Genomic DNA, 54,865 nt, shown 5'->3' with positions numbered 1-54,865 from the left:
GGCTTTTTCTGGATGACTGTTTTTCAAAATATCATGCTATGCTGCCCATCAGACTGATTAATGTTGATGGACTAAAGCTTGATCGCGATATTGTTGAGCACTTTGTGGCTAACGACAAAGACTATAGCATTATTAAAGCGATACAGGTTTACAGCGACATGACGGGGACCGAATGCGTTGCGGAAGGCGTCGATAGCGAAGAAAAATTTGAAAAACTTGTCGCGTTAGGGGTTAAGCGATTCCAGGGTTATTATCTTTCCCGCGCGGTTAAAGAAGAAGAGTTGGATCGAATGGTACGGCTATTTAGTTAACGGCTTCACTATGCTGGTGGTACGACAGACTACAGTATTCGACCACCAGTAAAAAACACCCACTCACCGTCGCAATAGTGTATTCTCAGATATCATCACGCGTAAAGCCGACAACAATTTCAAGTGTGTTGCGAATGACATCGCAGGCTTCAGGCTCCTCGGTAATTTCAAGGGCGTGAATCAGTTGCAGGATGATCTCTTTATTCGAAAGGTTGTCACCGGTCAGCATAATACAGCGTATTGCCGAGCCTAACACTTCAACTTCACCACTGAGATGCTTTCCAGCATTAAGAAAGTGTTCCGCCAGTCCTTTATCGTGCAGGGCTTCAAAATTATACGTCTGGTGCATAGTCGCTTTACTCATGGTGGTCACCGTCTCGGTTAAAATTAGTGTTTCTTATTTGGGCTCAGAAGCGTGTTGTGAGTAAAGAGAGAGCGCATGCGGCCAATATCATAATCGCCCATCACTCTTCCCCGGTCGTGCGATACGCCGGTTACACGCTGGCGCACTTCATCTTCAGCGGCAATCAATGCATTTTTACGCTCATCATTTGATTCAACGTTAGCCATCGCCAGCAGGCGATTAGCAAGAGACGCAAAGGTAATAGGTCCGTTCTCTTTCAGTATGGATAATACGGCCTCACCGATAAGGTCATCCTTAAGTCGTTCAAATTTAGTTCTATGCATAGCTTAATCTCACTCTGCTACACGCGGCTGTAGCATGGGGTTAGTCATCGCATCCAGATGCTCTATTCTCACTCAGCATGACTAACTTAGTAAGTTAAAAACAGTGTTCAGGTTAACGCTCGAAGAAGAGGGCTATCAAACCGTTATAGTGCGCTTTCTCAACGTCAGACGTTGATTCTTCAATTCTGCGCAACAGCTTTGTACAAATTGTCATTCTGCTCAGTTGTACATTTTCTTTGATGATCTCACTGACGATGGCACCAAGGGTTTCCTGCTGTGTTGGGACGTTATCCTTGTTAAAATACAAGGTTATAGCGCTTTCTGCTGTAGAGGGAGCATGGTTGCGACGCATAATTTTCCACCGTTGACAAACAATTTTGTAACATCACTGGCATCGAATTTATACTATCCGGTCAAATCTGTACATCTAAATTGTACAAGTTTTTCGTGCAGTTCGGGGATTTGTCAGAAGAACTATCAAAATTAGGGGGGAAGAGAGGGAGAAAAACGTGGGGAAAAGAAAAGGCCCCGGAGGGCCTGAAATTATTTCCGTCCCAGCAGAAGTCCCAGAACGATGCCTACCGCACCCGCAGCGATTAAGCCCGTTAACGGGTTATTTCTGACGGCTTCAGTAACATCCGAGACGGCATCACTGGCCTGAGCAGCATATTTTTTCGCTGCACCTTTCACCTGATGTTTAGGGGAATCAACGAATTCACCAAACTGCTGCTGTGCAGAGCCGGATAATTCATCAAGTTTGTTTTTGGCTTTATCGCCAGCGTATTGTGCATTTTTATCAGTGTCGAAATCAGACATTCTAGCCTCCTTTTGTTGATAGTCTAAGGATAGACGCTGATGGCAAGAGTGAGAGAGAATTCGCTGAAATCGACGCCTGAGTACCTCTTTTTAGGATATGTCTTTCTTACATGTCCACCATAACGCCCTAAGGATGGAGTGGATAAATATTTCCCTCGCCGTCTCTGTCTACGTAGCGGGAAGAGACTATTTCTCTCGTGCGTTAGCGCGAAAGGTAATGTAATAGCCAAGGGATGCGGCCAGGCACAGCATATAGCCGAACGATTCCGAACCTTCCTCCACGGCGTTTTTCACGACACGCATATAGCCATGCTCCAGAATGGCGTGCCACAGCACTTGCATTCCAAAGAGACGGGAGAAGACCAGTACAGCCAGCAGGCCGCTCAACAGAATACCGTACCAGGGGGATTGCGTGTATTTTGCCAGCTGTTCCAGGGTAGTGCGAAAATGCATAACGGGGCGAATTATAGCCAGCAGAGCGGTAATCAGCGCGAACCACACCCAACTCCCATGAGAAATGAGGTCAAAAAGCGCGTCCAGTTCACGAATTAACATCGTCAGGAAAAAACCGCCAACCAGTATATTACAGTAACGCATGGATTCATCCATTTTCGCCAGACGAAAATGGAGAAACACGATAGTCGCTAATACCGTTTCCTGCATGATTTCGGTCAGTGATAATTCCGGAATATCATGGCCGACAAACCGCATATCAACCCAAAGACAAAGTATAATAAGCGCGCATGCGACCGCCGCGCCAACAAAGAATAAAAAGCTCTTTAGTACAATCATTAACACCACCATTTTGTTTGTAGCAGTATGTTAGGTGACGAGAATGTTATTTCTGTTCACATCGTGCCATATAAGTGCTGAATTTTAACATTACGAGCTAAATAGGATTCGTAGCGGCCAGAATAAACCCTAAATATCTTTTGTTCCTTGCCGGCGATGTGCTCATTGCAGCGTCTCTATCTTGTGGTTTACAGGGCAATAACATACGAGGTACCATACCCCCCTATAGTATCAGGAGGGCGTATGCCGCATTCACCCGAAGATAAAAAACGTATTCTGACCCGCGTCCGCCGCATTCGAGGCCAGGTTGATGCCCTTGAACGCGCCCTGGAGTCGGGCGATCCCTGTCTCGCCATTCTGCAGCAAATAGCCGCCGTGCGCGGTGCTGCCAATGGCCTGATGGGTGAAATGGTTGAAATTCACCTCAAAGATGAGCTGGTGACGGGGGAGACCACCCCGGATCAGCGGGCAGTGCGGATGGCGGAAGTCGGCCATTTGCTGCGCTCTTATCTAAAATAAACCCACACACCTCACAACAAGGGAAAGACATCATGAAATCTCGCGCAGCTGTCGCGTTCGGCCCAGGCCAGCCGCTGAAAATCGTTGAAATTGATGTTGCTCCGCCGAAGAAAGGCGAAGTGCTGATCAAAATTACTCACACCGGCGTCTGCCATACCGATGCGTTTACCCTCTCCGGTGACGATCCGGAAGGCGTATTCCCGGCGGTGCTCGGCCACGAAGGGGGCGGTGTAGTGGTGGAAGTGGGTGAAGGCGTTACCAGCCTGAAGCCCGGCGACCATGTGATCCCGCTCTACACCGCAGAGTGCGGCGAGTGTAAGTTCTGCAAATCCGGCAAAACTAACCTCTGTCAGGCCGTGCGCGCCACGCAGGGCAAGGGTCTTATGCCGGACGGCACAACCCGCTTCTCCTATAACGGCGAGCCAATCTATCACTACATGGGGACCAGCACCTTCAGCGAATACACGGTGTGCGCCGAGATCTCACTGGCGAAAGTTAACCCGCAGGCCCCGCTGGATAAAGTCTGTCTGCTCGGCTGCGGTGTCACCACCGGTATCGGCGCGGTGCATAACACGGCGAAAGTGAAAGAGGGTGATACCGTGGCGGTGTTCGGCCTGGGCGGGATCGGTCTGGCGGTCATCCAGGGCGCGGTACAGGCGAAAGCTGGGCGTATCATTGCTGTGGATACCAACCCGGAGAAATTTAAGCTCGCAGGTGAGATGGGTGCGACCGACTTCATCAACCCGAAAGACTACGACAAACCGGTTCAGGACGTGATCGTTGAGCTGACCGACGGCGGCGTGGACTTCAGCTTCGAATGTATCGGCAACGTCAACGTGATGCGCTCAGCGCTGGAGTGCTGCCACAAAGGCTGGGGTGAGAGCATCATTATCGGTGTGGCCGGCGCGGGTCAGGAGATTAAAACCCGTCCCTTCCAGCTGGTGACAGGGCGCGTATGGCGCGGGTCGGCATTTGGCGGCGTGAAAGGCCGTACACAGCTGCCGGGCATGGTTGAAGATGCGATGGTCGGCAAAATTCAGCTCGACCCGTTCATTACGCACCGCCTGCCGCTGGAGCAGATCAACGAAGCTTTCGATCTGATGCACGAAGGAAAATCCATTCGTACCGTCATCCATTTCGGCGACAACTGATTATTCTGCCAGCGGTTTTTCCCGCTGGCATTTCTTCCCTGATCTTCTCTAAAGTGTGACCTGTCTGGCGCTTTTAGGCGTAATCTAATTCCCCGCTGTGCCGATGACTCTTTTACAGGCGTGTTTTTACGCATCTTACCTATAAGAGAGTCGACGGTCATGGACAACACAACATCGATGCAGGCGCAGCACAAGCTGAGTTTCTTGCATCACATCCGGCTGGTTCCGCTGTTTTCCTCCATTCTCGGTGGCATTATTCTCCTGTTTGCCTTGAGCTCGGGTCTGGCAGGCTATTTCCTGCTCCAGGCCGATAACGATCAGCAGGATGTCACAGCAGAAATCCAGGTGCGCACCGGTCTGTCAAACAGTTCCAACCATTTACGCACCGCCCGTATCAACATGATCCACGCGGGGGCGGCGAGCCGCATCGCGGAGATGGAGGCGATGAAGCAAAACATCGCTGAGGCTGAGATCCGCATCAGGCAGTCGCAGGATGGATTTGCCGCCTATATGAAGCGCACCGTTCGCACTCAGGCTGATGAAGCGCTGGATGGCGATCTGAAAGCCCGCTATGACGCCTACATCGCCGGTATGCAGCCGATGCTGAAATATGCCAAAAACGGCATGTTTGAAGCCATTATCAACCATGAAAATGAGACCGCGCGTCCGCTGGACGATGCCTATAACGCGGTGCTGCTGAAGGCGATAAAAATCCGCACCGAACGCGCCAACGCACTGACGGCGCAGGCTCACACCCGCACCCGGCTGGGGCTGATGTTTATGTTCGGCGCGTTTGGCCTGGCGCTGGCGCTGGCGGTGATCACCTTTGTGGTGCTGCGCCGTACGGTGATAAACCCGCTTCAGCGAGCCGCTACGCGTATCGAAAATATCGCGAAAGGCGATTTAACCATGCCGGACGAACCGACCGGGCGCAGCGAAATTGGCCGCCTGACGCGCGATCTGCAAACAATGCAGCACGCGCTGGTGGCAACCGTGGGCACGGTGCGGCAGGGGGCGGAGGAGATTTACCGTGGAACCAGCGAGATCTCCGCGGGTAATACCGATCTCTCATCCCGAACCGAACAGCAGGCGGCGGCCATCGAACAGACGGCGGCCAGCATGGAGCAGCTCACCGCGACGGTGAAGCAAAACGCCGATAACGCGCATCATGCGAGTAAACTTGCAGAAGATGCCTCCGGTAAGGCCAGCCGCGGGGGGCAGATGGTCTCCGGCGTGGTGAAAACCATGGGTAATATTTCCACCAGCTCGAAGAAGATCTCTGAAATTACCGCCGTGATTAACAGCATCGCGTTCCAGACCAATATTCTCGCGCTCAATGCGGCGGTCGAGGCGGCGCGTGCGGGTGAACAAGGACGCGGCTTTGCGGTCGTGGCGAGTGAAGTCCGCACCCTGGCAAGCCGCAGCGCGAACGCGGCGAAAGAGATTGAAAGCCTGATTAATGAATCGGTATCGCTTATCGATCAGGGTTCCGGGGAGGTGGTTGCGGCGGGCAATACCATGAATGAGATCGTCGAGGCGGTTAAACGCGTCACCGATATTATGCTGGAGATTGCGGCCGCGTCTGATGAGCAGAGCCGCGGCATTGTTCAGGTGAGCCAGGCGATTTCCGAGATGGATAAGGTGACGCAGCAGAATGCCTCGCTGGTGGAAGAAGCCTCTGCGGCGGCGGCCTCGCTGGAAGAGCAGGGCGCGCGTCTGACGGAAGCCGTTGGCGCGTTTCGTCTCAACGGGGCGCGCGCAGGACGGACTACAGCCGCCGCAACCGCAGCAAAACCCGCGCCTTTAACCCCGGCGGCGGCCGTCTCAGGTGATAACTGGGAAACGTTCTGAGTAAGACAGACCCGCCCTCGCGGCGGGTTCTGCGTTCAGGATCAGAGAGGCATTGACTTACGAATGGCGCTTAACAGCGTTTGGGCGCCTTCAGAGAGCGGGGCATCTACCCGCGTCAGGATCCCAATGGGTTCTCCTGCGCCGGGTGAGGTTACCGGCAGCGCGGTGAGCACGCCGCGTCGCAGATCGTCCTTCACCGCGCCGGACGGCACAAACCACACGTAGTCATAATCCACCGTCAGCTGGCGCGAAAGAGACGCCGAGAGCGTTTCAATACACCCTGAAGGCAGCGTGCAGCCCTGCATTTGCAGCAACGCTTCCGCATTCTGACGCGGAACCGTTCCTTTCGGGGAAACTACCACCGGCCACTCCATTACGCGGCTTAATGTGACGGTATCCTGCAACAGGGGATGATTCGGACGCACGACCAGCTTCAGTGATTCCAGGAACAGCAGCTCGTAATTCAGGCCGCTCATCAGTTCCGGATCGGACATCCGGCCAATGCCCAGATCGAGCTCCCCTGACTTCAGGCCCGCCAGCAGCATGGTGTTATTCATGGTCGCGACCTGAAGCGTGGCGTGCTTTTGCTGGCGGTGGAACTGGCCGATCGCCGCAGGCAATATGCCCAGCGCCGCCGTTGGCAGTGCCCCCACGCGCACGATGTCGCGGGCCTGCTCTTCTTTACGGTTTAAGGCCTGACCGGCGGTATTGAGGGCATCAAGAACTTTAACGGCATGCGTCAGGAACTGTTCGCCTACGAGCGTAAGCTGAGCGCCCAGACGGCCGCGGTCGAACAGACGGGTTCCGGTAAGCTGTTCCAGTTCGTTCAGCGTTTTGGATAGTGCAGGCTGACTAAGGTTAAGGGTTTCAGCCGCTCGCCCCAGCGTTCCCTGTTGAGCGACGGCCACAAATGTATGCAAATGGCGCAAGCGTATGCGCTGACTGAACAGACCATTTTTTTCCATAGGCGATGTTAAAAACAGAGCGACGCGGGTGACAAGTTAAGTTGTTTGAATTTGATAACCTGATAGCAAAATATTTTTAACATTTGATCTGTTTGAGTTACAACTGTTTTTCAAAAACGCCCATGCTTTGACCACTCGTCTGCCTGGATCACAATTTGTAAATTCTTCCCAACGAAAAGAACGGGCTTCTCTACACTCCAGGTAGTATTCACTGGAGGCATGACATCATGGCGAACACCATCACGGCTGATGATATTCGGGAACACTTTTCGCAGGCTATGTCGGCGATGTACCAGCAGGAAGTTCCGCAGTACGGCACCTTGCTGGAACTGGTGGCGGACGTTAACCTGGCGGTTCTGGAAAATAACCCACTTTTACATGAACAACTGGCAAATGCAGACGAACTGGCGCGCCTGAATGTTGAACGTCACGGTGCGATCCGCGTTGGCACCGCGCAGGAGCTTTCCACCCTGCGCCGGATCTTCGCCATTATGGGCATGTACCCGGTCAGCTACTACGATCTCTCCCAGGCGGGCGTGCCCGTCCACTCGACGGCGTTTCGTCCGACTGACGATGCGGCGCTCTGCCGTAATCCGTTTCGCATTTTTACCTCGCTGCTGCGCCTGGAGCTGATTGAAAACGTTGCGCTGCGCGAAAGGGCGGCAGAGATCCTCTCCCGGCGCAACATCTTTACGCCGCGCTGCCTGGACCTGATCGACCTGCATGATGTACAGGGACACTTTACCGAGGCACAGGCGCGCGAATTTGTGCAGGAAGCCTTAGAAACCTTCCGCTGGCATCGCCATGCGACGGTCGATCAGGAAACCTATCTGGCGCTTAGCAACGAACATCGCCTGATTGCCGACGTGGTCTGTTTCCCAGGGTGCCATATCAACCATCTCACGCCGCGCACGCTGGATATCGACCGGGTACAGGAACTGATGCCGAATTACGGCATTGAGCCGAAAATCCTGATTGAAGGCCCGCCACGCCGCGAGGTGCCGATCCTCCTGCGCCAGACCAGCTTTAAGGCGCTGGAAGAGCCGGTGCTTTTCGCGGGAGAACACAAGGGTACGCATACCGCGCGTTTCGGTGAGATTGAGCAGCGGGGCGTGGCCCTTACGCCGAAAGGACGCGAGCTGTACGACCGTCTGTTAAATCAGGCCGGGACCGGCAAAGACAACCTGACCCATCAGCTTCACCTGCGCGAGATCTTCAGCACCTTCCCGGACAGCGAAATGTTCCTGCGCCGTCAGGGGCTGGCTTATTTCCGCTACCGTCTGACTCCGACAGGTGAGGCGCATCGCCACGCGTTTCGTCCCGGCGACGATCCGCAGCCGCTGATCGAACGCGGCTGGGTTGTGGCGCAGCCGATCACCTATGAGGATTTTCTGCCCGTCAGCGCGGCGGGGATTTTCCAGTCGAATCTTGGCAATGAAACGCAGGCGCGCAGCCACGGCAATGCCAGCCGCAATGCCTTCGAAGCCGCGCTCGGCTGTGCGGTGTACGACGAGTTTACGCTTTACGAGGAGGCGGAAGCGCGCAGCAAACAGCGTTGCGGTTTGCTCTGAAACCGTTACTCTGCAGGGGTGTGATGGAAAAAGAAGGTTGGTATGGAAAATCCCTCCGCCCCTGTGGTTGAAACGCGCCAGGGCGCACTAATTGGTTCTACTGAAGGCGATACCCATGTGTGGTGTGGCATTCCTTATGCGGCACCGCCGGTTGGCCCGTGGCGCTGGCGCTCCCCACGCCCCCCTGCACGCTGGGATGGCGTGCGTCCGGCGACGGCATTCTCCGCCTCCAGCTGGCAGAGCAGCGAAAGCTGTCAGGAGCTGGGCGGCGGCGATCCTGGCCAATTCTCTGAAGACTGCCTGTACCTTAACGTCTGGTCGCCAGTCGCACGCGCCGATCCGCTTCCGGTGATGGTCTGGCTGCACGGCGGAGGATTTACCCTCGGCGCTGGCGGTCTGCCTCCGTATAACGGCAGGGCGCTGGCGAAGCGCGGTACGGTGGTGGTGACAATTAATTACCGTCTCGGCCACCTCGGCTTTTTTGCCCATCCGGCGCTGGAGGGGGAAGAAGAACGCGTGGTGCATAACTTTGCGCTGCTCGATCAGATCCAGGCCCTGGAATGGGTGCGCGATAACATTGCCGCGTTCGGCGGCGATCCTGAGAACATCACCGTATTTGGCGAGTCGGCCGGTGCGCGCAGCGTGCTGTCGCTGATGGCTTCTCCGCTTGCGGGAGGACTGTTCCATAAAGCCATTGTGCAAAGCGGGTACACGCTGCCCGACACCCCGCGCGAGCAGGCCATGCATAAAGGCGAAGTGATTGCTGCCCATTTTGGCCTGCAAAATGCCACCGCGGAACAGTTGCGCGCGATCCCGCCTGAGGCGTTCTGGCCGCTAACCTCGCCACTGAATATCGCCCCTGCGCCCATCGTGGGTGACTGCGTTTTGCCTGAGGCCATGCTCGATGTCTTTTTCGCTGCCCGTCAGCATTCAGTACCGGTGATGATTGGGTCAAACAGCGACGAAGCCAGCGTGATGTCGGTGTTCGGGGTCGATCTTGCCGGGCAGATCCAGAAGCTCCGTCGCGAGCGGCGCTTTGGCCTGGGGCTGATCAAGCTGCTTTATCCGGGCGTGAAGGGCGATGAGGAACTCGGCAGGCAGGTTTGCCGCGACATGGCCTTTACCACCATGGGATACGTGGTGATGCAGGCGCAGCAGCGGGCAGGCGGCCTGTGCTGGCGATACTGGTTTGATTATGTGGCCGAAGCGGAGCACGCGACGTATACCAACGGCGCCTGGCACGGTAACGAAGTGCCCTACGTGTTCGATACCCTTGGGCAGGTGGAACCCTCGCGGCAGTATGTAAATGAACGCGATCTGGCCTTCGCCGCTCAGGTGGCGGACTACTGGGTGAGCTTCGCCCGGGATGCGGGAGCACGCGATAGCCTGGTGGGGCCCACGCGCTGGCCCGCCTGCCGGAAAGGGCGGGACGTGTTGTTGCGCATCGGTGTGAATAAACATGCAGGTTTTCGGCTTGAAAACCGTTTTATGCGTGCCCGTATGAGCCTCTTCAAACGGGTAATGAAACACCACGTCAGCCTCGACTGAGCAGACAGGCACGAAACGCATCCAGCCCGTTCTCCGGGTCGGGTGCGTCGCGTAACACCAGCCGGTAGCTCGCCCCCGTCTTTATGCTCGTATCATAAGGCCGCATCAGCCGTCCGGCGCGCACGTCCTCCTCCACCAGCGTTTCATCCGCAATGGCGATGCCCAGCCCCTGAATGGCGGCGGTAATGGCCAGATCCATGGTTTCAAAGTGTTGATTTTTGAGCATAGCTGGCGCCGGACGCGGCTGTTTCGCCAGCCACAGCGTCCAGTCCGTTTTATCCCGCGTGGGGTGAAGGAAGGTGAGTGTTTCCAGCGCAGAACCGGCCCGCAGCGGGCTCATCACCGGGGTTAAGGCCTCTTCGAACAGCAGATCGCCGGCGCTCATGTGCGTTCCAAACACAATCGCCGCGTCATAGGATTCGGTTTTGAAATTGACGTTATGATCGGTGGTAGTGGTCAGCGCAATCTGGAGCTCCGGCTGTTCGCGCTCGACCTGTAACAGACGCGGTACCAGCCAGCGCATCGCGCAGGTAGGCGCTTTCAGTCGAATTACGGTCTGGTGCGTCCGCGCCTGTTCAGCAACGTTAAGCAGGTGCTCAAACGCAGATTGCAGTTCCGGCAGCAGGGCGCTTCCCTGTGAAGAAAGACGCAGGCCGCGAGCATGGCGTTCGAACAGCGGGAAGCCGAACCAGCTTTCCAGCGAGGCAATTTTGCGGCTTACCGCCCCCTGCGTCAGACAAAGCTCCTTCGCGGCATGGGTAAGATTCAGGTGACGCGCGGTCACGATAAACGTCTCTACGGCATTAAGCGGAAATGAACGACGCGACATATCTCACCTTAGCTATGCGTTTTTGTCATGGCTATTATGACAACAATTCGATTGTCCCGGCAATCAAGTTATTGTTTGAATAGTTATGCATTCACCACGAGAAGGGACAGAGGATGACTTTGAAAACGCCGGTGCAGACCCGCTCTAAATTGCCCGATGTAGGAACCACCATTTTTACCGTTATCGGCCAGCTTTCAGCCCGGCATAACGCCATCAACCTTTCTCAGGGTGCGCCGAATTTTTCCTGCGACCCAAAACTTATCTCCGGCGTCACTCGCGCCATGGAGTCAGGGCATAACCAGTATGCCTCCATGACCGGGCTGCAACCGCTCAGAGAGCGCATCGCGGACAAAATTGCCACGCTCTATGGCACCCGCTATGACCCGGCGAGTGAGGTACTGGTGACCGCCAGCGCCAGCGAAGGGCTTTACTCAGCCATCAGCGGGCTGGTTCATCCTGGCGATGAGGTGATCTATTTCGAGCCCTCCTTTGACAGCTATGCGCCGATTGTCCGTCTGCAGGGGGCGACGCCGATCGCTATTAAGCTGACGGTACCGGATTTTGCCGTGAACTGGGATGAAGTACGCGCGGCTATTACCCCGCGCACGCGGATGATCATCGTCAATACGCCGCACAACCCGAGCGGACAGGTGTTTTCAGCCGCCGATCTGCACCAGCTGGCAGCGCTGACGCGCCACACCGACATCATCATTTTGTCTGACGAAGTGTACGAGCACGTCGTTTTTGATGGCGAACCGCACCATGGGATGGCAACGCACCCGCAACTGGCGGAGCGCAGCGTGATTATTTCTTCTTTCGGAAAAACCTATCACGTCACCGGCTGGCGCGTGGGTTATTGTGTGGCGCCCGCGGAGCTGATGGATGAAATATGTAAGGTCCATCAATTTTTAATGTTCTCGGCCGATACGCCGATGCAGTACGCGTTTGCCGAACACATGACCGATCCGCAAACCTGGCTGTCGCTGGCGGCGTTTTATCAGCGCAAGCGCGATCTGCTGCAAAGTTTGCTCGCCGACTCACCGTTCAGGCTGCTTCCGAGTGCCGGTTCGTTTTTCCTGCTTGCGGATTACAGCGGCTTTAGCGACGAGCGCGACAGCGAGATGGTGAAAAGGCTGATTGTTGAGTACGGGGTTGCCACCATTCCGCTGTCAGCGTTTTATGCCGATGGCACGGACAATAAACTGATCCGTCTCTCTTTTGCGAAAGATGAGGCGACGTTACGGGCAGGTGCCCAGGCCCTTTGTCGGGTTACACCACGTTAAGGAATTTGAGATGAAATTACGCGCGTTAGTTGTCGGCATAGGACTGCTGTGTTCATTCTCGTCGTTTGCTGCTACCGAGTTGCGATACGGGCTGGAAGCGGAATATCCGCCGTTTGAAAGCCGCAATGCCTCAGGGGAGCTGGAAGGATTTGACGTAGAACTGGGAAATGCCATCTGTAAAGCCGCCGCGCTGAAGTGCAGCTGGGTAGAAACCTCGTTTGATGCGTTGATTCCCGGTCTGCTGGCGAAAAAGTTCGACGCCATAAACTCGGCGATGAACATCACCGAACAGCGTCGTAAGAGCATTGATTTTACCCAGCCCATCTACCGTATTCCCTCCCAGCTGGTGGGCAAAGCCGGTTCTGCGGTAGAGGCCACGCCGGAAGGGCTGAAGGGCAAAACCATCGGCGTTCTCCAGGGTTCAATTCAGGAAACCTACGCCAAAGAGCACTGGGAAAAGCACGGTGTCACCGTGGTGTCTTATAAAGATCAGAATATGGCCTGGGGAGATCTGCTGAATGGCCGCATCGATGCCTCGCTGGTCATGTCAGCGGCCGGGCAGGCAGGTTTCCTCAGCAAGCCGCAGGGCAAAGGGTTTGGCTTTATCGGCAAACCGGTGTCGGACGACACCATCCTCGGCAGTGGGATCGGCTTTGGGCTGCGTAAGGGGGATGAGGCCACCAAAAAGCAGCTTGATGCCGCAATTGATAAAGTACGTGCCGACGGCACGATCGCTAAACTGGCTGATAAGTACTTCCCGGGTATCGATGTCAGCGTAAAATAACCGCCTCGTTGGTCCCGGCTGTCGATGTCCAGCCGGGACACTTTTAAATACACTTCATCCTTCAGGCTGCCTCTGCGTTGGCTACGTCTGTTCACCCCGGTCACTTACTTGAGTAAGCTCCTGGGGATTCTCAGACTTGCCGCCTTGATCCAGCATGAATGATTTAGTGTATTTACTGTTTTTTACACCACTTTCAGGCCGTTCTGGTCGACAGAAAATATTTCTCGGTTTGTTCAGATAATCATCCGCCAACAATTGGATTCTTAACCGTTTTTGTTTAGGCTGTGCGTTCTTTCTTGCCGTCATTTCGCTGCGCGCGAAACTCATTCACACGACCATAAGGACGTTTTCTCAGGCATGAATCGCAGACGTTTTCTCAAAGGTTCCCTGGCAATGGCTGCCCTGAGCAGCACTTCTGGCCTTGCTTCTCTGTTTTCCCAGGCGGCGTATGCTGCTGACTCCGACATTGCCGACGGTCAGAGCCGTCGCTTTGACTTCTCTGTTCTGCAATCCATGGCGCACGATCTGGCGAAAACCCCGTGGGGTGGTGCGCCGCGTCCGCTGCCGGAAACGCTGGCCACCATGACGCCGCAGGCGTACAACGCCATCCGTTACGATGAGAAACAGTCGCTGTGGAATAACATTGAAGGTCGCCAGCTGGACGCCCAGTTCTTCCATATGGGGATGGGATTCCGCCGCCGCGTGCGCATGTTCTCGCTGGATCAAAGCACCTCTCAGGCGCGTGAGATCCACTTCCGTCCAGAGCTGTTCAGCTACGGCGATACGGGCGTGGATACCAAACAGCTTGAAGGTCAGAGTGACCTCGGCTTCGCCGGATTCCGCGTCTTTAAAGCGCCCGAACTGGCGCGACGCGATATCGTTTCGTTCCTGGGCGCGAGTTACTTCCGCGCAGTGGATGATACCTACCAGTACGGCCTTTCCGCGCGCGGGCTGGCGGTGGATACCTTTACTGACACCCCGGAAGAGTTCCCGGATTTCACCTCCTTCTGGTTTGAAACCGTTAAGCCGGGCGATACCACCTTTACCGTCTATGCGCTGCTGGACAGCCCGAGCATTACCGGTGCCTATAAGTTTGTGATCCACTGTGAGAAGAGCCAGGTGATCATGGACGTCGAAAACCATCTCTATGCGCGCAAAGACATCAAGCAGCTCGGCATCGCGCCGATGACCAGCATGTTCAGCTGCGGCAACAACGAACGCCGCATGTGCGACACCATTCATCCGCAGATCCACGATTCAGACCGCCTGGCAATGTGGCGCGGTAACGGAGAGTGGATCTGCCGACCGCTGAACAACCCGCAAAAGCTGCAATTTAACGCTTATCTGGATAAAAACCCGAAAGGCTTTGGTTTGTTGCAGCTTGACCGTGATTTCTCCCATTACCAGGACGTCATGGGCTGGTATAACAAGCGACCAAGCCTGTGGGTCGAGCCGCGCAACAACTGGGGTAAAGGATCCATCGCCCTGATGGAGATCCCGACAACCGGCGAGACGCTCGATAACGTGGTCTGCTTCTGGCAGCCGGAAAAACCGGTGCAGGCGGGTGATGAACTGGACTTCAAATACCGTCTCTACTGGAGCGCGCAGCCGCCGGTGCGTTCACCGCTGGCAAACGTCTACGCTACCCGTACCGGTATGGGCGGCTTCCCGGAGGGCTGGGCGCCTGGTGAAAATTACCCGAAAGTGTGGGCCCGTCGCTTTGCCATCGACTTCGTCGGGGGCGATTTGAAGGCCGCCGCACCGAAGGGCATTGAGCCGGTGATCACCCTGTCCAGCGGTGAAGCGAAGCAGGTGGAGATCCTCTACGTCGAGCCGTTCGACGGGTATCGCATTCTGTTTGACTGGTATCCAACCTCTGACTCCACCGAGCCGGTCGATATGCGTCTGTTCCTGCGCTGTCAGGGCGACGCCATCAGCGAGACCTGGCTGTACCAGTATTTCCCGCCCGCGCCGGACAAACGTAACTACGTTGACGACCGGATCATGCGTTAGTCCTTATGGGTTTGTGCCGGGTGGCGGCTTCGCCTTACCCGGCCTGATCCGGACGCATTTGTAGGCCGGGTAAGCGTTAGCGCCACCCGGCAATTAAGAGGCACTATGTCTTCAGAAATTATCCCCGTAACCCAGGAAATCGAGCTTCGCGCCGTCGAAGAGCGCTATACCACCGATCTGCATAACCTCGTTATTAAAAACAAAACCTGGCTGCAAACCGCCTTCGACTGGGCGCAGCATGTCGGCACTGAAGAGGACACGCGCCGTAACGTGCAGAGCAACCAGATGCTGCACCAGCGCGGCTACGCCAAAATGTTCCTGATTTTCATGAAGGACGAGCTGGTGGGCGTGCTTTCTTTTAACGCGATAGAGCCTGCGAATAAGGCCGGGTACATCGGCTACTGGCTTGACAAAGCGCATCAGGGGCAGGGCATTCTCTCTCAGGCGCTACAGGCGTTTATGCGCTATTACGTTGAGCGCGGCGAGATCCGCCGCTTTGTGATCAAATGTCGCGTGGCTAACCATAACAGTAACCGCGTGGCGCAGCGCAACGGTTTTACGCTGGAAGGTTGTTTGCGGGAAGCGGAAATGCTCAACGGCCGCTTCGATGACGTAAACCTGTACGCCAGGTTATTCCCGCTATAGCGCCCCCAGCAGCGGCGTCCGGGTGATCCGCGTGTCACCGTTGATCACTTTGGCTCCCCGGACGTGAATGCTTTCACCCTCCAGCGCCTCGATCGCCGCATCGTCTGTCATCTCCACCTGATGCTCAATCAGGACATCGCCGCTGATACGCGCTCGCCCCTGAATAACGACCTTGTCATCAATCAGGATCGGCCCGCCGCGTAACCACGCCTCGCCACCAATCAATACGTGGTGTTTAATCACGCAGTTACCTTCGACGAGGGCGTTTTCCGCGACCTGTGAACTGTACCGCACGGTCGGGATCGCATCATCCTCTAAACCGGCCAGCAGGCGGGCGTTGCCGTACACTTTGGCGCAGTCGCACACCCAGACGTTATTAAGCGCGTTGCCCTCAAGAATGGCGCGGTCAAACACCTCCGCGCGGTGCTCAACAAAGGCCCAGGTCACCATGGCATCGCCGTAGATTTGCGCCTGATGCACAATACGCGACTGGCTGACCGTGGCTCTGTCGTAAATCTGCAGGATCTGCTCACGGTCGGGTGTCAGCCCTTTGGCTGCAATCACCATGCTGTTATGCAGCACCCGCGCGTCACCCGCGATACGGCATTCCCCGCGTACGGTGGAGTGCTGGATAGTGACGTTGTCACTTATTGACGCGCCGTGACTCACCTCTGCCGCGTCAAGCCAGCTGTTGCCGCCTACGAGTGCGCGGTGGCTTACGATGCAAGGTTGGGTGAGGCGGGCGTTGCCGGATATCCTGGCCCCGGCAAACACCACGCTGTTTTCATCATAAACCCAGCAATCCCCGTCCTGGACGAGCGCGTGTTCATCCTCAACCCAACCACCTTTTGTCCCGCTGGTCACATCGTTAAAATCCTTTGCGGCAATTATCTGTCTGAGTAGGGTTGTGCACGGCGTTGATCCGTCCTGCCAGCGCCAGAGACGGGTTTCATTGCTAAGCCTGTATTTTGTCATCGTGTTTTCCCTGAAAAGCCATTCACTAAACGTAGCAAACTTTTGGCGTTTCGAAGTGCTGGCGTCTGCACGGTAAACCCCTTAAAATGGCATTTAAAATACATTTTAAAGTTTAAAAAAAATGCATAACCAAGACCAACGCGTTCTTAACTTGCCCGCCGGTTATTTCGGTATGGTTCTGGGTACCATAGGTATGGGGTTCGCCTGGCGTTATGCCGGTACTATCTGGCCGGTGACGCGCTGGCCGGGCGAGATCCTGGTGGCGCTGGCGGTGGCGATCTGGTTCCTGCTGAGCGTGGCGTTTCTTACCCGTGCGGTACGGTTTCCACATAGCGTGCTGGCCGAGATGCGGCATCCGGTAATGAGCAGTTTTGTCAGCCTGTTTCCTGCCACAACGCTACTGGTGGCCATTGGCTTTGTGCCGTGGTGCCGACCGGTGTCGCTGGTGCTGTTTAGCGTAGGCGTGGTGATCCAGCTTGCGTATGCCGCCTGGCAAAGCGCCGGGCTGTGGCGCGGTAAGCATCCGGAAGAGGCCACGACGCCGGGACTGTATCTGCCGACGGTGGCGAACAATTTTATCAGCGCCATGGCCTGCGGTGCGCTGGGTTTCCACGATGCGGGGCTGGTGTTCCTTGGTGCCGGGGTCTTTTCCTGGCTGAGCCTCGAGCCGGTCATTCTGCAACGCCTGCGCAGCGCGGGCGAACTGCCCGCGGCGCTTCGTACTTCGCTCGGGATCCAGCTTGCGCCTGCCCTGGTGGCTTGTAGCGCCTGGTTTAGCGTCAACGGCGGCGAAGCGGACACCTTCGCCAAAATGCTTTTCGGCTATGGTCTGTTGCAACTCCTGTTTATGCTGCGTCTGATGCCGTGGTATCTGTCGCAGCCGTTCAACGTGTCGTTCTGGAGCTTCTCGTTCGGGGTGTCGGCGCTGGCGACCACCGGTTTACATCTGGGGCAGAGCAGTCCGTCAGGGTTCTTTCATGCCCTCGCGGTTCCCCTGTTTATTTTCACCAACATCATCATCGCGATGCTGCTGGTCCGTACTTTTATCTTGCTGATGCAGGGCAAACTTCTGGTGCGCGCTGATAAGGCACTGCTAATGCAATCTGAGGAAAAATAATGACTGTCGATGAAAACTACTTTACTGAGAAATATGGGCTGACCCGCACGCACTCAGAGGTCCTGCTCAGCGCGGACATTGTTAAGCCGGGAAAAACGCTCGATCTCGGTTGCGGAAATGGCCGTAACAGCCTCTACCTCGCTGCCAACGGCTATGACGTGACGGCGTGGGATAAAAACCCGATGAGCATCGATAACATCGAACGCATTAAGGCGGCGGAAGGGATCGCGAATCTGCAAACGGCGATAAAGGATCTGAACAACCTGACCTTTGACGGCGAATACGACTTTATTCTTTCCACCGTCGTGTTGATGTTTCTCGAAGCAAAAACCATCCCTGGTCTTATCGCCAATATGCAGCGTTGCACTAAGCCAGGCGGCTATAACCTGATCGTTGCCGCCATGGATACGGAGGACTATCCGTGTACCGTCGGTTTCCCGTTTGCCTTCAAGACCGGTGAACTGAGCCACTACTACGAAGGCTGGGAGCTGATCAAGTACAACGAAGAGGTGGGGGAACTCCACCGTACCGATGCCAACGGGAACCGTATCAAGCTGCGCTTCGCCACCATGCTCGCACGCAAGCCCGCTTAACGCGCGGCCAGCAGACAGAGTTGCAGGGCCGTGCGACAGGAGGCCTCGAACGACGACAGCGGTAAAAACTCAAACTTTGAGTGGAAGTTATGGGCGCCGGTGAAGAAGTTCGGGGTGAGCAAGCCTTTGGCTGACAGGGCCGCCCCGTCCGTGCCACCGCGCATGGGGATCGGTTTTGGGGTGATACCGAGCGATTCCATCGCCTCGAACATCAGGTCGATCGCGCGGCGGTCTTCGCCAATCGCATTGCTGATATTGCTGTAGGTATCTTCAATGCGATACTCCACGTTTGCCGTGGGATGCTGCGCAGCAATCCGCGCTGCCACATCGGCAATTTGCTGCTTGCGGGCGGCAAAACCCTCTTTGTCAAAATCACGAATGTTGGCTTTCAGCACCGCTTCGTTTTGCCCGGCCAGGATGCCGTTAAACCAGATATAACCTTCGCGCCCCTCGGTGCATTCCGGGGTTTGCTGGCGATCGAAATGGCTGATGAAATCCGTTGCCATCAGCAGCGGGTTGACCAGCACCCCTTTGGCGGACATCGGGTGCGCCGTGACGCCGGTAAAGCGAATTTCAGCCGCCGCCGCGTTAAAGTTCTCGTAAACAATTTCCCCCAGCTCGCAGCAGTCGATGGTCCAGGCAAAATCGACGTCGAAGCGCTTCAAATCCAGCGCTTTCGCGCCACAGAGACCAATCTCTTCATCGGGCACAAACGCCACCACAATATCGCCATGCTTATGTTCAGCGGTGAGGTTTTCCAGCACCGTCATGACCACGGTGACGGCCGCTTTATTATCTGCGCCTAATACGCTGGTTCCGTCGCTGAAAATAATCTCCTCATCAGGATAAGCCAGAATTTCCGGGTGCTCATTTACGCGCAACCAAATATCTTTTTCTTTATTCAGGCAGAGATCATCTCCCGTAAAGGTTAATATTTGTGGATGAATATCCGGGGATAAACCGACGTCAACGGTATCGATATGGGTAATAAAACCAATCCGCGGCGCGCCGGGAATATTGCCTTTTTTCACGGCGGTAACGGTGGCGAACTCATCAATCACAATATCGTCTAACCCCAGCGTTTCCAGCTCCTTCGCCAGCTCCCGCGCCATGTCGTGCTGGCCCGGGGTGGAGGGCAGGGTTTTGACTTTCGGGTCGCTCTGGCTGGTGATGGCGAGATAGCGGAAAAAGCGTTGGGTTAATTGTCTGGAGAGTTCTGAGCCCATAGTGTTTCCTTCTGTATTTATTTTTCATGTGTTTGCGCCATCACTTTAATGTTATTTATGAAATGGCAAAAGAAGTAATTAGCCGTCGAATTAAAAAGACAGGAATAAATGATGAAAAGCACATTCACAATGATAACGCTGGCGCTTGCTGCGCTGACGGTCAGTTCCACCGTCGCGGCAAAAACGCTGGTGTATTGCTCCGAAGGATCGCCGGAAAATTTCAATCCTCAGCTCTATACGTCGGGGACCAGCGTGGACGCCAGCGCCGTACCGGTTTATAACCGTCTGGTCGATTTCAAACCGGGCACTACCGAACTGGTGCCGAGCCTGGCGGAAAGCTGGGAGGTGAGCGAGGATGGTAAGGTCTACACCTTCCACCTGCGCAAAGGGGTGAAATTCCACAGTAATAAACTGTTCACGCCGACGCGCGACTTCAACGCGGATGACGTGATTTTCTCGTTTATGCGCCAGAAGGATGTGAATCATCCCTACCATAACGTCTCCAACGGCAGTTATTCCAACTTCGAAAGTCTGGAGTTCGGCAGCCTGATTACCGCCATTGATAAGGTTGACGATCGCACCGTGCGCTTCACCCTGGCGCACCCGGAAGCGCCGTTTGTTGCCGATCTGGCGTGGTATTTTGCCTCCATCCTGTCGGCGGAGTATGCCGATGCCATGCTTAAAGCGGGCACGCCTGAAAAGGTCGATATGCAGCCGATTGGCACCGGGCCGTTTAAGCTGGCGCAATATCAGAAGGATTCCCGCATCCTTTTTACCGCCTTCCCGGACTACTGGCAGGGAAAATCGAAGCTGGATCGTCTGGTGTTCACCATCACGCCGGACGCCTCGGTGCGTTTTGCCAAAGTCGAGAAGAATGAGTGCCAGGTGATGCCGTTCCCAAACCCGGCGGATCTGCCGCGTATGAAGGCTAACAAAGAAATCAACCTGATGAGCAAGGCCGGTCTGAATACCGGTTTCCTGGCATTTAACACGCAAAAGCCGCCGCTGGATAACGTAAAAGTGCGCCAGGCGCTGGCGATGGCGATTAACAAACCGGCCATCATTGAGGCGGTCTTCCACGGCACCGGCACGGCGGCGAAAAACCTGCTGCCGCCTGGCGTCTGGAGTGCCGACAGCGAGCTGAAAGACTACGATTACGATCCAGAAAAAGCGAAAACGCTGTTAAAGGAGGCGGGATTTGCCAACGGCGTAAGCATCGATCTGTGGGCTATGCCCGTGCAGCGGCCGTATAACCCGAACGCGAAGCGTATGGCTGAAATGATCCAGGCGGACTGGGCGAAAGTAGGCGTGCAGACCAAAATCGTGACCTACGAATGGGGCGAATACCTGAAGCGCGTGAAGGGCGGGGAGCATCAGGCTGCGCTGATGGGCTGGACAACGGCGACGGGCGATCCAGATAACTTCTTCGGACCACTGTTTACCTGTACGTCCGCCAACGGCGGGTCGAACTCGGCCAAATGGTGCTATAAGCCGTTTGATAACCTGATTGCCGAAGCAAAATCGATAACCGATCGCGAAAAACGCGTGGCGCTGTACAAGCAGGCGCAGCAGATGATGCACGATCAAATGCCGGCGGTTATGATTGCCCACTCGACCATTTTTGAGCCAGTCAGAAAAGAGGTCACGGGCTATGAAATCGATCCCTTCGGCAAACATCTGTTCTGGCAGGTAGATTTAAAACAGTAATATTTTTCTGCCCGGATCCGGTCCGGGCACTATTTTCACAATTTGTGCCTTCCCCGTCATTTTTTGCCACAACATTTCCCTCTGTTTTTTGTTATAACTTCAAGTGCATACTTGCAGATAACTCGGAACTCCATCATGCGTTCTTCCACTTTTTTTAAAGTTGCAGTGCTTTCTGGCCTGTTGGCCCTTTCTGGCTGTGCGTCAAAAGTCGCAGCCCCCGATCAATATTCAGGCTTTTTAAAAGATTACTCTGACTTGCAGGAGATGACATCAGCAACCGGGAAACCAACCTTGCGTTGGGTCGATCCTTCCTATGATCCGGCGAACTACGACAGTATTATCTGGACCCCGATAACCTATTATCCGACACCAAAGCCAACCACACAGCTTGGGCAAAAAACGCTTGATGAATTGTTGAGTTACACCAATAACACATTAAAAAACGCGATTGGCCAGCGTAAGCCAATTGTGACGACGCCGGGCAAACATAGCCTGATCTTCCGCGGCGCCATCACGGGTGTGAGCTCAGAGAAAGAAGGTTTGCAGTTCTATGAAGTGGTGCCCGTCGCGCTGCTGGTTGCGGGTACGCAGATGGCAACTGGCCATCGCACCATGGATACGCATCTTTTCTTTGAAGGTGAGCTGATTGATGCGGCCACGAACAAACCGGTAGTTAAAGTTGTTCGTAAAGGTGAAGGTAAAGAGCTTGCCAACGAGAACACGCCGTTGGGATTCGCCACACTGAAACAGGTTGTGGATGATATGGCGACCGATGCCACCATGTTTGATGTCCATCAGACAGCAAAATAATAAAAACGGCCTGCATTTACGCAGGCCGTTATTTTATGCCGTCAGCAGGCGGCGGAACCAGGTTTCCGGTTTCGTAAACATCACCATATTTCCCCCCAAAATCAATAGCAGGCCGACGATCCCGTTGATATGCCACACGTAACCCTCGTACACCGTTGAAATCGACAGCGCCACCAGCGGGAACAGCAGGGTGCTGTACGCGGCCTTACCGGGACCAATGCGGCCTACCAGCGTAAAGTAGGCGCCGAAGGCAATCACCGAGCCAAACAGAGCAAGATAGAGCAGCGCCCCCATATAGCTCACCGTCCATTCCGGCATAAAGCTATCGCCCCTGAAGAGAGCGATAAGGCCCATCACGACGGTGCCATACAGCATCGCCCAGGCATTGGTGGTCATGGTTTCCAGCCCGTTTCGCTGATGACGCATGCTGATCATATTCCCCAGCGAGAAGCCGTAGGTGCCGAGGGCGGAAAGCCCGATGCCCGTAAGCAATGACGCGCTCCAGCCGCTGGCGAGCAGATCGTTCCAGAACAGGGTAATGATCCCGATAAGCCCAAGCGCTGCCGCCGTCCAGAAGCGTGCGGGGGGACGCTGGCCGAAGAAGATAAAGCTGTTGATGGCGTTATACAGCACGGCCATCGAGAAAATCACCGACTCAAGGCCGGTATTGATATGGGCGGCGGCGGTGTAAAAGCACCAGAAGTTGAAACAGAAAACGCAGCAACCCTGAAGCATGCAGTAGAGATGATCCCGCAGCGCCAGCCTGCGCAGGCGACGAAGGGCGACCAGGACGATCATCATCGTGGCGCTGGCCACGGCGAAGCGCCAGAAAATGGAGACCGGCGCTGCAACCGGCCCCTGTTGTAAAAAAATGGCGATCCAGGTCGTGCCCCAGATAACAACAACCAGCCCATAGAGTAATGCGTTCATGGTGTCTCTCTTCTCATACCGCGGAAAACAACAGTGTGGCGAAAGAAGGGGGCCCCGGCTTTCATCGCCTTGCGCCGGACTTGCAAATTCTTGCGCTTTTTTCTCGCACAATGGCTGGTAACAGGCTGCAACACTTCTTAGACTGACAGTCTGATTAATCACCTGTTTACGGCCATGTCTCTCGTTTACAACACCTTTGAAACGTTACGCCAAAAAAATGCAGTGCTGCGGGAAACCGTCGCGCTCAATACTGGCATTCAACTGGCGGCGTGGTACAACAAGCACGACACGATCACCGTGAAAAGCAACCATCACACCCTTAGCCTGTACGTGGCGGATGGCTATGAAAGCTATCAAAAAACGCCGGGTGGCTGGAAAAATGGCGGCGGGCCGGACCGTTTTTGTCTGATGCCGGAAGAGAGCGAATCCACATGGGATATTCGTGATGACCTGTCGTTCGTGCACCTCTACTGCACCGATGAACACCTGCGGGACGTGGGGGAGAAAATCTGGGATAAACGACCGCTATCGCTGACGCTGGAGGAAAAAATCTTCGGCAGCGATCCGAAAATCACCGCCCTTTATCGCCAGTTTTTGCTCGGCTGCGACTGGCAGCAAAACGCCAATCAGCTCACCCTGAGCACTGCGTCGACCTTATTACTGACGCATTTGGTCCAGCACTATTCCAGCGTCCAGTGGAAGTTACCGGTGGTCACCGGCGGGCTATCGCCGTTTGTGCTGCGCAACGTGCTGGCCTTTATCGAGGAGAATCTGGCGCAACCCTTAACGCTGGCGGAACTGGCGGGCCAGGCCGCACTCAGTGAGTATCACTTTGCGCGGATGTTCCGCCAGTCGATGGGGCTGGCGCCGCATCAGTACGTCATGCAGCGCCGCATGGAGAAGGCCAAAGCGCTGATTCAGCACACGACCACGCCGCTCACCGACATCGCGCTGGCCTGCGGATTTAACTCCGCCAGCCATTTCAGTAACCGTTTTCGCAGCATGACCGGCATCACGCCGTCACAGCTACGCGCGGCGAAGGCGTGAGAAGACAGCGTAACAGATCCCACCCAGCACCAGCCCCCAGAAAGCGGAGCCAATTCCCAGGAGCGTGACGCCGCTGGCGGTCATCAGGAAGGTGACGATCGCCGCGTCGCGCTCTGCTTCATGATTCAATGCCTGATACAAACTCCCGCTGATAGTGCCGAGCAGGGCCAGCCCGGCCAGCGTCTGGATGCCGCTCAGCGGCAGGGCGGCCATCAGCCCCGAAATCGACCCGCCGAACACCCCCGCAAGCAGATAAAACCCACCTGCGGCCGCCGCAGCCAGCCAGCGTTTACTGGCATCCGGGTGGGCGTCCGGACTCTGGCAGATGGCGGCGGTGATGGCGGCGATACAGATGGAATAGACGCCGAAGGGGGACAACAGAAGCGCCAGCCCGCCGGTGGCAACGATCAGCGGTGAGACCGCCAGCGGATAGCCCGATGCCTGCATGGTGGCGAAGCCGGGCGCATTCTGCGACGCCATGGTCACCAGGAAGAAGGGTAAGCCGATGCTGATCAGGCTGGTGAAGGTGAACGCAGGGGCAATGAATTCCGGCATGATCACCGATAACGTAATTTTATTCGTGACAACGTCACCTCCAGCCCAGGCCACGAACACCCCCACCAGCAGCGTGGCGACAATGGCATACCGGGGCGCCACGGCTTTAGCCACCAGCCAGGCGGCCAGCATACTGCCGCAAAGAAGCACTTGTCCCTCAAGATTGCTGAATGCCTTCAGGCCCAACTGTAACAGCACGCCTGCCAGCATAGCGGCGGCAAGCGAGTGCGGGATCAGTTTCATCAACCGGGCAAACAGGCCAGTGACGCCGCACAGCAGAATCAGCGCATTCGCAAATATAAATACCCCTATGGTTTCCGCCAGCGTCACGCCTTGCAGGCTGGTGGCGAGCAGCGCCGCGCCAGGAGTCGACCAGGCGGTCAGCACCGGGGCTTTATACCACCACGACAATGCAAGCGTGCTGATCCCCATCCCGAGCCCCAGCGCGGTCATCCATCCGGCGATTTGCTGTGTACTGGCGCCCGCCGCCGCAGCCGCCTGCCAGATAATGGCGGCAGAGCTGGCGTAGCCCACCAGAACGGCAACAAAACCAGCCAGCACGGCAGGAAAGAGAGAGGCAGTCGATCGCATGTGAACTCCGTTGTGCGTTATAACGTCCGGGATAAGGTATCACTGTGCGCTATAGCGTACAAGTGGTATGCTTTGCTGCAACGGGAGGAACTATGGATATCACTCAACACTTGGCAACCACACTGAAAGCGCTGCGTCAGGCGCGGGGCTGGAGCCTGTCGAAACTGGCGGAAGAGACGGGCGTGTCGAAAGCGATGCTTGGGCAAATCGAACGCAATGAGTCCAGCCCGACGGTCTCAACCTTGTGGAAAATTGCCACCGGGCTGAACGTACCTTTTTCGGCGTTTATCACTCCAGAGAGCGAACCGCAGGCGGTGTTCGATCCGCAGCAGCAGGCGATGGTGGTGAAACCGCTTTTCCCCTGGGATGAACAGCTTAAGTTCGACCATTTCTCCATCACCCTGTCGCCCGGCGCGCTGAGTGAGTCCACGCCGCACGAAGCCGGGGTGATTGAACACGTGGTGGTGATAAGCGGTGAGCTGGATATGCATATCGACGGTGTCTGGCGCACTCTATACGCTGATTCAGGCGTGCGTTTTGCCGGCGATAAACCGCACGCGTACCGCAACAGCAGCACCCGGACGGTGCATTTTCACTCTCTGATCCATTATCCCCGCTAAAGCGTCGCAAAACGGTTTCACTGGCACAGACTTCTGACTACAATAGCCGCCATTTTGACCATAACGGATAACGACGAAGTATGCGCCTGCACCCCCATCATCTTGAACTGCTAAGCCCGGCCCGCGACGCCGCCATTGCCCGTGAAGCCATTCTTCACGGTGCGGATGCCGTCTACATTGGCGGCCCAGGCTTTGGTGCCCGTCATAACGCCAGCAATAGCCTGCGCGACATTGCCGAACTGGTACCGTTCGCCCACCGTTTCGGGGCGAAGGTGTTCGTGACCCTGAACACCATTCTTCATGATGATGAGCTGGAGCCCGCGCAGCGTCTTATTACCGATCTCTACCAGACCGGCGTTGACGCTCTGATCGTTCAGGATATGGGTGTTCTGGAACTGGATATCCCGCCAATTGAGCTGCACGCCAGCACCCAGTGCGATATCCGCACCGTTGAGAAGGCGAAGTTTCTTTCAGACGTCGGGTTTACGCAGATTGTTCTGGCGCGCGAGCTGAACCTGAACCAGATCCGCGATATCCACCAGACCACCGACGCGACCATTGAATTCTTTATCCACGGTGCGCTTTGCGTGGCCTATTCCGGGCAGTGTAATATCTCTCACGCCCAGACGGGGCGCAGCGCTAACCGCGGCGACTGCTCTCAGGCCTGCCGTTTGCCGTATACCCTGAAAGACGATCAGGGCCGCGTGGTGGCATTCGAGAAACACCTGCTGTCGATGAAAGATAACGATCAGACGGCAAACCTCGGCGCGCTGATCGATGCCGGCGTACGCTCCTTCAAAATTGAAGGCCGCTACAAGGACATGAGCTACGTGAAAAATATCACCGCCCATTATCGTCAGATGCTGGATGCCATCATCGAGGATCGCGGTGACCTGGCGCGCGCGTCCGCCGGTCGTACAGAGCATTTCTTTATTCCATCGACGGACAAAACGTTCCACCGCGGCAGTACGGATTATTTCGTTAATGCGCGCAAAGGGGATATTGGCGCGTTCGATTCACCGAAGTTTATCGGTCTGCCGGTGGGGGAAGTGCTGAAAGTGGCGAAGGATCATCTTGACGTTCAGGTTACAGAGCCGCTGGCGAACGGCGATGGTCTCAACGTGATGATCAAACGTGAAGTGGTTGGTTTTCGCGCCAATACGGTGGAGAAAACCGGCGAAAATCGTTATCGCGTCTGGCCGAACGAAATGCCTGCCGACCTTTACAAAGCCCGCCCGAATGCGGCGCTGAACCGTAACCTGGATCACAACTGGCAGCAGGCCTTGCTCAAGACCTCCAGCGAGCGTCGCATTGCGGTGGATATCGCGCTGGGTGGCTGGGAAGAGCAGCTGATCCTGACCATGACCTGCGAAGACGGCATCAGCGTGACGCATACGCTCGATGGCCTGTTCGAGGTGGCGAACAATGCGGAGAAAGCGCTTAGCAACCTCAAGGATGGCGTAGCGAAGCTCGGGCAGACCATTTATTATGCGCGCAATATTGAGGTGAATCTGCCGGATGCGCTGTTCGTGCCGAACAGCCTGCTGAACCAGTTCCGCCGTGAAACGGCAGAGATGCTGGATGAAGCACGCCTGGCAAACTATCCGCGCGGCAGTCGTAAGGCCGAAGCGGTGCCTGCGCCGGTCTACCCGGACACGCATCTCTCTTTCCTTGCGAACGTTTACAACCACAAAGCGCGTGCGTTTTACCATCGTCACGGCGTGCAACTGATTGACGCCGCGTATGAAGCGCATGAAGAGAAGGGCGATGTGCCGGTGATGATCACCAAACACTGCCTGCGGTTTGCCTTTAACCTTTGTCCGAAACAGGCGAAAGGGAATATTAAAAGCTGGAAAGCGACGCCGATGCAGCTGGTGAATGGCGATGAAGTACTGACGCTGAAGTTTGACTGCCGTCCGTGTGAAATGCACGTTATCGGCAAGATGAAGAATCACATCTTCAAAATGCCGTCTCCGGGCAGCATTGTGGCCTCCGTCAGCCCTGACGATTTGATGAAGACCCTGCCGAAGCGTAAAGGCAGCTAACCCGCAGAGTGGGTATCCGGTTTGCGCGATTTCTGCCAGGCATGGTGCTCGCGCAACCCCTCCGCAGACTCCTCTGCCGCGCTACGTAACTCGTCGCTGTCAGCTTCATGACGAAGCTGATGGTCGGCGTTTTTCACGTAAAGAAATTCATGTCCTTTGTGCTCCGCCATAATCTGCCCCGAGAACAGTGCACTAATCAGCAGCAGTAGCGAAAAGCCTTTTCTGAACATCTTTTACCCCCGAAAATACGCTACGGTCATCGTAGGGATAATTTCATAGAGTAATTATTCGACTCTTTAAATTTGAGAAAATAGACTGTCAAAAATTGTGGTCGCCATAAAACTCACTTAAGACTATTCTTAAAAGCAATATCGCCGTTGTAAACTCCCATTTCTGGTATGCAAAGAGAAGCTAGATTTATTGGGAAATCATTTACAATAAGATTTTTCTGGCTAAGGATTGGATCGAATAAATGAAAAAAATAATCGTGCTATCACTTCTGGGCGTAGTGGTTGCGGTGGGTGCTGCGGCCAGCATCTATTCAAATGAAGAACCAGAATATATTCAGTCAGCAAAAAGCCGTGTCGGATCGTATTTAACCAGCGATTACGGACGTGTCGAATGTAATAGCACCCAGGTAAGTGAAGATCGCTGGGAGCTGGGCTGTACCAATAAGGCGAGGGGCAAAACCTTCCAGTTCGCTGTTTACCCATCCGAGCAGGCGCCGTATGGGGTCTCTCGTGCGTTTTATCTCGAAGCGATTAATGATGATGCCCGCCAGAGTGCAGAGCAGGGGCTGATGCGTTATCTGCAAATTAATACCAAAGCGGGTTAATCGATTCGTTTATGCTTCGTTGAGGCTCACAGTGGTAGATTGCAGGTGATCCACATCCCGGTATGGAATACCGGAGCGTAGATACCAAAATACAAATCTATCCATGCAAGCATTTACCGCCAGATTATGGCGGTTTTTTTTGCCCGTTTATCGTACCGGCTGTAAAAATTGTTTGCGATATTGCGCGGGTGAAAGCGCATATTGCTGCCGGAAATGGTGGCGCAGCGTGGCGCTTTGCCCAAATCCGGTTTGTTCCGCAATATTGTCGATGCTGAGCCGACTGTTTTCGAGATAATCTTTTGCCCGCTGCAATCGCGCAGTCAATAACCAGCGCGCGGGTGTTGTTCCGGTCGCGTCCTGGAAACGGCGCAGAAAGGTGCGCTGACTCATACCCACCCGCAGGGCCAGCGATTCGACGGTATGGGAAACGGCCAGATGCTGGTGAAGATAATCAAACAGCTGGCCCAGGCGCTGGCTCTCCCGCAACTGAGCCACCGGTCGGCTAAACTGCTGGGTTTGCGAGCCGTCCCGATGGGGCGGGATCACCAGCCGACGCGCCACGCGGTTTGCCACTTCCATACCGTAATTCCGGCGCACCACGTGCAGGCACAGATCAATCCCCGCGGCGCTTCCGGCGGAAGTGAGAATATCGCCTTCGTCCTGGTAGAGCACATCTTCGACCACGGTAATGGCGGGATAGCGTGTTTTCAGCGCTTGCGTATAGCGCCAGTGGGTGGTTGCCTTCCGCCCGTCAAGCAGGCCTGAGGCTGCCAGAACGAAAACGCCAGAACAGATCGAGAGTAGCTGGCAGCCGCGGGCATGCGCCGCGCGGAGCGCCTGGCAGAGCGCTTCCGGTACGGGTTCGTCCAGCCCTCGCCAGCCGGGAACGACAACCAGATCCGCCGTCTCCAGCAGACCCAGATCGCCATCGGCCAGAATACGGATCCCGCCCGTTGCCCGGAGTTCGCCATCATCCACGCTCGCCACGGCAAACTGATACCAGTCATCGCCCATCTCCGGGCGCGGCAAGCCAAAGATTTCTACCGCCACGCCAAACTCAAAGGTACATAAACCGTCATATGCCAGCACGACCGTGCGCGGCGAGGGATGTCTTAAGTTTGTCATCTTTTTGCTGTTTTCTGGCATAGGCGGACGCATTCATGGGCTGAATTAAGGAATAGAGTAGTGTTAACACAAACACCACAAATGAGGAAGATTCATGAGCTATGTTACTGAATTTCCGGCTGCTGAGCCGCAGGAAGCTGTGGGGCATTTTCTGCGTCGTCTGAGTGTCGAGACGGACTGCGCCGATGTCCATCACGCGGTATCCAGCGGTGAGCAGGACTTTGTTCTGCTGCACGTTGTCGGAAAGCCTGAACATTTTGCCCGGCGGCATCTGCCCGGCGCGCTGCATTTACCCTGGAGCCAGATCACCGCAGAGCGGATGAAAACGTGGCCGGAGGGCACGCTGTTTGTAGTCTATTGTGCAGGCCCGCACTGCAACGGGGCGGACAGGGCGGCCCTAAAGCTGGCGCGTCTGGGTCTGCCGGTTAAGATTATGCTCGGGGGCATGACCGGCTGGGAAGATGAGCGGTTCGCGTTTGCAGGATCTTCATCACCCGCTCTGTGAACATGAATTTATTTCAACACAGATGAAATTTTCTCGTTTGTCGGCGGCGAGCCGGTATGACATCTTTTCAGGACGTTTAGACATCCAGAAGTCTAAAGATTCAAGAGATGAATTATCACTGTGGGCAATTAACGCCGACAGACAGAGGAGATTTCCATGCAGCGACACCATGCCCCGTACCGCGCCGATGTAGTCGGCAGTTTTTTACGCCCGGATGCCATTAAACAGGCCCGTCTGCAATTTGCCAGCGGTGAAATCGATGCCGGGCAGCTTCGCGCGGTTGAGGACGAGGCCATTCGTCATGTTGTCGAGCAGCAGTGCGCCTGCGGTCTGCATGTGGTAACGGACGGTGAATTCCGCCGCGCCTGGTGGCACTTTGACTTCTTTGACGGGCTACAGGGCGTGGAGCGTTATGATTCCCAGCAGGGCATTCAGTTCAACGGGGTGCAGACTAAAGCCCATGGCGTGCGCGTAACGGGCAAACTGGGCTTCGGCGATCATCCTATGCTGGAAGATTTCCGCTACCTCAAAAGCATTAGCGGTAATGCACAGCCGAAGATGACCATTCCGAGCCCGAGCGTGCTGCACTTCCGCGGTGGCCGCAAGGATATTGATGCTACGGTCTACCCGGATCTGAAGGATTACTTTGACGATCTGGCGACCACCTGGCGCGATGCCATTCGGGCCTTTTACGATGCAGGCTGCCGCTATCTGCAGCTGGATGACACCGTCTGGGCCTATCTTTGTTCGGAGGACCAGCGCCGCCAGATCCGCGAGCGCGGTGACGATGCAGACGAACTTGCCCGGACCTATGCGCGGGTGCTGAATAAGGCGCTGGAGGGCAAACCGGACGATCTGACCGTCGGGCTGCACGTCTGCCGCGGCAACTTCCGCTCAACCTGGATTTCCGAGGGCGGCTATGAGCCGGTGGCGGAGGTGCTGTTCGGCACGGTGAACGTCGACGCGTTCTTCCTGGAGTACGACAACGACCGTAGCGGGGACTTCGCGCCACTGCGTTTTGTGCGCCCGGGTAAACAGCAGGTGGTTCTGGGGCTGATCACCACCAAACACGGTGAACTGGAGAACCCGCAAGGGGTGAAAGCGCGTCTGGAAGAGGCTGCGCGCTACGTGGCGAAAGAGCAGATTTGCCTCAGCCCGCAGTGCGGATTTGCTTCTACGGAAGAGGGTAACAGCCTGAGCGAAGCCCAGCAGTGGGATAAAGTTCGCCTGGTGACGCAAATCGCCAGCGACGTCTGGTAACGCCGTTTACAGCGCTGCATTATTACAGTGCAGCGCTGTACCATTCTGAGTCGTTTCCCGTCACTCCTCTCTTCGATCCCTTTAAAATCCTGTCTCTGCAACCTGGCACTGTTTTTGCTCTCCTGAAACTGGCGTTACTTTTTTCTGCGTCCGGCGATAACGGACGTCTTCGCACAGCTTTCTTTTCAGGAGTGAAAATATGCACCGTCGTACCTTTATTAAAGCGTTCACCTTGTCCGCCTCCGTCATCGCCATGGGAATGAGCTTTGGCATCCAGGCCGCAGAGACCATTAAAGTCGGGATTATGCACTCTCTCTCCGGCACGATGGCCATTTCAGAAACGCCCCTGAAAGATGTTGCCCTGATGACCATCGATGAAATCAATGCTAAAGGCGGCGTGCTCGGGAAAAAGCTGGAGCCGGTGGTGGTTGACCCGGCATCCAACTGGCCGCTGTTTGCCGAAAAGGCCCGCCAGCTTCTGAGCCAGGATAAGGTCGCCGTGGTGTTTGGCTGCTGGACCTCCGTATCGCGTAAATCGGTTCTGCCGGTTTTTGAGGAGCTGAACGGTTTGCTGTTCTATCCGGTGCAGTATGAAGGTGAAGAGATGTCACCTAACGTCTTCTATACCGGCGCGGCGCCTAACCAGCAGGCGATCCCGGCGGTGGAGTACCTGATGAGCGAGGACGGCGGCAGCGCGAAGCGATTCTTCCTGCTGGGTACGGACTACGTTTACCCGCGCACTACTAACAAGATCCTGCGCGCCTTCCTGCACTCGAAAGGCGTTGAAGATAAAGATATTGAAGAGGTCTACACCCCATTTGGTCATAGCGATTACCAGACCATTGTCGCCAGTATCAAAAAGTTCTCCACGGGCGGCAAAGCGGCGGTGGTCTCCACCATCAACGGTGATTCCAACGTGCCTTTCTATAAAGAACTGGCGAACCAGGGGCTGAAAGCCACGGACGTGCCGGTGGTGGCGTTCTCGGTGGGCGAGGAAGAACTGCGCGGCATTGATACCAAACCGCTGGTGGGTAACCTGGCGGCGTGGAATTACTTTGAATCCGTCGACAACCCGACCAACCAGACCTTTGTCGCGGCTTACAAAGCCTACGCGAAAGCCCATAAGCTGCCGAATGCCGATACCGTGGTCACCAACGATCCGATGGAAGCGACTTACGTTGGCCTGCATATGTGGGCGCAGGCGGTTGAAAAAGCGGGAACAACCGACGTGGACAAAGTGCGCGCGGCAATGGCGGGCCAGTCGTTCAACGCGCCGTCCGGCTTTACGCTGACCATGGACGCCACCAACCACCACCTGCATAAGCCCGTCATGATTGGTGAAATTGAAGGCAACGGCCAGTTCAACGTCGTCTGGCAAACCGAACAGCCGGTACGCGCTCAGCCGTGGAGCCCGTTTATCGCCGGGAATGACAAAAAGCCTGACCAGCCGATGAAAACCGCCAGCAACTAAGCCACCACCAGGGAGAGACGTCATGAACGCCATACGCATGATGATTGCGATTGTGTGGCTTACCGGACTGCTGCCAGGGATGGCGCAGGCATCGGATGCCGATGATTTCGTTGCCGCTAGCCGCAGCCAGCAAACCGCCATGCTGACCCGCTGGGCAGCCACGCCGGAACCTGCACGTTTGCCGCTGCTTAAGGCGCTGCAACAGGAGAACCTTTATACCGACAGCCAGAAGAAGGCATTTACCCGCATCGACGGCGAAATGGTTGCCCTGGGCGCGGCAAAAAGCGCTGAAGGCACGACCAAAGCCGTGCGGCTGACCAACCGACTGCGCGTGTTAACCGTCACGGCGCTGGCGACGCATCAGCTTGTCAGTGACAGAGTCACCGAAAGGCGTCATGCCGCGCGGCAACTTCAGCGTGACGCCCAGCCGGATATGCTCGGCTTTCTGCAACAGCGGGCCAGTAGCGAAACGGACGACGTCGCCCGACAGTCGCTGATGCTGGCGCTGGCAAACCTCCAGCTGACGAGCCCACAGGCTGAAGTACGGCTCAAGGCTGTTGAGCTGTTGGGACAGTCTGACGATCCGGACGTGCAGGCCACGCTGACGCCGTTCACCCGGACACAAACCGAGCCGGACGCACGGGTACGTGCCGCCGCCGCTGAGAGCCTGGAGCGTATTCAGCACCGGCTGATGTGGGGCGAACTGCTGGGGCAGGCCTTCATGGGCCTGTCGTTGGGGTCGGTACTCTTGCTGGCCGCGCTCGGGCTGGCTATCACCTATGGTCTGCTGGGGGTGATTAACATGGCTCACGGTGAAATGCTGATGCTCGGGGCGTATGCCACCTGGATGGTGCAGCAGGTAATGGCGCAGTGGATGCCTCAGTGGCTGGCGCTTTATCCGGTGGTGGCGCTGCCGGTGGCGTTTTGCCTGACCGCAGGCATCGGAATGGTGCTGGAGCGCACGGTGATACGCCATCTTTATGGCCGCCCGCTGGAAACCCTGCTCGCCACCTGGGGGATAAGCCTGATGCTTATCCAGCTGGTCCGCATGACCTTTGGCGCTCAGAACCTTGAGGTCGCTAACCCGGCATGGCTGTCCGGCGGGGTGCAGGTTTTCGCCAACCTGACGCTGCCCTGGAACCGTATTGTGGTGCTCGGCTTTGTACTGCTGGTGCTGTTCTTCACCTGGCTCATTCTGAACAAAACGCGTCTGGGTCTCAACGTGCGGGCGGTGACGCAAAACCGCAGCATGGCGGCCTGCTGCGGCGTTCCCACCGGACGGGTAGATATGCTGGCGTTTGGCCTCGGGTCCGGCATTGCCGGGTTGGGCGGCGTGGCGTTGTCCCAGCTGGGGAACGTGGGGCCGGAGCTGGGCCAGGGATACATCATCGATTCGTTCCTGGTGGTGGTGCTCGGCGGCGTCGGCCAGCTGGCCGGTAGCGTCGCGGCGGCCTTTGGTCTGGGGATCTTCAATAAAATTCTTGAACCGCAGATGGGCGCCGTGCTGGGCAAGATCCTGATTCTGGTGGCGATCATTCTGTTTATCCAGAAACGTCCGCAGGGGTTATTCGCACTTAAAGGGAGGGTGACAGACTGATGAGCCAGCCATTGACCTTAACACTGGCGCGCAGGGCACCGCGCACCGCGCAAATCTTCGGCAGTCTGCTGGTCGCGGCGCTGCTGGTGCTGCCTTTTCTCGCGCTGTTACCCGCCACCCATCCGCTGGCCGTTTCGACGTGGATGTTGACGCTTATCGGCAAAATCCTCTGCTACGCGGTTGTCGCCGTGGCCCTCGATCTGGTCTGGGGCTATGCCGGTATGCTCTCGCTGGGGCACGGCATATTCTTCGCCCTGGGCGGCTATGCGATGGGTATGTACCTGATGCGCCAGGCGGCCGGGGACGGGCTGCCCGCGTTTATGTCGTTTCTCTCGTGGAGCGAACTGCCCTGGTTCTGGTGGGGAACGCAGCATTTCGCCTGGGCTCTGGTGTTAATCGTGACGATCCCCGGCCTGCTGGCGCTGGTCTTCGGCTGGTTTGCTTTCCGCTCGAAGATAAAAGGGGTCTATTTTTCCATCATGACCCAGGCGCTGACCTATGCGGGCATGCTGCTGTTCTTTCGCAACGAAACCGGTTTTGGCGGCAATAACGGCTTTACCGGCTTTACCACGCTGCTCGGGTTTTCCGTTACGGCGACTACCACGCGGATCGCGCTGTTTCTCGCAACGGTCATGCTGCTGCTTCTGGCCCTGGGCACAGGCTACGCCCTGGCGAAGAGTAAATTTGGCCGCATTTTAACGGCGGTGCGCGATGCGGAAAACCGTCTGACGTTCTGCGGCTACGATCCGCGCGGCTTCAAGCTGCTGGTCTGGACGCTTTCCGCCGTACTGTGTGGTCTGGCGGGCGCGCTGTACGTTCCGCAGGTGGGTATTATCAACCCGGGTGAAATGTCGCCGACCAACTCGATTGAAGCGGCTATCTGGGTGGCGCTGGGCGGGCGCGGCACCCTGGTAGGCCCGGTGATTGGTGCGGCGCTGGTCAATGGTGCGAAGAGCTTTTTCACCGTGGCGATGCCGGAGTACTGGCAACTGTTTCTTGGGCTGATTTTCATCGTCGTGACGCTCTTTTTACCGCGCGGCGTGTTCGGTCTGTTTCGTAAGGGAGATAATTAATGCAGCCCTCTGAAGGACTCTTTACCCGCCAGCTACCGGGCGATCGTTACCGTGAGCAGACCGATCCGGTGTTGCAGCTTGAGGCCATTAACGTCAGTTTCGATGGTTTTCAGGCGTTGACCGATCTCTCACTTAATATCGGCATTGGAGAATTGCGCTGCATCATTGGCCCTAACGGCGCCGGTAAAACTACGCTGATGGACGTGATCACCGGCAAAACCCGGCCAAAAAGCGGGAAGGCTATTTACGATCAGTCCATCGATCTGACAGCCCTTGAACCGGCGGCCATTGCCCGTAAGGGCATTGGCCGTAAGTTCCAGAAGCCGACCGTGTTTGAAGCGCTGACCGTAGGGGAAAACCTCGAAATCGCCATGAAAGCCGACAGGTCCGTCTGGGCGAGCCTGCGGGCAACACTCAGCGGCGAGCAGCGCGACCGCATTGACGAGATGTTGGTTTTGCTGCGGCTTGGCAGCGAGCGCGATCGCCGCGCCGGGCTGCTTTCCCACGGGCAGAAGCAGTTTCTGGAGATCGGCATGCTGCTGGTGCAGGATCCGCATCTGTTGCTGCTGGACGAACCCGCCGCCGGTATGACCGACGCAGAGACGGAATACACAGCCGAGCTGTTCCGAACTCTGGCAGGCAAGCATTCGCTGATGGTGGTTGAGCACGATATGGGCTTCGTCGAGACCATCGCCGACCACGTCACGGTGCTGCATCAGGGGCGCGTACTGGCAGAAGGCTCGCTTCGCGAGGTACAGGCCAATGAGCAGGTGATCGACGTCTATCTGGGACGCTAAGGAGAGGTAATGTTACAGGTTAACGAGCTGAATCAGTACTACGGCGGAAGTCATATTCTGCGCGGGGTGAGCTTTGAGGCGGTGGTCGGGGAAGTTACCTGCCTGCTGGGGCGCAACGGGGTAGGGAAAACCACACTGCTGAGGTGCCTGATGGGGCTGATCCCGGTGAAAGCCGGGGAGGTGGTCTGGCAGGGAAAGACCATCACTCACAGTAAACCGCACCAGCGGGTGCAGTCCGGCGTGGCGTATGTTCCGCAGGGGCGGGAGATTTTTCCGCGTCTGACCGTAGAAGAAAACCTGCTGATGGGACTGTCGCGCTTCTCCGCGGGAAACGCAAGGAGCGTGCCGGAGGAGATTTGGCAGCTTTTCCCGGTGCTGAAGGAGATGAAACACCGTCGCGGAGGCGATCTTTCCGGTGGTCAGCAGCAGCAGCTGGCGATTGGTCGCGCGCTGGCGAGCCGTCCACGGTTACTGATCCTGGATGAACCCACGGAAGGTATACAGCCGTCGGTAATTAAAGAGATTGGGCAGGTGATCCGCAGCCTGGCGAACCGGGGGGATATGGCGATCCTGCTGGTGGAGCAGTTTTATGATTTTGCGGCGGAGCTGGCCGACAGCTATCTGGTGATGTCGCGCGGCAGCATTGTCCAGCAGGGGCGCGGTGAGAACATGGAGCAGGAGGGGGTTCGCGGACTGGTTGCGATCTGAAATGTTATACTATAACATCCTCATTCTTATAACACGGAATGAGGGTTTTGCTGTGGCTGCACAACTTGGAAAAATTGCGCTGACTCTGGGAACGCTGCTGGTAAGCGGCTCGCTTTTTGCCCATTCGCACGGTCATCAGATGACGGAGGCGGAACAGAAGGCGGCAAACGGCGTCTTTGAGGATAAAGACGTCAGGGACAGGACGCTGTCTGACTGGGACGGGACCTGGCAGTCTGTTTACCCGTTCCTGCTTGATGGTTCGCTGGATCCGGTTTTCGAAAAGAAAGCGCAGAAGGGGGAAAAATCCGCTGCCGAGGTGAAAGCCTACTACCGTAAGGGCTACGCGACGGACGTGGACGCCATCGGCATTGAAAACAACGTGATGGAATTCCACAGAGGCAAAACGGTGAGCAGCTGCCGCTACGACTACAGCGGTTATAAAATTCTGACCTATGCGTCGGGGAAAAAAGGCGTGCGCTACCTGTTTGAATGTAAGGATAAGGCAAGCCAGGCGCCTAAGTTTGTGCAGTTCAGCGATCATACCATCGGGCCGAAAGCCTCTTCACACTTCCATATCTTTATGGGCAACACCTCCCACGAGGCGCTGCTGAAAGAGATGGATAACTGGCCGACCTACTACCCGAACGAGATGTATAAAGAGCAGGTGGTGGAGGAGATGTTGCACCACTAGGCTGTTGGTTTTGCCGGGTGGGGGCTTAGCCTTACCCGGCGTGGGATTAGGGTTTTCCAGGTCGGGTAAGCGCAGCGCCACCCGACACGCTATCTTCACTTTTCACGCGCATCCCGCGCAAAACCATCAGCCACGCCGCAATAATGGCGGCCATCATAATAATAAATAACGACCAGTGCGGCAGATGGGTCAGGATGAGCCCGGTGATCATCGGGTTCGCCGCCGCGCCCAGCCAGCCCAGCGCCTGGGCGGAGAAGTAGCTCGCCTTCATGCCCGGCGGGGCGATATTGTCGATCAGCATGTATTCACCCGGGGCATAAATAATTTCACCCAGGGTGAAAATCGCCGCCGCAATCCCCCAGTAAAGCAGGTTCTCGCCGGAAAGCATAAACCCGCCCAGCCCTAGGATGAAAAAGAGCGTTGCGGCTGTCATTAGCGGGCGGATGTTGCTGGCGGAGATCTTGCGGCCAAGCGCGTATTGCAGGGTGACCACCACCACCGCGTTGACGGGCAACACAACGGCCACCACCTTTTCTGCGAAATCGCTGTCCGCATACGCGGCGAGGACGTACTGGGAAATGCAGCTGGCGAACGATCCGCCCACGTAGGACGCCAGCAGGCCGGAGAGCGTGTACCAGAACAGCGCCCGGTCCTTCAGCAGCACCGAGGGCTGCCACGGCGCTTTTTCCTCCACGCTGTCAGACGCTACGCTTTTCTGCACAAAGAAATGGATAAACCCGAGCGGCAGTGCGGCGCAGAAGGCCGCCAGCCAGAACGGCAGTTGCAGGCTGTACATCACCAGTAGAGTGCCAACCGGCGGCCCAATCGTCCAGCCGATGTTCAGGAAACTGTAGTTGAGTGAGAAAACGCGCGCCTTTTCGCTGGAGGTCAGCACGTCGGCAAACCACGCTTTCAGCACCGTTGAGAAGACGGAATAGGCGCAGTTAATCAGGGCAAAGAACAACACCACCAGCGTCACGTTATTCACCAGCGGAATGGCCACAAACCCGGCGATAAAGGCCACGATGGCGACCAGCATATAGCGTTTTTTGTCGAACTTGTCCGCCAGGATGCCAAACCCCAGGCTAAACACCACGCCAATGGTCAACGCCACGGTAAGGGCATAGCCAATATTCTCCACGCTCATATCGTACACGCGTGTGAGATATATGGTCATAAAGGGCAGCGTTGCCCCGCGGCCAATTGTTAATAACAATGACGATGCCAGCAGCGCTGCGGTTGAGCGCCTGATTGATGGTTTCATTTTCCTGCCCGACAAATGCTTATGCTTTTTTTGTTGTGTTATTACAGGATTATCATGGGATCGGCAGCTTGTATAGCACCCAATTTATCCGCAAGTGCTTCTCCTCAGTACCAGAATTAATGATCTTCTCGCGGGGGTATTTTTTCTGTTACCTTGAAGTGTTTACAAAAATTTAATAATTCAGGGGCGGAAAATGACGCGGAAAGACGGGCTGTTAGCGTTACTGGTTGTCGTGGTGTGGGGACTCAATTTTGTGGTCATCAAAATGGGGTTGCACAACATGCCTCCACTCATGCTGGCGGGTCTGCGCTTCCTGCTGGTGGCCTTCCCGGCGCTGCTTTTCGTTGCCCGCCCAAAGATTCCCCTGAAGCTTCTGCTGGGCTACGGCCTCACCATCAGCTTTGGTCAGTTTGCGTTTCTTTTTTGCGCTATCAAATTCGGTATGCCTGCGGGTCTGGCTTCGCTGGTGCTTCAGGTGCAGGCTTTCTTTACCATTATTCTCGGCGCGTTTGTCTTTGGCGAACGTTTGCAGGGCAAACAGCTGGCGGGCATTAGCCTTGCGGTCTTTGGCGTGCTGGTGCTGATAGAAGGCAGCCTCAACGGTCAGCATGTCGCGCTGCTGGGCTTTATGCTCACCCTGGCGGCGGGGCTGAGCTGGGCGTGCGGCAACATCTTTAACAAGCTGATAATGCAGCATGAGTCGCGTCCTGGGATCATGTCGCTGGTGGTCTGGAGCGCGTTGATCCCCATTGTGCCGTTTATGGCCGCGTCGTTTATTCTGGATGGACCGCAGGTGATGCTGAAAAGCCTGGTGGAGATCGACCTGACGACCATTTTGTCGCTGATCTACCTGGCATTAGTCGCCTCAATCATTGGCTACGGCATCTGGGGATCGCTGCTCGGACGCTATGAAACCTGGCGCGTGGCGCCGTTATCGCTGCTGGTACCGGTGGTCGGGCTTGCCAGCGCCGCCCTGTTGCTGGATGAAACGCTCAGCGCGCTGCAACTGTGTGGCGCAGGGCTGATTATGGCCGGGCTGTATATCAACGTCTTTGGCTTGCGGGTGCGTCGGGCGACGCGGGTGCGGAGTTAAGGCAGAAAAAAGCCCCGCATTAGCGGGGCAAAAACGAATTACAGGTCGTGATTATAATACGGCACGCCTAATTCGTCGGATTTGTCGCTGCCAGCGCCCATGTGATTGAAGTCCCAGGGCGACTGGTTTTGCGTGGACGGCATAATCATGGTGTCACGATTATTTTGCTGCCCCGCACTGGGAGTTTGCTCCGCGAAGCTCTGGCCGGAAACCAGCACCAGCAAGGTGAGGGCGGCGGAGACGATAAATTTCATGATTTCCTCGGTTACGTCTTAACAGGCGATGATTAACTGCAATGTTTTAGCGGATACAGATAACGGGATTCACCCGGCATACTGGTAATACGGTACTTATGAGGCGGCACGTCAAAGTAGTTCTTGAACGTACGCGTCAGGGTTTGTTGCGATTCAAATCCGTAGCGTTCCGCCAGATAGAGGATCGGCTCATTGCTTTCTTTCAGTTTTTGGGCAATCTCCGTCAGCTTACGGCTGCGAATATATTGTCCTAATGAATGGCCGGTCTCTTTTTTAAACATCCGTTGCAGGTGCCATTTTGAGTAACCTGAACGCTCAGACACTTTCTCAAGGGAAAGTGGAGATTCCAGGTTATCTTCGATCCAGTCCAAAATGCTATGAATGGTGATAGCGTCAGTATTGCGTCTGGACATCGTCATACCTCTTTTTCTGTTTACGGCAGGATTTTCTTGAGTAAAAGCTCAAGCGTTGCCACTTCATCTGCCGTTAAGTTTTTTGTCAGTTCCTGGTGCAGTGTTTGTCCTACTAATTGATGACATTGCTCACACATGGCCGCGCCATCGCTGGTCAGTTTCACCAGTACGCCACGTTTGTCATTCGGGTTAGGGCTTCGTTCTATCCATCCTTTGCAGACGAGACGATCCAGCATGCGGGTTAACGCACCCAGATCGACAGAGAGCACCTTTTTCAGCTCAACCGGCGTGATACACACTTCGCAGCGAATGGAACACAGCACTTTGAACTGTGTTGCGGTGATATCCAGCGGTGACAGGTAGTCATTGAGCAGGCGATCTTTTTTCTGGTTAACCATATGAATAAGACGACCCAGTGGGATTATGTCGTTAAAGAGATCACTGGTGCTTTTCACAATGGTTGCCCTGGCAAGTAGTTTAGTCACGGCAGATATTATTGCTCAGGCAAGTATAAGTCAACTGAATGGATCAGCCGATGCCACGAAATGCTAAAACGCTTCAGGAACTTTTTCTGTACGCTTTTAAATCATATAGATAATCTGGGGTTATTAGTTACGCGAGACAATTATGGTTACGTTGCGCGGATAGCTCAGGACGAGACTTTCCCCCTATAATTGCGGTAATGAATAAGGATAAGGACTGCGGTGCATTATGTTGGATTTGATTAAAGCAGTGGGGCTTGGGCTGGTGGTGTTGCTTCCGCTGGCGAACCCGTTAACGACCGTGGCGCTCTTTCTGGGGCTGGCGGGTAACATGAACAGCGCGGAGCGCAACCAGCAGTCGAGGATGGCCTCCGTCTACGTCTTCGCGATTATGATGGTGGCTTATTACGCCGGACAACTGGTGATGAATACTTTTGGTATTTCGATTCCCGGTTTGCGTATCGCCGGTGGGCTGATTGTGGCGTTTATTGGTTTCCGGATGCTGTTCCCGGCGCATAAAGCGCATGAATCGCCGGAAGCCAAAAGCAAATCGGAGGAGCTTGAAAGCGAACCGAGCGCCAATATCGCGTTTGTGCCGTTAGCCATGCCGAGCACGGCGGGGCCGGGAACGATTGCGATGATCATCAGTTCCGCCTCAACGGTGCGTGATGGTGTTACTTTTCCGCACTGGGTTATTACCGTTGCGCCGCCGATCATTTTTGCGCTTATCGCCATTATCGTCTGGGGGTCATTGCGCAGCTCCGGGGCGATTATGCGCTGGGTGGGCAAGGGGGGGATTGAAGCTATCTCCCGTCTGATGGGCTTCCTGCTGGTCTGTATGGGCGTGCAGTTTATTATTAACGGCGTGCTGGAGATCATTAAGACGTATCACTGAGGACATTGCCGGGTGGCGCTGCGCTTACCCGGCCTACAAGTCCGTAATAACCTGGGCCGGGTAGGCCGAAGCCGCCACCCGGCACGACTAACGTCAACCGTGGCTGGTCTGTTCTTCCATCGCGACCGGCCATTTACGGAAGATAAGCACCGACCAGATCAGCGCAATCAGCGCGGGAATCGCCCCGAGATAGCCAATGGCCGACATCGATACATGCAGGCTGATCTGATTTCCCACCAGCGCACCGGCCCCAATTCCCAGATTAAAAATTCCCGAGAACAGCGACATTGCCACGTCCGTGGCGTCCGGGGCCAGGGCCAGCACTTTAACCTGCATTCCCAGACCAATTATCATGATCGCCACGCCCCAGAACAGACTGAGGATCGCCAGATGACTCTCGCTGCCTGCCGCAGGCATCAGTAACAGCAGGCACGCCAGCAGCAGGCCAATCGCACTGCTTACAAGCGCAGACGCGTGCTTATTGCCCAGCTTCCCGAACAGGATGCTGCCGATAATCCCCGCGCCGCCCAGGATCAGCAGCAGAACGGTGGCGAAGTTAGCGCTAAAGCCCGCCACAACCTGAACAAACGGCTCAATATAGCTGTAGGCCGTGTAATGGGCGGTCACCACAATCACGGTCAGCAGATAGATGCTCATCAGTGCCGGTCGACGCATCAGCAGCGGCAGACTTTTCAGCGAGCCGGAGTGTTCGCTGGGCAGTTTTGGCAGCAGTTTGATCAGACACACCAGGGTGATCAGCGCCCCCATGCCGATGGCAAAGAAGGTGGTGCGCCAGCCGAAGTATTGACCCACAATGCGCCCGATCGGCAGGCCTAACACCATCGCCAGCGCCGTTCCGGTGGCAATCAGGCTCAACGCCTGGGCGCGTTTCCCCGCCGGGGCGAGACGAATGGCGAGCGATGCGGTGATCGACCAGAAAACGGCATGGGCAAACGCGATGCCGACGCGGCTGATCACCAGCACCGTAAAGTTCCATGCCATAAATGACAGCACATGGCTGGCTATGAACACCACAAACAGCCCAATCAGCAGCTTACGACGTTCCATCTGGCTGGTCAGCAGCATAAACGGCAGCGACATCAGCGCTACCACCCATGCATAGATGGTCAGCATAATGCCAACCTGTGCCGTTTCCATATGGAAGCTGGCTGCAATGTCGGACAGCAGCCCAACCGGAACAAATTCCGTGGTGTTGAAAATAAACGCTGCGATGGCGAGCGTGACCACGCGTAGCCACGCGACCCTGCGGGAAACCGTGTGTGTTGTCATAGGGATATCTGGGATTCGTTGCCTGAAAGATGAGGAGACGATCTTAAAGCCTTAAACGGCGAAAACTCAACCGTTATGTGATGTGAATCACAAAATTTACCTTCATGCAGCGGTAGCGAACGCGGTTGTTTTCATTGAAGATAAAGAACAACACAACAAAAACAGGCGGTAACACGATGCAGGAGATTGATTTTTATCTGGTAGATGCGTTCAGCGAGTCCTCCTTTGGCGGCAACCCGGCGGCGGTGTGCCCGCTCGACGCGTGGCTGCCGGATGAGACGTTACTGCGGATGGCACAACAGCATAACCAGTCGGAAACCGCGTTTTTTGTGTGCACCAAAGGGGGGATTGAGCTGCGCTGGTTCACCACGCTCACCGAGGTTAATCTGTGTGGTCACGCGACGCTTGCCGCGGCGTATGTTCTGTTTAACGAACTGGATTATCCGGACTCACGCCTTCATTTTGACACCGCTTCTGGCCGCCTGACCGTCAGCCGTGAAGGTGACTGGATGACGCTGGACTTCCCGGCCTGCCCGACGCAGGCACAGACGCCGCCACCGGAGATGCTCACCGCACTCGGTATCAGCCACTACGTCGAGGCGCGAAAAGGCCGCGCCTGGCTGCTGGTACTGGAGAGCCGCGAGCAGGTGGAAGCCATTAATCCGGATTTCTCCGCCATGACGCCGGGGGAACATAAAGTGGCCGTCACCGCCCGGGACGATGGGGAATACGACTTTGTCAGTCGTTTCTTCTCGCCGGGCGTGGCCGTGCCGGAAGATCCTGTCACCGGCTCCGCGCACACCATGCTGATCCCTTACTGGAGTGAACAGCTTGGCAAAACACAGATGTTTGCCCGTCAGGTTTCTGCCCGTGGTGGCGACGTACGCTGCGAACTGAAAGGCGACCGCGTGCGGATGGGCGGGCAGGCGGCGCTGTATCTGAAGGGCACAGTATTTCTGCGCTGTATAAATCTAAGAGGAACCAACGATGCAGGAAATTGATTTTTATCTGGTGGATGCCTTCAGCGACAGGGCGTTCGGCGGCAATGCGGCGGCGGTGTGTCCGCTGGAGGCGTGGCTGCCGGATGAGACGCTGCTGAAGATGGCGAAGCAGCATAATCAGTCAGAGACGGCGTTCTTTGTCCGAACGGATAACGGGTTTGAACTGCGCTGGTTTACCACGCAGGATGAAATTAACCTCTGCGGCCACGCAACCCTCGCGGCTTCTCACGTTATTTTCGAATACCTGGATTATCCGCATACGGAAATCACCTTCACCACGCGCTTTGTCGGCGAACTGACGGTACAACGCAGCGGCGACTGGCTGACGCTGAATTTCCCGGCGTGGTCAACCGAGGTTGTCGATACTCCACCGCCAGTGCTGTTCAGCTCGCTGGGCATTAACGCGGCAAAAGAGGTGCGTGCAGGGCGCGATTACATGGTGGTGCTCGACAGCCAGCGGCAGGTGGAGGCGCTGACGCCGGATATCACAGCCATGCTCCCGCTGGGGAAAATGGTCTGCGTTACGGCGCCGGGGGATGAGTATGATTTCGTCAGCCGCTTCTTCTGCCCGGGGGAAGGGGTACCGGAGGATCCGGTGACGGGATCAGCGCACAGCATGCTGATCCCGTACTGGAGCGAAAAGCTTGGAAAAACGCAGATGTCGGCCCGCCAGGTCTCCTTGCGCGGCGGGGATCTGCGCTGCGAGCTGAAAGGCGACCGCGTGCTGATTGGCGGGCAGGCCACGCTGTATATGAAGGGGAAAATTTTCCTTCGTCTCCAGGATTACGGTCATCATTAAAAACTATGACGCCGGTATACAGGGCGGGCGGTATGTTGAACGAAAACGACAAGGAGCCTGCCATGTATTCTATTACCGCTGAATCCGCCCATCATCCAGATATTCTCGCCCTGATTACGGCGCTGGACCGTTATCAAAGCGTTCTCTATCCCGCGGAAAGTAATCATCTGCTGGATTTAACCGAACTGCCGGACGACTCGCTGATCCTGATGATTATTCGTGACACTCAGCTTAACGCTGTCGGGTGTGGCGCTGTTGTTTTGAACGGGGACGGGACCGGGGAAATGAAACGGGTCTATATTGATCCAACCCATCGCGGGCAACGGCTGGGTGATAAATTACTGGCGGCGCTGGAAGATGAAGCCCTCAGCCGCTGCTGCCACACCGTCCGGCTGGAGACGGGGATCAAACAACATGCCGCCATTCGTCTGTATCAACAGTGTGGATACGAACGGCGCCCCGCGTTTGCCCCCTACAACGAGGATCCGCTGAGCCTGTTTATGGAGAAGACACTGGTGGCTGACGTTCGTTTAGCAGCCCTATAAACGCCTCAAGCTGGCGGGTCATCGCCCCGCGTCGCCACACCAGCCAGGTGGTGAGCCAGCGCCAGTTTTCCGCCAGCGGCCACGCCGCCACCTGATGATGCCCCGGCATACTCTCCAGCATGGAGCGGGGCATCAGCGCAATGCCTGCCCCGGCAATCACGCAGGCGAGCATCCCGTGGTAGGACTCCATCTCGTGGATCCTTCCCGGCGTTACGCGGTCAGCATGAAACCAGCTCTCCAGATGACGCCGGTAGGAACAGTTGGCGCGAAAGGCATAAACCTCGCTACCGCTCACCTGCGTGGCTTTTGACACTTCCGCGTGACCCGCAGGGGTGACCAGCATCATCTCTTCCCGGTAAACCGGCATTCCTTCCAGTTCGGGGTGTGAGAGCGGCCCGTCGACAAAGGCGGCGCTGAGCGTCCCCTCAAGCACGCCGTCAATCATCGTACCGGAAGGCCCGGTGGATAACGCAAACTGAATGCGCGGATAGCGCTGATTAAACCGCGCCAGACTTTCCGGAATGCGTACGGCGGCGGTACTTTCCAGCGCGCCGAGTGAGAATAATCCCTGCGGTTCATCCCCGGCGACGACCATTCGCGCTTCGTCGACCAGCGCCAGGATCTGCTTGCTGTAGCGCAAAAAATTGTGCCCGGCGGGGGAAAGCCGCAGGCGCTGATTCTCGCGAATAAACAGCTCCACACCGAGATCCGCTTCAAGCTGTCGGATGCGGGTGGTGAGGTTTGACGGCACCCGGTGTACCTTCTGCGCCGCCTGGGTAATGCTGCCGGTCAGTGCGACGGCGTTAAACATCTCAAGCTGTGTTAAGTCCATACCGTTCTCGATTCGTGAACAAGGTGGTGAGTATTATTCATTTTTAAGAAATAGCAGAGTGGGCCACAATCAATCAACTGTTATTACATGGAGAACTTCATGACGTATTCATCTGCTACCCATGCCCACTCTGTCAACCCGGCTACCGGCGAAACGCTGGCTGCTTACCCGTGGGCAACGTCCGGTGACGTTGAACGTGCCATTGCGCAGGCGGATACCGGTTTTCGTCAGTGGCGACGCGAAAGCGTAGCGCACCGGGCGCAAAAACTTCGCGATCTGGGTGCGGCGCTGCGTAGCCGTGCGGAAGAGATGGCGCAGACTATCTCCCGGGAGATGGGCAAGCCCATTGGGCAGGCGCGTGCGGAGGTGGCTAAGTCCGCCAGCCTTTGCGACTGGTACGCTGAATACGGCCCGGCAATGCTGCGCCCGGAATCTACCCAGGTCGACAATGCGGTGATTGAGTACCGTCCGCTGGGGCCTATTCTGGCGGTGATGCCGTGGAACTTCCCGCTCTGGCAGGTGCTGCGCGGTGCGGTGCCGATCCTGCTGGCAGGGAACAGCTATCTGCTTAAACATGCGCCAAATGTGCTCGGCTCGGCGGAGCTGATCGGGAAGGTGTTCGCGGATGCCGGTTTCCCGGAGGGGATCTTTGGCTGGGTGAACGCGACAAATGACGGCGTCAGCCAGGCGATTAACGATCGGCGTATCGCGGCGGTGACCGTAACCGGCAGCGTTCGGGCTGGTGCGGCAATTGGCGCGCAGGCGGGCGCGGCGCTGAAGAAATGCGTGCTGGAGCTGGGCGGCTCCGATCCGTTTATCGTTCTGAATGATGCCGATCTGGATCTGGCTGTCAACGCGGCCGTGGCCGGACGTTATCAGAATACCGGACAAGTTTGCGCGGCGGCGAAACGCTTTATTGTGGAAGCGGGCGTGGCGGACACCTTTACCCAACGCTTTGTTGACGCGGTCAAGGCGCTGAAAATGGGCGCACCGGATGAGGAAGATAACTATATTGGCCCGATGGCGCGATTTGATCTTCGCGATGAACTGCATCAGCAGGTACAGGCTACGCTGGCGGAAGGGGCGACCCTGCTGCTCGGCGGCGAGAAGCTTGCCGGGACCGGTAACTTTTATGCGCCAACCGTACTCGGCGACGTCACCCCACAGATGACGGCCTTCCGTCAGGAGCTGTTTGGCCCGGTGGCTGCGATTACCGTCGCCAATGATGCGTCGCACGCGTTGCAGCTGGCTAACGACAGCGACTTTGGCTTATCAGCGACGGTCTTTACCGCGAACGATGCGCTGGCTGAAACCTTCTCTCGCGAGCTGGAGTGCGGCGGAGTCTTTATCAATGGCTACAGCGCAAGCGATGCGCGCGTTGCGTTTGGCGGAGTGAAGAAGAGCGGCTTCGGGCGAGAGCTTTCACATTTCGGTCTGCATGAGTTCTGTAACGTTCAGACGGTCTGGAAGGATCGCGTGTAATGTTGATGCCGGGTAGGGCAAGGCCGCTACCCGGCAATTCACGTTTCCTGTCATTATTTTGCAATGGTTCTGTCATTTTCGTTTCGTAGACTCGCTCGCGTCTAACGTATTGTTACAGAAGAAAATTATGAACCTAACGCAAATTTTTCGTCGTCTTGCGCAGCGCTTTTTTCCTCGTCAGTTTGGCCTGCTGACCGGCATCTTTTGTATTATCGGCCTTTTCTCCGCCCTGCAACTTTCATCCTCCTTCCTGCTTACCGCCTCCCTGAATCAAGCCCAGCGTAACGAACAGCGCAATCAGCTGGCCTGGCAGCAACAGAGCAGGCTGGATCAGGCGCGTATTTCGCTGCTTGCGGCGAGCGATCTGCTCAACCGCTCCGGGGTGTACTTTATGCAGGATAAAGAGACCGGTTCGGAAGGGAGCTGGCATAGCCTGATGGACGAGGCGCAAAAATCCCTGGCGGCGTCTCAGCAGGCATGGCAAGCCTGGCTCGCGCTTAATCCTCCGCAGGACGAGGGGCTTGTTAATAGCTATCAGCAGTTCTTCGGTGCCATTAGCGAGCAGGCGGAAGGGCTGGTGAAAACCAACAGCATCGACCTCTTTTTCGCCGTACCCGCCCAGGCGTTTCAGACCGATTTTAATGACAACTTTGCACGTTATCAGCAACGGAGTGAGAAGCAGGCGATACATGGGCGTCAGTCGCTCATGGAACAACTCTCAGGCCTGCAACGGCTGTTCCTGTTTGCGCCGCTGGTGCTGCTGGCTATTGCCATTGCCGTCTGGTTTGCAATGGCGAAATGGGTGATATCCCCGCTACGCCGTCTGATTGTCCATATTAACCAGCTTGCGGCAGGGGATTTGTCGGGAATACCCCCTGACGTTGTGCGTTTTAACCGTGAAATCAGCCAGCTCAGCGGCAGTATTACCGCCATGCAGCGCGGGCTCCAGCAACTGGTGACTCAGGTCAGCGAGGCCACTACCTCTATGGTCGAAAATATCGGGTCACTTGCGCAGGGGAACCAGAAGCTTTATCAGCAGTCCACACGACAGGCCAAAGAGCTGGAGGAGGTGACCGCGCATATCGCCGATCTCGAAACCCACGTTGAGGGGAACACGGGTTATGCAAAACTCGCCCGCTCGCGCGCGGATGAAGCCCGACAGGCTGCCGTCGGCGGGGAGCAAATGATGACAGCGGTGAATGGCTCGATGCAGACGATCGTCGACCGATCCTCAGAGATGCGTGGGATCGTCGCCATGATCGACAGCGTGGCGTTTCAGACCAATATTCTGGCCCTCAACGCTGCCATTGAAGCCGCCCATGCGGGAGAACAGGGGCGCGGGTTCGCGGTGGTCGCCCGTGAAGTGGGGCTGCTGGCCAGAAAAAGCAGTCACTCTACGCAAACCATCCAGTCGCTAATTAACCACTCGCTACAGGGCATTGAAGAAGGTTCTCAGGTGGTAAACCGTCTGGAAGAAAATCTCCAGCAGGTCACCGGGCTGGTGGCCAATCTGAGTAGCCTGCTGAATGATATTTCGCTGGCCACTCTAAATCAGGGGGAAAGCATTCATCAGATGACGCGCCAACTTCAGGCGCTGAATCAGGTATCGCGTCAGACAGATGTGCTGGTTAGCGAAGCGTCGAATGCCTCTGAGCGCCTGCATCGGGAGTCAGATCTTTTGTTGCAGGCCGTCTCGCGTTTTCGTCTCCCTGCCTGACGTGACGTATAAGCCTCTGTTATACTCGCAGCCCGTTTTAGCCTGAGGGCAAGGAGCAAAGTGTGGCTGCGGTCATCCATAATGAGATGCTGGACGAGATTCTGGCGCAGGTTCGTCCGTTACTGGGGCAGGGTAAGGTTGCCGATTACATTCCCGCGCTGGCCTCGATCAGCGGTAATAAGCTCGGCATCGCCATTTGTACTGTCGACGGGCAGCGTTTTCAGGCGGGAGATGCACTGGAGCGCTTTTCAATTCAGTCGATCTCAAAAGTGCTTAGCCTCGTTGCCGCCATGCGCCAGTATGACGAGCAGGAGATCTGGCAGCGGGTGGGCAAAGATCCCTCCGGTCAGCCCTTCAACTCCCTTCTCCAGCTTGAAATCGAACAGGGTAAGCCGCGCAACCCGTTTATCAACGCCGGGGCGCTGGTGGTGTGCGATATGCTGCAAAGCCGTCTGAGCGCGCCGCGCCAGCGTATGCTCCAGATTGTGCGGCAGCTTTCCGGCGTGCAGGACATCGCCTACGATCCGGTGGTAGCGCGCTCTGAGTTTGAACACTCTGCACGTAACGCCGCCATCGCCTGGCTGATGAAGTCCTTCGGCAACTTTCATAATGATGTCGCCACGGTTCTGCAAAACTATTTTCATTACTGCGCCCTGAAGATGAACTGCGTTGAACTGGCGCAGACTTTTCTGTTTCTGGCGCATCAGGGCCATGCCCCGCATCTGGACGAGGACGTTGTCTCCCCGATGCAGGCCCGGCAGATCAACGCCTTAATGGCAACCAGCGGAATGTATCAGAACGCCGGGGAGTTTGCCTGGCGCGTGGGGCTGCCGGCTAAATCCGGCGTTGGCGGTGGCGTCGTGGCCATTGTTCCGCACGAGATGGCGATTGCCGTCTGGAGCCCGGAACTGGACGAGACCGGCAACTCACTGGCGGGCGTCGCGGCGCTGGAACAGCTGACCAAACGCCTTGGACGGTCCGTATACTGATGTCCACGTTAGATCCTCTGTTCACGCGCCTGGCTCGCTCCACGTTTCGTTCACGATTTCATTTAGGGATGAAAGAGCGGCAATACTGCTGGGATAAGGGCGCGGACACTATCGATAAGCATGCCGCTGATTTTGTCGCCGCGCGGCTGGCGCCTGCACACCCGGTGAATGACGGTAAGCAGACGCCGATGCGCGGCCATCCGGTTTTTATCGCCCAGCATGCCACGGCAACCTGCTGCCGGGGCTGTCTGGCTAAGTGGCATGCTATCCCGCAGGGCGTGCCGCTGAGTGCGCAGCAGCAACAGTATATCGTCAACGTGATCCATCATTGGCTGGTCATTGAGGTAAATCGTGCCTCCTGAACTGACAATGTCTCTGTTTAAGCTACGCTTTTACTAATGCTCAGCGTCAGGAGACGTCATGAAAGCACCTCTAATTCCCGTGAATGAAACGGAGCGCATGAATGCGCTGCGCGAGTCCGGTCTGCTTGAGATCGACAATTATCCCGCGTTTGATCGTCTCACGCGGCTGGCAACACGCTTTTTCAGGGTGCCGCTGGCGATGATTACGCTGGTGGATGACCACGCTGCGATCGTGAAATCTGCCGACGGCCGGGCACTCGCCAGCCAGCCTCGCGATCTCTCGTTTTGTGGTCATACGATCCTGGGTGACGCGCCGCTGGTGGTGGCTGACACGCTGCTGGACGAACGCTTTGCGGATAATCCGCAGGTGGCGGGAGATCCGGGCGTGCGCTTTTATGCCGGTTTCCCGCTGCGTTTACGTGACGGGGCGTGCGTAGGATCGTTGTGTCTCATTGATTACGCACCGCGTGAGTTTACCGCGGCGGATTCCGCCGTACTGGCCGATCTCAGCGCGCTGGCAGAAGATGAATTTGCAGCCGTTAGCGCCGCCACGACCGATGAACTCACGGGCCTGTTTAACCGACGCGGGTTTAACCAGTTTGCGCAGTTTGCACTGTCGGTTTCGCAGCGTAGGGCAGAACCGTTAACGCTTGGCTGGCTGGATCTGGACCATTTCAAAACCATTAACGATCGCTTCGGGCATCAGGAGGGCGACAAGGCCCTGAAAGCGATGGCCGCCCTGATGCGCTCCTCATTCCGCGAGGCCGATATGCTGGTGCGTTTCGGGGGAGATGAGTTCGCGGTGCTGTTTGCGGATACCGATGAGCCTGGCGCCTGGATCGCCATGCAGTATCTTGTCGAACAAACGGAGAAGTATAACGCGCGTCAGCTGCATCCCTGGTCGTTACAGTTCTCCTGGGGGCTGAGCGAGTTCGATCATCACCGCAACGATATGCAGGCATGGTTAAAACACGCGGATGCGCAAATGTACGCCATGAAGCGGCAACATCACGGCGAAAAATGACATAACGAAATCCTATGTCATCGCTTATTGCGTAACAAAAATGTTAATAGCAAAGTGGAGAGATTCAACCTAAGGACGCGCAATGAACTCTCCCATGCTGATTAAACCTCTCTCCCGACAGGACATCCTCACCCACATTGATGCCCTGAGCGATATCCTCGTCAACTGTGTAAACGGCGGCGCCTCCGTCAGCTTTATGCTGCCTTTTTCTCCCGAGAAAGCCCAAACCTTCTGGCTCGGCGTCGCAGACAGCGTCGGGCGCGACGAGCGTACCGTCCTGGGCTGTTTTGACGCGGAGCAGGGGCTGGTTGGCACGGTCCAGCTGATCACCGACCAGCCGGAAAACCAGCCGCACCGCGCAGATGTCGCGAAACTTCTGGTACATGGGAAGGCGCGCCGTAAAGGTGCGGCAATGGCGCTGATGGAAGCCCTGGAGGCGGTTGCGCGTGAAAAAGCGCTTACGGTGCTGGTGCTTGATACCTCGACCGGCAGCGGCGCGGAGACGTTTTATCAGAGAGCGGGCTGGCAAAAGGCGGGGGAGATCCCACGCTACGCCCTGATGCCGAACGGGGACATGACGGCGACCTCGGTGTTCTATAAATTTCTTTGATATTTTTCACCATCGCGTCCTGAGTTGATCCAGACAGGGGTTCTGGTCCTGAAGTTTTGATAAGTTATCACACCAATCTTATCAGGCTGTATGACTAATCATAAAGGACCTCCATTGTGAACACACTCAACCGTCGTGATTTCCCCGGTGCGCGCTACCCTGAACGTATCATCCAGTTTGGCGAAGGTAACTTCCTCCGCGCGTTCGTTGACTGGCAAATCGACCTCTTAAACGAGCATACCGATCTCAATGCAGGTGTGGTGATTGTGCGGCCGATCCAGAGTGATTTTCCGCCGTCGCTGAGCACCCAGGATGGTCTGTATACCACGATTATTCGTGGTCTGAATGAGGAGGGGGATGCGGTAAGCGATGCGCGTCTTATTCGTTCCGTGAATCGTGAAATCAGCGTCTACAGCCAGTACGATGAATTCCTGAAACTCGCCCATAACCCGGAGATGCGGTTTGTCTTCTCCAATACCACGGAGGCGGGGATCGGCTATCACGCGGGCGATAAGTTTGACGATGCGCCAGCTGTCAGCTATCCGGCCAAACTGACGCGTCTGCTGTTCGAACGCTTTACCCACTTTAACGGGGCTGCGGATAAAGGCTGGATTATCATTCCTTGCGAACTCATCGACTACAACGGCGATGCCCTTCGTGAACTGGTGCTGCGCTATGCACAGGAGTGGGCGCTGCCGGCGGCATTCATTGCGTGGCTGAATGATGCTAACACCTTCTGTTCGACGCTGGTTGACCGCATTGTTACCGGCTATCCGCGTGATGAGGTGGCAGAGCTGGAAGTCGGTCTGGGCTATCACGACAGCTTCCTCGACACGGCGGAACATTTCTATCTGTTTGTTATTCAGGGCCCGAAATCACTTGCAGCTGAACTGCGCCTGAATAAATACCCGCTCAACGTCCTGATTGTTGACGATATCAAGCCGTATAAAGAGCGTAAGGTGGCGATCCTCAACGGCGCGCACACGGCGCTGGTTCCGGTCGCTTTTCAGGCCGGGCTGGATACGGTAGGGGAAGCCATGAACGACGCGGAAATTTGCGCGTTCGTAGAGAAGGCTATTTATGAGGAAATTATTCCCGTCCTGGATCTGCCGCGCGACGAGCTGCACTCCTTCGCCAGTGCCGTAACGGGGCGTTTCCGTAATCCGTACATTAAGCATCAGCTGCTGTCGATTGCACTGAACGGGATGACCAAGTACCGCACCCGCATTCTGCCGCAACTGCTGGCAGGGCAGAAGGCGACCGGCAAACTGCCAGCACGTCTGACCTTTGCTCTGGCGGCGCTGATTGCATTTTACCGTGCCGAGCGCAACGGTGAGCGCTATCCGGTGCAGGACGATGCGCACTGGCTTGAACGTTACCAGCAGTTGTGGACGCAACATCACGACAAACAGGTCACTACCCGTGAACTGGTATCGTCGGTGTTAAGCGTGAGCGAACACTGGGAACAGGATCTCACTCTGGTTAATGGACTGGTAGAACAGGTTGCGCTGGATCTGGATGCGATTTTAAGCAAAGGCATGCGTGATGCGGTGAAACCGCTCTGCTAATCATAATGCCCGGCGTTTGCCGGGTTTTTTAAAGACCCATTTAGTTACAACATACTATACGTTCTTTTTTTAGAAAGCACTTGCGGCACCGTGCGGTTCAGGCTTAACAGGTCAGAAAATGCAATGAACTATTAACATGCTTGCAACCGTGAGGGGGATCACGTTTAATAGGCCGCGCTCTTTACTTTTCTGAAGCTGATTA

General features: G+C 56.1%; 59 protein-coding genes (2 of these 59 running past the window's edge). 39 read left to right on the top strand and 20 right to left on the bottom strand.

The features are described 5' to 3' along the window. A protein-coding gene (locus ACNQ0T_RS03505; protein WP_417929578.1) for an EAL domain-containing protein crosses the window boundary here: on the top strand, positions 1 to 311 show its final stretch. It extends 1,147 nt beyond the left edge of the window; 311 of the gene's 1,458 nt are visible here — the last part of the coding sequence; its start codon lies beyond the left edge, outside the window; it ends in the stop codon at positions 309 to 311. An 85-nt stretch (positions 312 to 396) separates the two neighbouring features. Here the strand turns inward: ACNQ0T_RS03505 and ACNQ0T_RS03500 are convergent, their stop codons facing one another. From ACNQ0T_RS03500 to ACNQ0T_RS03480, 5 genes are all read right to left on the bottom strand, one after another. Continuing rightward, positions 397 to 675: a biofilm development regulator YmgB/AriR family protein gene (locus tag ACNQ0T_RS03500; RefSeq protein ID WP_075208094.1), complete on the bottom strand. Its 279-nt coding sequence runs from the start codon at positions 673 to 675 to the stop codon at positions 397 to 399. Positions 676 to 698: 23 nt separating this feature from the next. Next, complete coding sequence (locus ACNQ0T_RS03495; protein ID WP_023300066.1) at positions 699 to 998, bottom strand: hypothetical protein; 300 nt, start codon at positions 996 to 998, stop codon at positions 699 to 701. 112 nt (positions 999 to 1,110) lie between these two features. Then, positions 1,111 to 1,350: a regulatory protein YcgZ gene (gene ycgZ, locus ACNQ0T_RS03490; RefSeq protein ID WP_003857265.1), complete on the bottom strand. Its 240-nt coding sequence runs from the start codon at positions 1,348 to 1,350 to the stop codon at positions 1,111 to 1,113. Positions 1,351 to 1,541: 191 nt separating this feature from the next. After that, positions 1,542 to 1,814: a DUF883 family protein gene (locus tag ACNQ0T_RS03485; RefSeq protein ID WP_003857263.1), complete on the bottom strand. Its 273-nt coding sequence runs from the start codon at positions 1,812 to 1,814 to the stop codon at positions 1,542 to 1,544. A 186-nt stretch (positions 1,815 to 2,000) separates the two neighbouring features. Then, complete coding sequence (locus ACNQ0T_RS03480; protein ID WP_023300068.1) at positions 2,001 to 2,606, bottom strand: hypothetical protein; 606 nt, start codon at positions 2,604 to 2,606, stop codon at positions 2,001 to 2,003. A gap of 243 nt (positions 2,607 to 2,849) precedes the next feature. On the opposite strand from ACNQ0T_RS03480, the gene ACNQ0T_RS03475 reads away from it, so the two are divergent. The 3 genes from ACNQ0T_RS03475 (at position 2,850) to ACNQ0T_RS03465 (ending at position 6,127) form a co-directional block, all read left to right on the top strand. Next, positions 2,850 to 3,125, top strand: coding sequence for a metal/formaldehyde-sensitive transcriptional repressor (locus ACNQ0T_RS03475; RefSeq protein ID WP_003857256.1), 276 nt, complete (start codon positions 2,850 to 2,852; stop codon positions 3,123 to 3,125). A 32-nt stretch (positions 3,126 to 3,157) separates the two neighbouring features. Then, a complete protein-coding gene (locus ACNQ0T_RS03470) occupies positions 3,158 to 4,276 on the top strand; it encodes an S-(hydroxymethyl)glutathione dehydrogenase/class III alcohol dehydrogenase (RefSeq protein ID WP_017693450.1) in 1,119 nt (372 codons plus the stop codon). Positions 4,277 to 4,435: 159 nt separating this feature from the next. After that, complete coding sequence (locus ACNQ0T_RS03465) at positions 4,436 to 6,127, top strand: methyl-accepting chemotaxis protein (RefSeq protein ID WP_417929576.1); 1,692 nt, start codon at positions 4,436 to 4,438, stop codon at positions 6,125 to 6,127. 41 nt (positions 6,128 to 6,168) lie between these two features. On the opposite strand, the gene ACNQ0T_RS03460 is transcribed toward ACNQ0T_RS03465, so the two are convergent. Then, positions 6,169 to 7,092 (bottom strand): LysR substrate-binding domain-containing protein, encoded by a 924-nt coding sequence (locus tag ACNQ0T_RS03460; protein WP_038416030.1) that lies wholly within the window; start codon positions 7,090 to 7,092, stop codon positions 6,169 to 6,171. 227 nt (positions 7,093 to 7,319) lie between these two features. Between ACNQ0T_RS03460 and ACNQ0T_RS03455 the strand changes: the two genes are divergently transcribed. After that, positions 7,320 to 8,663 (top strand): VOC family protein, encoded by a 1,344-nt coding sequence (locus ACNQ0T_RS03455; RefSeq protein ID WP_063147347.1) that lies wholly within the window; start codon positions 7,320 to 7,322, stop codon positions 8,661 to 8,663. 42 nt (positions 8,664 to 8,705) lie between these two features. Next, positions 8,706 to 10,211, top strand: coding sequence for a carboxylesterase/lipase family protein (locus ACNQ0T_RS03450; RefSeq protein ID WP_063147346.1), 1,506 nt, complete (start codon positions 8,706 to 8,708; stop codon positions 10,209 to 10,211). Here the strand turns inward: ACNQ0T_RS03450 and ACNQ0T_RS03445 are convergent. Continuing rightward, positions 10,198 to 11,040 carry a LysR family transcriptional regulator gene (locus ACNQ0T_RS03445; RefSeq protein WP_022648076.1) on the bottom strand — a complete coding sequence of 281 codons (843 nt, stop codon included), beginning with the start codon at positions 11,038 to 11,040 and terminating at the stop codon, positions 10,198 to 10,200. The genes ACNQ0T_RS03450 and ACNQ0T_RS03445 overlap by 14 nt on opposite strands. A 113-nt stretch (positions 11,041 to 11,153) precedes the next feature. On the opposite strand from ACNQ0T_RS03445, the gene ACNQ0T_RS03440 reads away from it, so the two are divergent. Both ACNQ0T_RS03440 and ACNQ0T_RS03435 read left to right on the top strand, forming a co-directional pair. Further along, the gene (locus tag ACNQ0T_RS03440; protein ID WP_023306171.1) at positions 11,154 to 12,323 is read left to right on the top strand and encodes a pyridoxal phosphate-dependent aminotransferase; all 1,170 of its coding nucleotides are present in this window, start codon (positions 11,154 to 11,156) and stop codon (positions 12,321 to 12,323) included. Positions 12,324 to 12,333: 10 nt separating this feature from the next. Continuing rightward, positions 12,334 to 13,107: an ABC transporter substrate-binding protein gene (locus ACNQ0T_RS03435; RefSeq protein ID WP_023300074.1), complete on the top strand. Its 774-nt coding sequence runs from the start codon at positions 12,334 to 12,336 to the stop codon at positions 13,105 to 13,107. Between the two features lie 81 nt (positions 13,108 to 13,188). Here ACNQ0T_RS03435 and ACNQ0T_RS03430 read toward each other — a convergent pair whose 3' ends face one another. Beyond that, the gene (locus ACNQ0T_RS03430; protein WP_324286424.1) at positions 13,189 to 13,434 is read right to left on the bottom strand and encodes a hypothetical protein; all 246 of its coding nucleotides are present in this window, start codon (positions 13,432 to 13,434) and stop codon (positions 13,189 to 13,191) included. A gap of 30 nt (positions 13,435 to 13,464) precedes the next feature. On the opposite strand from ACNQ0T_RS03430, the gene ACNQ0T_RS03425 reads away from it, so the two are divergent. Beyond that, on the top strand, positions 13,465 to 15,120 hold the full coding sequence (locus ACNQ0T_RS03425) for a glucan biosynthesis protein D (RefSeq protein WP_063139086.1): 1,656 nt from the start codon (positions 13,465 to 13,467) through the stop codon (positions 15,118 to 15,120). 105 nt (positions 15,121 to 15,225) lie between these two features. Then, a complete protein-coding gene (gene rimL / locus ACNQ0T_RS03420) occupies positions 15,226 to 15,765 on the top strand; it encodes a 50S ribosomal protein L7/L12-serine acetyltransferase (protein WP_045622776.1) in 540 nt (179 codons plus the stop codon). Here rimL and ydcK read toward each other — a convergent pair. Next, entirely contained in the window at positions 15,760 to 16,740 is a 981-nt protein-coding gene (gene ydcK / locus ACNQ0T_RS03415) for a YdcK family protein (protein ID WP_155018885.1), read from the bottom strand. The genes rimL and ydcK overlap by 6 nt on opposite strands. A gap of 121 nt (positions 16,741 to 16,861) precedes the next feature. Here ydcK and tehA point away from each other — a divergent pair, with 121 nt between their 5' ends. Together tehA and tehB are read left to right on the top strand one after the other, a co-directional pair. Beyond that, positions 16,862 to 17,857 (top strand): dicarboxylate transporter/tellurite-resistance protein TehA, encoded by a 996-nt coding sequence (tehA, locus tag ACNQ0T_RS03410; RefSeq protein ID WP_058646658.1) that lies wholly within the window; start codon positions 16,862 to 16,864, stop codon positions 17,855 to 17,857. Continuing rightward, positions 17,857 to 18,450 carry a tellurite resistance methyltransferase TehB gene (gene tehB, locus ACNQ0T_RS03405; RefSeq protein WP_023300079.1) on the top strand — a complete coding sequence of 198 codons (594 nt, stop codon included), beginning with the start codon at positions 17,857 to 17,859 and terminating at the stop codon, positions 18,448 to 18,450. Before tehA ends, tehB begins: the two co-directional genes overlap by 1 nt. On the opposite strand, the gene pepT is transcribed toward tehB, so the two are convergent. Further along, positions 18,447 to 19,676, bottom strand: a complete 1,230-nt coding sequence (gene pepT / locus ACNQ0T_RS03400; protein ID WP_417929573.1) for a peptidase T — start codon at positions 19,674 to 19,676, stop codon at positions 18,447 to 18,449. The genes tehB and pepT overlap by 4 nt on opposite strands. Before the next feature lie 111 nt (positions 19,677 to 19,787). Here pepT and ACNQ0T_RS03395 point away from each other — a divergent pair, with 111 nt between their 5' ends. Both ACNQ0T_RS03395 and ACNQ0T_RS03390 read left to right on the top strand, forming a co-directional pair. Continuing rightward, positions 19,788 to 21,383, top strand: a complete 1,596-nt coding sequence (locus ACNQ0T_RS03395) for an ABC transporter substrate-binding protein (protein ID WP_417929632.1) — start codon at positions 19,788 to 19,790, stop codon at positions 21,381 to 21,383. Positions 21,384 to 21,518: 135 nt separating this feature from the next. Then, positions 21,519 to 22,193: a DUF3313 domain-containing protein gene (locus ACNQ0T_RS03390; RefSeq protein ID WP_417929572.1), complete on the top strand. Its 675-nt coding sequence runs from the start codon at positions 21,519 to 21,521 to the stop codon at positions 22,191 to 22,193. 33 nt (positions 22,194 to 22,226) lie between these two features. Here ACNQ0T_RS03390 and ACNQ0T_RS03385 read toward each other — a convergent pair whose 3' ends face one another. Then, positions 22,227 to 23,123: a DMT family transporter gene (locus tag ACNQ0T_RS03385; protein WP_045308102.1), complete on the bottom strand. Its 897-nt coding sequence runs from the start codon at positions 23,121 to 23,123 to the stop codon at positions 22,227 to 22,229. A gap of 174 nt (positions 23,124 to 23,297) precedes the next feature. On the opposite strand from ACNQ0T_RS03385, the gene ACNQ0T_RS03380 reads away from it, so the two are divergent. Then, on the top strand, positions 23,298 to 24,170 hold the full coding sequence (locus ACNQ0T_RS03380) for a helix-turn-helix domain-containing protein (RefSeq protein ID WP_126291532.1): 873 nt from the start codon (positions 23,298 to 23,300) through the stop codon (positions 24,168 to 24,170). On the opposite strand, the gene ACNQ0T_RS03375 is transcribed toward ACNQ0T_RS03380, so the two are convergent. After that, the gene (locus ACNQ0T_RS03375) at positions 24,150 to 25,316 is read right to left on the bottom strand and encodes a benzoate/H(+) symporter BenE family transporter (protein WP_417929570.1); all 1,167 of its coding nucleotides are present in this window, start codon (positions 25,314 to 25,316) and stop codon (positions 24,150 to 24,152) included. The two genes, ACNQ0T_RS03380 and ACNQ0T_RS03375, sit on opposite strands and share 21 nt — an antisense overlap. A gap of 92 nt (positions 25,317 to 25,408) precedes the next feature. Here ACNQ0T_RS03375 and ACNQ0T_RS03370 point away from each other — a divergent pair, with 92 nt between their 5' ends. Continuing rightward, entirely contained in the window at positions 25,409 to 25,936 is a 528-nt protein-coding gene (locus tag ACNQ0T_RS03370) for a helix-turn-helix domain-containing protein (RefSeq protein ID WP_032624275.1), read from the top strand. 80 nt (positions 25,937 to 26,016) lie between these two features. Next, positions 26,017 to 27,981: a peptidase U32 family protein gene (locus tag ACNQ0T_RS03365; RefSeq protein WP_022648091.1), complete on the top strand. Its 1,965-nt coding sequence runs from the start codon at positions 26,017 to 26,019 to the stop codon at positions 27,979 to 27,981. On the opposite strand, the gene ACNQ0T_RS03360 is transcribed toward ACNQ0T_RS03365, so the two are convergent. Then, positions 27,978 to 28,211 carry a DUF2554 family protein gene (locus ACNQ0T_RS03360; RefSeq protein WP_022648092.1) on the bottom strand — a complete coding sequence of 78 codons (234 nt, stop codon included), beginning with the start codon at positions 28,209 to 28,211 and terminating at the stop codon, positions 27,978 to 27,980. The two genes, ACNQ0T_RS03365 and ACNQ0T_RS03360, sit on opposite strands and share 4 nt — an antisense overlap. A 242-nt stretch (positions 28,212 to 28,453) precedes the next feature. On the opposite strand from ACNQ0T_RS03360, the gene ACNQ0T_RS03355 reads away from it, so the two are divergent. Further along, positions 28,454 to 28,816 carry a hypothetical protein gene (locus tag ACNQ0T_RS03355; RefSeq protein ID WP_015570547.1) on the top strand — a complete coding sequence of 121 codons (363 nt, stop codon included), beginning with the start codon at positions 28,454 to 28,456 and terminating at the stop codon, positions 28,814 to 28,816. 147 nt (positions 28,817 to 28,963) lie between these two features. Here the strand turns inward: ACNQ0T_RS03355 and ftrA are convergent, their stop codons facing one another. Further along, complete coding sequence (ftrA, locus tag ACNQ0T_RS03350; protein WP_417929568.1) at positions 28,964 to 29,962, bottom strand: transcriptional regulator FtrA; 999 nt, start codon at positions 29,960 to 29,962, stop codon at positions 28,964 to 28,966. A gap of 73 nt (positions 29,963 to 30,035) precedes the next feature. Between ftrA and ACNQ0T_RS03345 the strand changes: the two genes are divergently transcribed. The 8 genes from ACNQ0T_RS03345 (at position 30,036) to zinT (ending at position 38,043) form a co-directional block, all read left to right on the top strand. Then, the gene (locus tag ACNQ0T_RS03345) at positions 30,036 to 30,446 is read left to right on the top strand and encodes a rhodanese-like domain-containing protein (RefSeq protein WP_417929567.1); all 411 of its coding nucleotides are present in this window, start codon (positions 30,036 to 30,038) and stop codon (positions 30,444 to 30,446) included. 156 nt (positions 30,447 to 30,602) lie between these two features. Further along, on the top strand, positions 30,603 to 31,706 hold the full coding sequence (locus ACNQ0T_RS03340; protein ID WP_045622756.1) for a cobalamin-independent methionine synthase II family protein: 1,104 nt from the start codon (positions 30,603 to 30,605) through the stop codon (positions 31,704 to 31,706). A gap of 199 nt (positions 31,707 to 31,905) precedes the next feature. Continuing rightward, positions 31,906 to 33,177 carry an urea ABC transporter substrate-binding protein gene (urtA, locus tag ACNQ0T_RS03335; protein WP_063148872.1) on the top strand — a complete coding sequence of 424 codons (1,272 nt, stop codon included), beginning with the start codon at positions 31,906 to 31,908 and terminating at the stop codon, positions 33,175 to 33,177. 22 nt (positions 33,178 to 33,199) lie between these two features. Continuing rightward, positions 33,200 to 34,774 carry an urea ABC transporter permease subunit UrtB gene (gene urtB, locus ACNQ0T_RS03330; protein ID WP_417929565.1) on the top strand — a complete coding sequence of 525 codons (1,575 nt, stop codon included), beginning with the start codon at positions 33,200 to 33,202 and terminating at the stop codon, positions 34,772 to 34,774. Continuing rightward, positions 34,774 to 35,847, top strand: coding sequence for an urea ABC transporter permease subunit UrtC (gene urtC / locus ACNQ0T_RS03325; protein ID WP_192970285.1), 1,074 nt, complete (start codon positions 34,774 to 34,776; stop codon positions 35,845 to 35,847). The genes urtB and urtC overlap by 1 nt, the downstream gene beginning before the upstream one ends. Beyond that, positions 35,847 to 36,644 carry an urea ABC transporter ATP-binding protein UrtD gene (gene urtD, locus ACNQ0T_RS03320; protein WP_417929562.1) on the top strand — a complete coding sequence of 266 codons (798 nt, stop codon included), beginning with the start codon at positions 35,847 to 35,849 and terminating at the stop codon, positions 36,642 to 36,644. The genes urtC and urtD overlap by 1 nt, the downstream gene beginning before the upstream one ends. Positions 36,645 to 36,653: 9 nt before the next feature. Next, positions 36,654 to 37,352: an urea ABC transporter ATP-binding subunit UrtE gene (gene urtE / locus ACNQ0T_RS03315; RefSeq protein ID WP_023300094.1), complete on the top strand. Its 699-nt coding sequence runs from the start codon at positions 36,654 to 36,656 to the stop codon at positions 37,350 to 37,352. A gap of 52 nt (positions 37,353 to 37,404) precedes the next feature. Then, on the top strand, positions 37,405 to 38,043 hold the full coding sequence (gene zinT, locus ACNQ0T_RS03310) for a metal-binding protein ZinT (RefSeq protein WP_023306187.1): 639 nt from the start codon (positions 37,405 to 37,407) through the stop codon (positions 38,041 to 38,043). A 46-nt stretch (positions 38,044 to 38,089) separates the two neighbouring features. Here the strand turns inward: zinT and ydeE are convergent, their stop codons facing one another. Further along, positions 38,090 to 39,307 (bottom strand): efflux MFS transporter YdeE, encoded by a 1,218-nt coding sequence (gene ydeE / locus ACNQ0T_RS03305; RefSeq protein WP_022648102.1) that lies wholly within the window; start codon positions 39,305 to 39,307, stop codon positions 38,090 to 38,092. Positions 39,308 to 39,500: 193 nt separating this feature from the next. Between ydeE and eamA the strand changes: the two genes are divergently transcribed. Continuing rightward, positions 39,501 to 40,400 (top strand): O-acetylserine/cysteine exporter, encoded by a 900-nt coding sequence (eamA, locus tag ACNQ0T_RS03300; RefSeq protein WP_023330139.1) that lies wholly within the window; start codon positions 39,501 to 39,503, stop codon positions 40,398 to 40,400. A 38-nt stretch (positions 40,401 to 40,438) separates the two neighbouring features. On the opposite strand, the gene marB is transcribed toward eamA, so the two are convergent. The 3 genes from marB to marR are packed head-to-tail and all read right to left on the bottom strand — an operon-like array spanning position 40,439 to position 41,522. Next, complete coding sequence (marB, locus tag ACNQ0T_RS03295; protein ID WP_023300098.1) at positions 40,439 to 40,654, bottom strand: multiple antibiotic resistance protein MarB; 216 nt, start codon at positions 40,652 to 40,654, stop codon at positions 40,439 to 40,441. A gap of 32 nt (positions 40,655 to 40,686) precedes the next feature. Continuing rightward, the gene (gene marA, locus ACNQ0T_RS03290; RefSeq protein WP_001303241.1) at positions 40,687 to 41,067 is read right to left on the bottom strand and encodes an MDR efflux pump AcrAB transcriptional activator MarA; all 381 of its coding nucleotides are present in this window, start codon (positions 41,065 to 41,067) and stop codon (positions 40,687 to 40,689) included. A gap of 20 nt (positions 41,068 to 41,087) precedes the next feature. Next, the gene (gene marR, locus ACNQ0T_RS03285) at positions 41,088 to 41,522 is read right to left on the bottom strand and encodes a multiple antibiotic resistance transcriptional regulator MarR (RefSeq protein WP_020884159.1); all 435 of its coding nucleotides are present in this window, start codon (positions 41,520 to 41,522) and stop codon (positions 41,088 to 41,090) included. Between the two features lie 256 nt (positions 41,523 to 41,778). Here marR and ACNQ0T_RS03280 point away from each other — a divergent pair, with 256 nt between their 5' ends. Next, entirely contained in the window at positions 41,779 to 42,444 is a 666-nt protein-coding gene (locus ACNQ0T_RS03280) for a MarC family NAAT transporter (protein WP_022648105.1), read from the top strand. Between the two features lie 93 nt (positions 42,445 to 42,537). Here the strand turns inward: ACNQ0T_RS03280 and ACNQ0T_RS03275 are convergent, their stop codons facing one another. Then, a complete protein-coding gene (locus ACNQ0T_RS03275) occupies positions 42,538 to 43,734 on the bottom strand; it encodes a sugar transporter (RefSeq protein WP_022648106.1) in 1,197 nt (398 codons plus the stop codon). A gap of 176 nt (positions 43,735 to 43,910) precedes the next feature. Here ACNQ0T_RS03275 and ACNQ0T_RS03270 point away from each other — a divergent pair, with 176 nt between their 5' ends. From ACNQ0T_RS03270 to ACNQ0T_RS03260, 3 genes are all read left to right on the top strand, one after another. Further along, a complete protein-coding gene (locus ACNQ0T_RS03270; RefSeq protein ID WP_063163060.1) occupies positions 43,911 to 44,735 on the top strand; it encodes a PhzF family phenazine biosynthesis protein in 825 nt (274 codons plus the stop codon). Beyond that, on the top strand, positions 44,722 to 45,534 hold the full coding sequence (locus ACNQ0T_RS03265; RefSeq protein ID WP_022648108.1) for a PhzF family phenazine biosynthesis protein: 813 nt from the start codon (positions 44,722 to 44,724) through the stop codon (positions 45,532 to 45,534). Before ACNQ0T_RS03270 ends, ACNQ0T_RS03265 begins: the two co-directional genes overlap by 14 nt. Positions 45,535 to 45,596: 62 nt before the next feature. Further along, complete coding sequence (locus ACNQ0T_RS03260; protein ID WP_032622224.1) at positions 45,597 to 46,079, top strand: GNAT family N-acetyltransferase; 483 nt, start codon at positions 45,597 to 45,599, stop codon at positions 46,077 to 46,079. On the opposite strand, the gene ptrR is transcribed toward ACNQ0T_RS03260, so the two are convergent. Beyond that, entirely contained in the window at positions 46,033 to 46,911 is an 879-nt protein-coding gene (gene ptrR, locus ACNQ0T_RS03255; RefSeq protein ID WP_022648110.1) for a putrescine utilization regulator PtrR, read from the bottom strand. The two genes, ACNQ0T_RS03260 and ptrR, sit on opposite strands and share 47 nt — an antisense overlap. Positions 46,912 to 47,010: 99 nt before the next feature. On the opposite strand from ptrR, the gene sad reads away from it, so the two are divergent. The 8 genes from sad to ACNQ0T_RS03215 all read left to right on the top strand — a co-directional run. Continuing rightward, positions 47,011 to 48,393 carry a succinate-semialdehyde dehydrogenase gene (gene sad, locus ACNQ0T_RS03250; protein ID WP_023300100.1) on the top strand — a complete coding sequence of 461 codons (1,383 nt, stop codon included), beginning with the start codon at positions 47,011 to 47,013 and terminating at the stop codon, positions 48,391 to 48,393. Positions 48,394 to 48,520: 127 nt separating this feature from the next. Continuing rightward, entirely contained in the window at positions 48,521 to 50,110 is a 1,590-nt protein-coding gene (locus tag ACNQ0T_RS03245; RefSeq protein WP_417929558.1) for a methyl-accepting chemotaxis protein, read from the top strand. 62 nt (positions 50,111 to 50,172) lie between these two features. Next, positions 50,173 to 51,099 (top strand): glutaminase B, encoded by a 927-nt coding sequence (glsB, locus tag ACNQ0T_RS03240; RefSeq protein ID WP_022648113.1) that lies wholly within the window; start codon positions 50,173 to 50,175, stop codon positions 51,097 to 51,099. After that, on the top strand, positions 51,099 to 51,461 hold the full coding sequence (locus ACNQ0T_RS03235) for a DUF4186 domain-containing protein (protein ID WP_022648114.1): 363 nt from the start codon (positions 51,099 to 51,101) through the stop codon (positions 51,459 to 51,461). Before glsB ends, ACNQ0T_RS03235 begins: the two co-directional genes overlap by 1 nt. Positions 51,462 to 51,519: 58 nt before the next feature. Beyond that, positions 51,520 to 52,485: a sensor domain-containing diguanylate cyclase gene (locus ACNQ0T_RS03230; RefSeq protein ID WP_022648115.1), complete on the top strand. Its 966-nt coding sequence runs from the start codon at positions 51,520 to 51,522 to the stop codon at positions 52,483 to 52,485. An 82-nt stretch (positions 52,486 to 52,567) separates the two neighbouring features. Beyond that, a complete protein-coding gene (locus ACNQ0T_RS03225; protein ID WP_063145910.1) occupies positions 52,568 to 53,095 on the top strand; it encodes a GNAT family N-acetyltransferase in 528 nt (175 codons plus the stop codon). 116 nt (positions 53,096 to 53,211) lie between these two features. Further along, on the top strand, positions 53,212 to 54,663 hold the full coding sequence (locus ACNQ0T_RS03220) for a tagaturonate reductase (RefSeq protein ID WP_417929555.1): 1,452 nt from the start codon (positions 53,212 to 53,214) through the stop codon (positions 54,661 to 54,663). 201 nt (positions 54,664 to 54,864) lie between these two features. Continuing rightward, position 54,865, top strand: a 1-nt sliver of a protein-coding gene (locus ACNQ0T_RS03215) for a bestrophin family protein (RefSeq protein WP_003857155.1). 914 nt of this gene lie beyond the right edge of the window; a 1-nt sliver of its 915-nt coding sequence is all that appears in the window; the start codon is cut by the window's right edge — 1 of its three bases falls inside, at position 54,865; its stop codon lies beyond the right edge, outside the window.

Source organism: Enterobacter cloacae complex sp.6700776 (assembly GCF_048284255.1).
Lineage (GTDB): Bacteria > Pseudomonadota > Gammaproteobacteria > Enterobacterales > Enterobacteriaceae > Enterobacter > Enterobacter intestinihominis.
Note: the sequence above shows the minus strand (reverse complement) of the source record. Positions and strands in the feature narration are given on the sequence as shown.

Coding starts and splice junctions, on each gene's coding strand:
- ACNQ0T_RS03500 (WP_075208094.1), bottom strand. CDS start 675: ATGAGTAAAGCGACTATGCACCAGACGTATAATTTTGAAGCCCTGCAC.
- ACNQ0T_RS03495 (WP_023300066.1), bottom strand. CDS start 998: ATGCATAGAACTAAATTTGAACGACTTAAGGATGACCTTATCGGTGAG.
- ycgZ (WP_003857265.1), bottom strand. CDS start 1,350: ATGCGTCGCAACCATGCTCCCTCTACAGCAGAAAGCGCTATAACCTTG.
- ACNQ0T_RS03485 (WP_003857263.1), bottom strand. CDS start 1,814: ATGTCTGATTTCGACACTGATAAAAATGCACAATACGCTGGCGATAAA.
- ACNQ0T_RS03480 (WP_023300068.1), bottom strand. CDS start 2,606: ATGATTGTACTAAAGAGCTTTTTATTCTTTGTTGGCGCGGCGGTCGCA.
- ACNQ0T_RS03475 (WP_003857256.1), top strand. CDS start 2,850: ATGCCGCATTCACCCGAAGATAAAAAACGTATTCTGACCCGCGTCCGC.
- ACNQ0T_RS03470 (WP_017693450.1), top strand. CDS start 3,158: ATGAAATCTCGCGCAGCTGTCGCGTTCGGCCCAGGCCAGCCGCTGAAA.
- ACNQ0T_RS03465 (WP_417929576.1), top strand. CDS start 4,436: ATGGACAACACAACATCGATGCAGGCGCAGCACAAGCTGAGTTTCTTG.
- ACNQ0T_RS03460 (WP_038416030.1), bottom strand. CDS start 7,092: ATGGAAAAAAATGGTCTGTTCAGTCAGCGCATACGCTTGCGCCATTTG.
- ACNQ0T_RS03455 (WP_063147347.1), top strand. CDS start 7,320: ATGGCGAACACCATCACGGCTGATGATATTCGGGAACACTTTTCGCAG.
- ACNQ0T_RS03450 (WP_063147346.1), top strand. CDS start 8,706: ATGGAAAATCCCTCCGCCCCTGTGGTTGAAACGCGCCAGGGCGCACTA.
- ACNQ0T_RS03445 (WP_022648076.1), bottom strand. CDS start 11,040: ATGTCGCGTCGTTCATTTCCGCTTAATGCCGTAGAGACGTTTATCGTG.
- ACNQ0T_RS03440 (WP_023306171.1), top strand. CDS start 11,154: ATGACTTTGAAAACGCCGGTGCAGACCCGCTCTAAATTGCCCGATGTA.
- ACNQ0T_RS03435 (WP_023300074.1), top strand. CDS start 12,334: ATGAAATTACGCGCGTTAGTTGTCGGCATAGGACTGCTGTGTTCATTC.
- ACNQ0T_RS03430 (WP_324286424.1), bottom strand. CDS start 13,434: ATGAGTTTCGCGCGCAGCGAAATGACGGCAAGAAAGAACGCACAGCCT.
- ACNQ0T_RS03425 (WP_063139086.1), top strand. CDS start 13,465: ATGAATCGCAGACGTTTTCTCAAAGGTTCCCTGGCAATGGCTGCCCTG.
- rimL (WP_045622776.1), top strand. CDS start 15,226: ATGTCTTCAGAAATTATCCCCGTAACCCAGGAAATCGAGCTTCGCGCC.
- ydcK (WP_155018885.1), bottom strand. CDS start 16,740: ATGACAAAATACAGGCTTAGCAATGAAACCCGTCTCTGGCGCTGGCAG.
- tehA (WP_058646658.1), top strand. CDS start 16,862: ATGCATAACCAAGACCAACGCGTTCTTAACTTGCCCGCCGGTTATTTC.
- tehB (WP_023300079.1), top strand. CDS start 17,857: ATGACTGTCGATGAAAACTACTTTACTGAGAAATATGGGCTGACCCGC.
- pepT (WP_417929573.1), bottom strand. CDS start 19,676: ATGGGCTCAGAACTCTCCAGACAATTAACCCAACGCTTTTTCCGCTAT.
- ACNQ0T_RS03395 (WP_417929632.1), top strand. CDS start 19,788: ATGAAAAGCACATTCACAATGATAACGCTGGCGCTTGCTGCGCTGACG.
- ACNQ0T_RS03390 (WP_417929572.1), top strand. CDS start 21,519: ATGCGTTCTTCCACTTTTTTTAAAGTTGCAGTGCTTTCTGGCCTGTTG.
- ACNQ0T_RS03385 (WP_045308102.1), bottom strand. CDS start 23,123: ATGAACGCATTACTCTATGGGCTGGTTGTTGTTATCTGGGGCACGACC.
- ACNQ0T_RS03380 (WP_126291532.1), top strand. CDS start 23,298: ATGTCTCTCGTTTACAACACCTTTGAAACGTTACGCCAAAAAAATGCA.
- ACNQ0T_RS03375 (WP_417929570.1), bottom strand. CDS start 25,316: ATGCGATCGACTGCCTCTCTCTTTCCTGCCGTGCTGGCTGGTTTTGTT.
- ACNQ0T_RS03370 (WP_032624275.1), top strand. CDS start 25,409: ATGGATATCACTCAACACTTGGCAACCACACTGAAAGCGCTGCGTCAG.
- ACNQ0T_RS03365 (WP_022648091.1), top strand. CDS start 26,017: ATGCGCCTGCACCCCCATCATCTTGAACTGCTAAGCCCGGCCCGCGAC.
- ACNQ0T_RS03360 (WP_022648092.1), bottom strand. CDS start 28,211: ATGTTCAGAAAAGGCTTTTCGCTACTGCTGCTGATTAGTGCACTGTTC.
- ACNQ0T_RS03355 (WP_015570547.1), top strand. CDS start 28,454: ATGAAAAAAATAATCGTGCTATCACTTCTGGGCGTAGTGGTTGCGGTG.
- ftrA (WP_417929568.1), bottom strand. CDS start 29,962: ATGCCAGAAAACAGCAAAAAGATGACAAACTTAAGACATCCCTCGCCG.
- ACNQ0T_RS03345 (WP_417929567.1), top strand. CDS start 30,036: ATGAGCTATGTTACTGAATTTCCGGCTGCTGAGCCGCAGGAAGCTGTG.
- ACNQ0T_RS03340 (WP_045622756.1), top strand. CDS start 30,603: ATGCAGCGACACCATGCCCCGTACCGCGCCGATGTAGTCGGCAGTTTT.
- urtA (WP_063148872.1), top strand. CDS start 31,906: ATGCACCGTCGTACCTTTATTAAAGCGTTCACCTTGTCCGCCTCCGTC.
- urtB (WP_417929565.1), top strand. CDS start 33,200: ATGAACGCCATACGCATGATGATTGCGATTGTGTGGCTTACCGGACTG.
- urtC (WP_192970285.1), top strand. CDS start 34,774: ATGAGCCAGCCATTGACCTTAACACTGGCGCGCAGGGCACCGCGCACC.
- urtD (WP_417929562.1), top strand. CDS start 35,847: ATGCAGCCCTCTGAAGGACTCTTTACCCGCCAGCTACCGGGCGATCGT.
- urtE (WP_023300094.1), top strand. CDS start 36,654: ATGTTACAGGTTAACGAGCTGAATCAGTACTACGGCGGAAGTCATATT.
- ydeE (WP_022648102.1), bottom strand. CDS start 39,307: ATGAAACCATCAATCAGGCGCTCAACCGCAGCGCTGCTGGCATCGTCA.
- eamA (WP_023330139.1), top strand. CDS start 39,501: ATGACGCGGAAAGACGGGCTGTTAGCGTTACTGGTTGTCGTGGTGTGG.
- marB (WP_023300098.1), bottom strand. CDS start 40,654: ATGAAATTTATCGTCTCCGCCGCCCTCACCTTGCTGGTGCTGGTTTCC.
- marA (WP_001303241.1), bottom strand. CDS start 41,067: ATGTCCAGACGCAATACTGACGCTATCACCATTCATAGCATTTTGGAC.
- ACNQ0T_RS03280 (WP_022648105.1), top strand. CDS start 41,779: ATGTTGGATTTGATTAAAGCAGTGGGGCTTGGGCTGGTGGTGTTGCTT.
- ACNQ0T_RS03275 (WP_022648106.1), bottom strand. CDS start 43,734: ATGACAACACACACGGTTTCCCGCAGGGTCGCGTGGCTACGCGTGGTC.
- ACNQ0T_RS03270 (WP_063163060.1), top strand. CDS start 43,911: ATGCAGGAGATTGATTTTTATCTGGTAGATGCGTTCAGCGAGTCCTCC.
- ACNQ0T_RS03265 (WP_022648108.1), top strand. CDS start 44,722: ATGCAGGAAATTGATTTTTATCTGGTGGATGCCTTCAGCGACAGGGCG.
- ACNQ0T_RS03260 (WP_032622224.1), top strand. CDS start 45,597: ATGTATTCTATTACCGCTGAATCCGCCCATCATCCAGATATTCTCGCC.
- ptrR (WP_022648110.1), bottom strand. CDS start 46,911: ATGGACTTAACACAGCTTGAGATGTTTAACGCCGTCGCACTGACCGGC.
- sad (WP_023300100.1), top strand. CDS start 47,011: ATGACGTATTCATCTGCTACCCATGCCCACTCTGTCAACCCGGCTACC.
- ACNQ0T_RS03245 (WP_417929558.1), top strand. CDS start 48,521: ATGAACCTAACGCAAATTTTTCGTCGTCTTGCGCAGCGCTTTTTTCCT.
- ACNQ0T_RS03235 (WP_022648114.1), top strand. CDS start 51,099: ATGTCCACGTTAGATCCTCTGTTCACGCGCCTGGCTCGCTCCACGTTT.
- ACNQ0T_RS03230 (WP_022648115.1), top strand. CDS start 51,520: ATGAAAGCACCTCTAATTCCCGTGAATGAAACGGAGCGCATGAATGCG.
- ACNQ0T_RS03225 (WP_063145910.1), top strand. CDS start 52,568: ATGAACTCTCCCATGCTGATTAAACCTCTCTCCCGACAGGACATCCTC.